70 protein-coding genes, 1 tRNA gene and 3 rRNA genes are annotated in these 52,943 nt (G+C 53.2%); 64 read left to right on the top strand and 10 right to left on the bottom strand.

What is annotated here, in order from left to right; all coding sequences use genetic code 11:
- Positions 1-212 precede the first annotated feature (212 nt).
- From mdcA to mdcH, 8 genes are all read left to right on the top strand, one after another.
- On the top strand, positions 213-1,868 hold the full coding sequence (gene mdcA / locus L379_RS02155) for a malonate decarboxylase subunit alpha (protein WP_015571421.1): 1,656 nt from the start codon (positions 213-215) through the stop codon (positions 1,866-1,868).
- Positions 1,868-2,725, top strand: coding sequence for a triphosphoribosyl-dephospho-CoA synthase (locus L379_RS02160; protein WP_017384166.1), 858 nt, complete (start codon positions 1,868-1,870; stop codon positions 2,723-2,725). The genes mdcA and L379_RS02160 overlap by 1 nt, the downstream gene beginning before the upstream one ends.
- A gap of 9 nt (positions 2,726-2,734) precedes the next feature.
- Positions 2,735-3,034 carry a malonate decarboxylase acyl carrier protein gene (mdcC, locus tag L379_RS02165; RefSeq protein WP_015571419.1) on the top strand — a complete coding sequence of 100 codons (300 nt, stop codon included), beginning with the start codon at positions 2,735-2,737 and terminating at the stop codon, positions 3,032-3,034.
- On the top strand, positions 3,027-3,860 hold the full coding sequence (locus L379_RS02170; protein ID WP_017384167.1) for a biotin-independent malonate decarboxylase subunit beta: 834 nt from the start codon (positions 3,027-3,029) through the stop codon (positions 3,858-3,860). The genes mdcC and L379_RS02170 overlap by 8 nt, the downstream gene beginning before the upstream one ends.
- Entirely contained in the window at positions 3,860-4,660 is an 801-nt protein-coding gene (gene mdcE, locus L379_RS02175; protein ID WP_032620995.1) for a biotin-independent malonate decarboxylase subunit gamma, read from the top strand. The genes L379_RS02170 and mdcE overlap by 1 nt, the downstream gene beginning before the upstream one ends.
- 123 nt (positions 4,661-4,783) lie before the next feature.
- Positions 4,784-5,743 (top strand): AEC family transporter, encoded by a 960-nt coding sequence (locus tag L379_RS02180; protein WP_000222846.1) that lies wholly within the window; start codon positions 4,784-4,786, stop codon positions 5,741-5,743.
- 2 nt (positions 5,744-5,745) lie between these two features.
- Positions 5,746-6,363, top strand: coding sequence for a malonate decarboxylase holo-ACP synthase (locus tag L379_RS02185; RefSeq protein WP_017384169.1), 618 nt, complete (start codon positions 5,746-5,748; stop codon positions 6,361-6,363).
- Positions 6,363-7,259, top strand: a complete 897-nt coding sequence (mdcH, locus tag L379_RS02190; protein ID WP_023304540.1) for a malonate decarboxylase subunit epsilon — start codon at positions 6,363-6,365, stop codon at positions 7,257-7,259. The genes L379_RS02185 and mdcH overlap by 1 nt, the downstream gene beginning before the upstream one ends.
- 84 nt (positions 7,260-7,343) lie before the next feature.
- On the opposite strand, the gene L379_RS02195 is transcribed toward mdcH, so the two are convergent.
- Positions 7,344-8,276 carry a LysR substrate-binding domain-containing protein gene (locus L379_RS02195; RefSeq protein ID WP_017384171.1) on the bottom strand — a complete coding sequence of 311 codons (933 nt, stop codon included), beginning with the start codon at positions 8,274-8,276 and terminating at the stop codon, positions 7,344-7,346.
- A gap of 15 nt (positions 8,277-8,291) precedes the next feature.
- Positions 8,292-10,196, bottom strand: a complete 1,905-nt coding sequence (locus L379_RS02200) for an ABC transporter ATP-binding protein (RefSeq protein ID WP_017384172.1) — start codon at positions 10,194-10,196, stop codon at positions 8,292-8,294.
- Between the two features lie 132 nt (positions 10,197-10,328).
- Here L379_RS02200 and kefG point away from each other — a divergent pair, with 132 nt between their 5' ends.
- The 4 genes from kefG (at position 10,329) to slyD (ending at position 13,590) form a co-directional block, all read left to right on the top strand.
- The gene (gene kefG, locus L379_RS02205; RefSeq protein ID WP_032655329.1) at positions 10,329-10,880 is read left to right on the top strand and encodes a glutathione-regulated potassium-efflux system ancillary protein KefG; all 552 of its coding nucleotides are present in this window, start codon (positions 10,329-10,331) and stop codon (positions 10,878-10,880) included.
- On the top strand, positions 10,880-12,685 hold the full coding sequence (kefB, locus tag L379_RS02210) for a glutathione-regulated potassium-efflux system protein KefB (protein WP_032103994.1): 1,806 nt from the start codon (positions 10,880-10,882) through the stop codon (positions 12,683-12,685). The genes kefG and kefB overlap by 1 nt, the downstream gene beginning before the upstream one ends.
- 13 nt (positions 12,686-12,698) lie before the next feature.
- The gene (locus tag L379_RS02215; RefSeq protein WP_003861689.1) at positions 12,699-12,899 is read left to right on the top strand and encodes a YheV family putative zinc ribbon protein; all 201 of its coding nucleotides are present in this window, start codon (positions 12,699-12,701) and stop codon (positions 12,897-12,899) included.
- 94 nt (positions 12,900-12,993) lie between these two features.
- Positions 12,994-13,590 (top strand): peptidylprolyl isomerase, encoded by a 597-nt coding sequence (gene slyD, locus L379_RS02220; protein WP_017384174.1) that lies wholly within the window; start codon positions 12,994-12,996, stop codon positions 13,588-13,590.
- A gap of 51 nt (positions 13,591-13,641) precedes the next feature.
- Here slyD and L379_RS02225 read toward each other — a convergent pair whose 3' ends face one another.
- Entirely contained in the window at positions 13,642-13,860 is a 219-nt protein-coding gene (locus tag L379_RS02225) for a protein SlyX (protein WP_003861693.1), read from the bottom strand.
- A gap of 238 nt (positions 13,861-14,098) precedes the next feature.
- Here L379_RS02225 and fkpA point away from each other — a divergent pair, with 238 nt between their 5' ends.
- The 11 genes from fkpA (at position 14,099) to bfr (ending at position 22,300) form a co-directional block, all read left to right on the top strand.
- The gene (gene fkpA / locus L379_RS02230) at positions 14,099-14,917 is read left to right on the top strand and encodes an FKBP-type peptidyl-prolyl cis-trans isomerase (RefSeq protein ID WP_003861695.1); all 819 of its coding nucleotides are present in this window, start codon (positions 14,099-14,101) and stop codon (positions 14,915-14,917) included.
- 167 nt (positions 14,918-15,084) lie between these two features.
- A complete protein-coding gene (locus tag L379_RS02235) occupies positions 15,085-15,807 on the top strand; it encodes a helix-turn-helix transcriptional regulator (protein ID WP_003861697.1) in 723 nt (240 codons plus the stop codon).
- Complete coding sequence (gene tusD, locus L379_RS02240) at positions 15,807-16,193, top strand: sulfurtransferase complex subunit TusD (RefSeq protein WP_015571410.1); 387 nt, start codon at positions 15,807-15,809, stop codon at positions 16,191-16,193. The genes L379_RS02235 and tusD overlap by 1 nt, the downstream gene beginning before the upstream one ends.
- Positions 16,193-16,552 carry a sulfurtransferase complex subunit TusC gene (tusC, locus tag L379_RS02245; protein WP_003861700.1) on the top strand — a complete coding sequence of 120 codons (360 nt, stop codon included), beginning with the start codon at positions 16,193-16,195 and terminating at the stop codon, positions 16,550-16,552. Before tusD ends, tusC begins: the two co-directional genes overlap by 1 nt.
- Positions 16,553-16,559: 7 nt before the next feature.
- A complete protein-coding gene (tusB, locus tag L379_RS02250) occupies positions 16,560-16,847 on the top strand; it encodes a sulfurtransferase complex subunit TusB (protein ID WP_015571409.1) in 288 nt (95 codons plus the stop codon).
- A 124-nt stretch (positions 16,848-16,971) separates the two neighbouring features.
- Complete coding sequence (rpsL, locus tag L379_RS02255) at positions 16,972-17,346, top strand: 30S ribosomal protein S12 (RefSeq protein WP_000246815.1); 375 nt, start codon at positions 16,972-16,974, stop codon at positions 17,344-17,346.
- 96 nt (positions 17,347-17,442) lie between these two features.
- A complete protein-coding gene (gene rpsG / locus L379_RS02260) occupies positions 17,443-17,913 on the top strand; it encodes a 30S ribosomal protein S7 (protein ID WP_003861706.1) in 471 nt (156 codons plus the stop codon).
- Positions 17,914-18,009: 96 nt separating this feature from the next.
- Entirely contained in the window at positions 18,010-20,124 is a 2,115-nt protein-coding gene (gene fusA / locus L379_RS02265) for an elongation factor G (RefSeq protein ID WP_006812195.1), read from the top strand.
- A gap of 69 nt (positions 20,125-20,193) precedes the next feature.
- On the top strand, positions 20,194-21,378 hold the full coding sequence (tuf, locus tag L379_RS02270) for an elongation factor Tu (protein WP_022651945.1): 1,185 nt from the start codon (positions 20,194-20,196) through the stop codon (positions 21,376-21,378).
- A gap of 178 nt (positions 21,379-21,556) precedes the next feature.
- Positions 21,557-21,751, top strand: coding sequence for a bacterioferritin-associated ferredoxin (gene bfd, locus L379_RS02275; RefSeq protein ID WP_003863268.1), 195 nt, complete (start codon positions 21,557-21,559; stop codon positions 21,749-21,751).
- 72 nt (positions 21,752-21,823) lie between these two features.
- Positions 21,824-22,300 (top strand): bacterioferritin, encoded by a 477-nt coding sequence (bfr, locus tag L379_RS02280; protein ID WP_003863270.1) that lies wholly within the window; start codon positions 21,824-21,826, stop codon positions 22,298-22,300.
- Here the strand turns inward: bfr and L379_RS02285 are convergent.
- Positions 22,284-22,757 (bottom strand): prepilin peptidase, encoded by a 474-nt coding sequence (locus L379_RS02285; protein WP_032655326.1) that lies wholly within the window; start codon positions 22,755-22,757, stop codon positions 22,284-22,286. The genes bfr and L379_RS02285 overlap by 17 nt on opposite strands.
- Positions 22,758-23,137: 380 nt before the next feature.
- Here L379_RS02285 and rpsJ point away from each other — a divergent pair, with 380 nt between their 5' ends.
- The 31 genes from rpsJ to L379_RS02430 all read left to right on the top strand — a co-directional run bounded on the left by rpsJ (position 23,138) and on the right by L379_RS02430 (position 37,967).
- Entirely contained in the window at positions 23,138-23,449 is a 312-nt protein-coding gene (gene rpsJ / locus L379_RS02290; RefSeq protein WP_001181005.1) for a 30S ribosomal protein S10, read from the top strand.
- Positions 23,450-23,481: 32 nt separating this feature from the next.
- Entirely contained in the window at positions 23,482-24,111 is a 630-nt protein-coding gene (gene rplC, locus L379_RS02295) for a 50S ribosomal protein L3 (protein ID WP_003863274.1), read from the top strand.
- Between the two features lie 10 nt (positions 24,112-24,121).
- A complete protein-coding gene (gene rplD / locus L379_RS02300; RefSeq protein WP_000424395.1) occupies positions 24,122-24,727 on the top strand; it encodes a 50S ribosomal protein L4 in 606 nt (201 codons plus the stop codon).
- A complete protein-coding gene (gene rplW, locus L379_RS02305) occupies positions 24,724-25,026 on the top strand; it encodes a 50S ribosomal protein L23 (protein ID WP_000617546.1) in 303 nt (100 codons plus the stop codon). Before rplD ends, rplW begins: the two co-directional genes overlap by 4 nt.
- Before the next feature lie 17 nt (positions 25,027-25,043).
- Positions 25,044-25,865, top strand: a complete 822-nt coding sequence (rplB, locus tag L379_RS02310) for a 50S ribosomal protein L2 (protein ID WP_000301859.1) — start codon at positions 25,044-25,046, stop codon at positions 25,863-25,865.
- A gap of 16 nt (positions 25,866-25,881) precedes the next feature.
- Entirely contained in the window at positions 25,882-26,160 is a 279-nt protein-coding gene (gene rpsS, locus L379_RS02315) for a 30S ribosomal protein S19 (protein ID WP_001138117.1), read from the top strand.
- A gap of 14 nt (positions 26,161-26,174) precedes the next feature.
- Positions 26,175-26,507 (top strand): 50S ribosomal protein L22, encoded by a 333-nt coding sequence (rplV, locus tag L379_RS02320; RefSeq protein ID WP_002919773.1) that lies wholly within the window; start codon positions 26,175-26,177, stop codon positions 26,505-26,507.
- A gap of 17 nt (positions 26,508-26,524) precedes the next feature.
- Positions 26,525-27,226 (top strand): 30S ribosomal protein S3, encoded by a 702-nt coding sequence (rpsC, locus tag L379_RS02325; protein WP_000529945.1) that lies wholly within the window; start codon positions 26,525-26,527, stop codon positions 27,224-27,226.
- A 12-nt stretch (positions 27,227-27,238) separates the two neighbouring features.
- On the top strand, positions 27,239-27,649 hold the full coding sequence (gene rplP, locus L379_RS02330; RefSeq protein ID WP_002919759.1) for a 50S ribosomal protein L16: 411 nt from the start codon (positions 27,239-27,241) through the stop codon (positions 27,647-27,649).
- Positions 27,649-27,840, top strand: a complete 192-nt coding sequence (gene rpmC / locus L379_RS02335) for a 50S ribosomal protein L29 (RefSeq protein ID WP_003863282.1) — start codon at positions 27,649-27,651, stop codon at positions 27,838-27,840. The genes rplP and rpmC overlap by 1 nt, the downstream gene beginning before the upstream one ends.
- Entirely contained in the window at positions 27,840-28,094 is a 255-nt protein-coding gene (gene rpsQ, locus L379_RS02340) for a 30S ribosomal protein S17 (RefSeq protein ID WP_002438707.1), read from the top strand. The genes rpmC and rpsQ overlap by 1 nt, the downstream gene beginning before the upstream one ends.
- A 166-nt stretch (positions 28,095-28,260) precedes the next feature.
- Complete coding sequence (gene rplN / locus L379_RS02345; RefSeq protein ID WP_002919748.1) at positions 28,261-28,632, top strand: 50S ribosomal protein L14; 372 nt, start codon at positions 28,261-28,263, stop codon at positions 28,630-28,632.
- Between the two features lie 10 nt (positions 28,633-28,642).
- Positions 28,643-28,957, top strand: a complete 315-nt coding sequence (gene rplX / locus L379_RS02350) for a 50S ribosomal protein L24 (RefSeq protein ID WP_003863287.1) — start codon at positions 28,643-28,645, stop codon at positions 28,955-28,957.
- Between the two features lie 14 nt (positions 28,958-28,971).
- Positions 28,972-29,511, top strand: a complete 540-nt coding sequence (gene rplE / locus L379_RS02355) for a 50S ribosomal protein L5 (RefSeq protein ID WP_003863290.1) — start codon at positions 28,972-28,974, stop codon at positions 29,509-29,511.
- A gap of 14 nt (positions 29,512-29,525) precedes the next feature.
- A complete protein-coding gene (gene rpsN, locus L379_RS02360; protein WP_003863291.1) occupies positions 29,526-29,831 on the top strand; it encodes a 30S ribosomal protein S14 in 306 nt (101 codons plus the stop codon).
- A 30-nt stretch (positions 29,832-29,861) separates the two neighbouring features.
- A complete protein-coding gene (gene rpsH / locus L379_RS02365) occupies positions 29,862-30,254 on the top strand; it encodes a 30S ribosomal protein S8 (RefSeq protein ID WP_006178918.1) in 393 nt (130 codons plus the stop codon).
- Between the two features lie 12 nt (positions 30,255-30,266).
- Positions 30,267-30,800, top strand: a complete 534-nt coding sequence (rplF, locus tag L379_RS02370; protein WP_006178917.1) for a 50S ribosomal protein L6 — start codon at positions 30,267-30,269, stop codon at positions 30,798-30,800.
- Between the two features lie 9 nt (positions 30,801-30,809).
- Positions 30,810-31,163 (top strand): 50S ribosomal protein L18, encoded by a 354-nt coding sequence (rplR, locus tag L379_RS02375; RefSeq protein ID WP_003863297.1) that lies wholly within the window; start codon positions 30,810-30,812, stop codon positions 31,161-31,163.
- Positions 31,164-31,177: 14 nt separating this feature from the next.
- The gene (gene rpsE / locus L379_RS02380; protein WP_003863299.1) at positions 31,178-31,678 is read left to right on the top strand and encodes a 30S ribosomal protein S5; all 501 of its coding nucleotides are present in this window, start codon (positions 31,178-31,180) and stop codon (positions 31,676-31,678) included.
- Positions 31,679-31,684: 6 nt separating this feature from the next.
- A complete protein-coding gene (gene rpmD, locus L379_RS02385; RefSeq protein WP_003863301.1) occupies positions 31,685-31,864 on the top strand; it encodes a 50S ribosomal protein L30 in 180 nt (59 codons plus the stop codon).
- Between the two features lie 3 nt (positions 31,865-31,867).
- A complete protein-coding gene (rplO, locus tag L379_RS02390) occupies positions 31,868-32,302 on the top strand; it encodes a 50S ribosomal protein L15 (RefSeq protein ID WP_003863304.1) in 435 nt (144 codons plus the stop codon).
- A gap of 7 nt (positions 32,303-32,309) precedes the next feature.
- Complete coding sequence (gene secY, locus L379_RS02395; RefSeq protein ID WP_003863305.1) at positions 32,310-33,641, top strand: preprotein translocase subunit SecY; 1,332 nt, start codon at positions 32,310-32,312, stop codon at positions 33,639-33,641.
- Positions 33,642-33,672: 31 nt separating this feature from the next.
- Positions 33,673-33,789, top strand: coding sequence for a 50S ribosomal protein L36 (gene rpmJ, locus L379_RS0124350; RefSeq protein ID WP_000868187.1), 117 nt, complete (start codon positions 33,673-33,675; stop codon positions 33,787-33,789).
- A gap of 146 nt (positions 33,790-33,935) precedes the next feature.
- Positions 33,936-34,292 (top strand): 30S ribosomal protein S13, encoded by a 357-nt coding sequence (gene rpsM, locus L379_RS02400; protein ID WP_003863308.1) that lies wholly within the window; start codon positions 33,936-33,938, stop codon positions 34,290-34,292.
- Between the two features lie 16 nt (positions 34,293-34,308).
- A complete protein-coding gene (gene rpsK / locus L379_RS0124345) occupies positions 34,309-34,698 on the top strand; it encodes a 30S ribosomal protein S11 (protein WP_003863312.1) in 390 nt (129 codons plus the stop codon).
- A gap of 32 nt (positions 34,699-34,730) precedes the next feature.
- Entirely contained in the window at positions 34,731-35,351 is a 621-nt protein-coding gene (rpsD, locus tag L379_RS02405) for a 30S ribosomal protein S4 (RefSeq protein WP_003863314.1), read from the top strand.
- Positions 35,352-35,376: 25 nt separating this feature from the next.
- Positions 35,377-36,366 (top strand): DNA-directed RNA polymerase subunit alpha, encoded by a 990-nt coding sequence (gene rpoA / locus L379_RS02410; protein WP_032655322.1) that lies wholly within the window; start codon positions 35,377-35,379, stop codon positions 36,364-36,366.
- A gap of 40 nt (positions 36,367-36,406) precedes the next feature.
- Complete coding sequence (rplQ, locus tag L379_RS02415) at positions 36,407-36,790, top strand: 50S ribosomal protein L17 (RefSeq protein WP_001216368.1); 384 nt, start codon at positions 36,407-36,409, stop codon at positions 36,788-36,790.
- A gap of 107 nt (positions 36,791-36,897) precedes the next feature.
- The gene (locus tag L379_RS02420; RefSeq protein ID WP_023295520.1) at positions 36,898-37,266 is read left to right on the top strand and encodes a DnaJ family domain-containing protein; all 369 of its coding nucleotides are present in this window, start codon (positions 36,898-36,900) and stop codon (positions 37,264-37,266) included.
- Between the two features lie 2 nt (positions 37,267-37,268).
- Positions 37,269-37,694: a Zn(2+)-responsive transcriptional regulator gene (gene zntR / locus L379_RS02425; protein WP_003863328.1), complete on the top strand. Its 426-nt coding sequence runs from the start codon at positions 37,269-37,271 to the stop codon at positions 37,692-37,694.
- A gap of 57 nt (positions 37,695-37,751) precedes the next feature.
- Complete coding sequence (locus tag L379_RS02430; RefSeq protein WP_017383729.1) at positions 37,752-37,967, top strand: alternative ribosome-rescue factor A; 216 nt, start codon at positions 37,752-37,754, stop codon at positions 37,965-37,967.
- Here the strand turns inward: L379_RS02430 and mscL are convergent, their stop codons facing one another.
- The 5 genes from mscL to def all read right to left on the bottom strand — a co-directional run bounded on the left by mscL (position 37,968) and on the right by def (position 42,747).
- On the bottom strand, positions 37,968-38,381 hold the full coding sequence (gene mscL, locus L379_RS02435) for a large-conductance mechanosensitive channel protein MscL (protein WP_003863335.1): 414 nt from the start codon (positions 38,379-38,381) through the stop codon (positions 37,968-37,970).
- A gap of 146 nt (positions 38,382-38,527) precedes the next feature.
- Positions 38,528-39,904 (bottom strand): Trk system potassium transporter TrkA, encoded by a 1,377-nt coding sequence (trkA, locus tag L379_RS02440; protein WP_032655319.1) that lies wholly within the window; start codon positions 39,902-39,904, stop codon positions 38,528-38,530.
- Positions 39,905-39,926: 22 nt separating this feature from the next.
- Complete coding sequence (gene rsmB, locus L379_RS02445; protein WP_032655741.1) at positions 39,927-41,213, bottom strand: 16S rRNA (cytosine(967)-C(5))-methyltransferase RsmB; 1,287 nt, start codon at positions 41,211-41,213, stop codon at positions 39,927-39,929.
- A gap of 52 nt (positions 41,214-41,265) precedes the next feature.
- A complete protein-coding gene (gene fmt, locus L379_RS02450) occupies positions 41,266-42,213 on the bottom strand; it encodes a methionyl-tRNA formyltransferase (protein WP_032104909.1) in 948 nt (315 codons plus the stop codon).
- 24 nt (positions 42,214-42,237) lie between these two features.
- The gene (gene def, locus L379_RS02455; protein ID WP_015571402.1) at positions 42,238-42,747 is read right to left on the bottom strand and encodes a peptide deformylase; all 510 of its coding nucleotides are present in this window, start codon (positions 42,745-42,747) and stop codon (positions 42,238-42,240) included.
- A 127-nt stretch (positions 42,748-42,874) separates the two neighbouring features.
- Between def and dprA the strand changes: the two genes are divergently transcribed.
- Genes dprA through L379_RS02485 form a run of 6 tightly spaced genes read left to right on the top strand, consistent with a single transcriptional unit; the run spans position 42,875 to position 46,658 of the window.
- Positions 42,875-43,999, top strand: coding sequence for a DNA-protecting protein DprA (dprA, locus tag L379_RS02460; RefSeq protein ID WP_017693885.1), 1,125 nt, complete (start codon positions 42,875-42,877; stop codon positions 43,997-43,999).
- The gene (smg, locus tag L379_RS02465) at positions 43,971-44,444 is read left to right on the top strand and encodes a DUF494 family protein Smg (protein WP_000460665.1); all 474 of its coding nucleotides are present in this window, start codon (positions 43,971-43,973) and stop codon (positions 44,442-44,444) included. The genes dprA and smg overlap by 29 nt, the downstream gene beginning before the upstream one ends.
- Positions 44,445-44,470: 26 nt before the next feature.
- Positions 44,471-45,025 (top strand): DNA topoisomerase family protein, encoded by a 555-nt coding sequence (locus tag L379_RS02470; protein ID WP_017383725.1) that lies wholly within the window; start codon positions 44,471-44,473, stop codon positions 45,023-45,025.
- Positions 45,018-45,590 carry an L-threonylcarbamoyladenylate synthase type 1 TsaC gene (tsaC, locus tag L379_RS02475; protein ID WP_017383724.1) on the top strand — a complete coding sequence of 191 codons (573 nt, stop codon included), beginning with the start codon at positions 45,018-45,020 and terminating at the stop codon, positions 45,588-45,590. Before L379_RS02470 ends, tsaC begins: the two co-directional genes overlap by 8 nt.
- 4 nt (positions 45,591-45,594) lie before the next feature.
- Positions 45,595-46,413 carry a shikimate dehydrogenase gene (aroE, locus tag L379_RS02480; RefSeq protein ID WP_015571399.1) on the top strand — a complete coding sequence of 273 codons (819 nt, stop codon included), beginning with the start codon at positions 45,595-45,597 and terminating at the stop codon, positions 46,411-46,413.
- Positions 46,410-46,658, top strand: a complete 249-nt coding sequence (locus L379_RS02485) for a DUF1488 family protein (RefSeq protein WP_015571398.1) — start codon at positions 46,410-46,412, stop codon at positions 46,656-46,658. The genes aroE and L379_RS02485 overlap by 4 nt, the downstream gene beginning before the upstream one ends.
- On the opposite strand, the gene L379_RS02490 is transcribed toward L379_RS02485, so the two are convergent.
- Positions 46,634-47,188, bottom strand: coding sequence for a gamma carbonic anhydrase family protein (locus tag L379_RS02490; protein WP_023295516.1), 555 nt, complete (start codon positions 47,186-47,188; stop codon positions 46,634-46,636). The genes L379_RS02485 and L379_RS02490 overlap by 25 nt on opposite strands.
- A gap of 477 nt (positions 47,189-47,665) precedes the next feature.
- Here L379_RS02490 and L379_RS02495 point away from each other — a divergent pair.
- The 4 genes from L379_RS02495 to rrf all read left to right on the top strand — a co-directional run bounded on the left by L379_RS02495 (position 47,666) and on the right by rrf (position 52,652).
- Positions 47,666-49,207: ribosomal RNA gene (locus tag L379_RS02495) — 16S ribosomal RNA — on the top strand.
- Between the two features lie 84 nt (positions 49,208-49,291).
- Positions 49,292-49,367 (top strand) — tRNA-Glu (locus L379_RS02500).
- Positions 49,368-49,559: 192 nt separating this feature from the next.
- Positions 49,560-52,464 (top strand): 23S ribosomal RNA (locus tag L379_RS02505).
- Positions 52,465-52,536: 72 nt separating this feature from the next.
- Positions 52,537-52,652: ribosomal RNA gene (gene rrf / locus L379_RS02510) — 5S ribosomal RNA — on the top strand.
- Together the 16S, 23S and 5S rRNA genes with 1 tRNA gene alongside form the textbook arrangement of a ribosomal RNA operon.
- Positions 52,653-52,943 lie beyond the last annotated feature (291 nt).

The raw sequence follows: 52,943 nt of genomic DNA, 5'->3' as shown, positions 1-52,943 counted from the left end.
CTTGTCAGAAATTAACTATACCTTCCGAATTGTACCCCGTTTAGCCCGTTTTTCCGAAACATGAACTGATCCCGATCACAAATATTTACCTTGATTATTACTCTCAGGCTAATGATTTGGCTCTACGCTTAATTGATGCCTTTCTCACCAGAGCGCACACTTTACTCAACGTTAAGCAAATCAGAATGATGTGCTGAATCAGGAGGTTAATAATGTTATCTGGGCAAACACCCACCCGGCAATGGAACACCCGACGCAGTGAGAAAGCGCGTCGTCTGGCGTCCGTACCGGTGCAGGGCAAGGTACTGCCAACCGGCGATCTTGTCGCCATGCTGGAAAAACTGATCGCACCAGGCGACAAAGTCGTTCTGGAAGGCAACAACCAGAAGCAGGCGGATTTCCTTTCCCGTTCACTGGCGGAAGTGAACCCGCAAATCGTGCACGATCTGCATATGATCATGCCGAGCGTGGGCCGCAGCGAACATCTGGACATCTTTGAGAAAGGCATCGCCCGCAAGCTGGACTTCTCCTTCTCCGGTACGCAAAGCCTGCGAATCTCCCAACTGCTGGAGGATGGTCAGCTCGAAATCGGGGCGATTCACACCTACATCGAACTCTACTCACGTTTATACGTCGACCTATCGCCAAACGTGGCGCTGATTGCCGGTTTTAAAGCGGACCGCAAAGGCAACCTCTATACCGGGGCGAGTACCGAAGATACTCCGGCGCTGGTGGAAGCCGCCGCATTCCATGACGGCATCGTCATCGCGCAGGTGAACGAGCTGGTGGACGACGAGTGCGACCTGCCGCGTGTGGATATTCCGGGCTCGTGGATTGATTTTGTGGTGGTTGCCGATAAGCCGTTCTTTATCGAACCGCTCTTCACCCGCGACCCGCGCCTGATCAAACAGGAACACATCCTGATGGCGATGATGGCGATTAAAGGCATCTACGCTGAACACCAGGTGCAGTCCCTGAACCACGGGATTGGCTTTAACACCGCAGCGATCGAGCTGCTGCTGCCAACCTACGGCGAACAGCTCGGACTCAAAGGCAAAATCTGTAAACACTGGACCCTGAACCCGCATCCAACGCTGATCCCGGCCATCGAAAGCGGCTGGGTGGAGAGCGTCCACTGCTTCGGCGGCGAGCTGGGAATGGAAGAGTACATCCGCGCCCGCCCGGACGTGTTCTTTACCGGTGCCGATGGCTCCATGCGTTCTAACCGCGCCTTCTGCCAGCTGGCTGGTCAGTACGCGGTCGATATGTTTATCGGCTCCACGCTACAGGTTGATGGTTACGCTAACTCCTCAACCGTGACCCGCGGCCGTCTTTCCGGCTTCGGCGGCGCGCCAAACATGGGCCACGATCCGCACGGTCGTCGCCACGCCACACCGGCCTGGCTGAACATGATCACCGAGCCTGACCCGATGCAGCGCGGTAAAAAGCTGGTTGTGCAGATGGTGGAAACCTTCCAGGCGGGCGTGAAGCCAACCTTCGTGGAAAAACTCGACGCCGTTGAGGTCGCGAAAGCCTCTGGTATGCCGCTGGCGCCGGTCATGATTTACGGCGATGACGTCACCCACGTGCTGACGGAAGAGGGGATTGCTTACCTCTACCGGGCGAAAGATCTGGAAGAGCGTCGCGCCATGGTCGCCGCCGTGGCGGGTATCACCGATATCGGTCTGGGCGTTGACGCCAAACGCGTGGCGGAACTGCGCCAGAGCGGCAAGGTTGTGTATCCGGAAGATATGGGCATTCGCCGCACCGATGCCACCCGTTCGCTGCTGGCGGCCGGTAGCGTCGCGGACCTGGTGGAATGGTCCGGCGGTCTTTACAACCCACCTGCGAAATTCCGGAGCTGGTAATGAAACTTCTGCCCCAGATCCAGGTTGAAGGCGGTGCCGAATGGCTGGCGCGAACCGCCACGCAGTGTCTGATTGACGAAGCACGTTTAAGCCCGAAGCCCGGTCTGGTGGACAGCCGGGGGAACGGCGCGCACCACGATTTATCGCTTGCGCTGATGGAGCGCTCCGCTCACAGCCTGACCCCCACGTTTCAGGCGCTGGCGCAGCAGAGCTGGCAGCGTCCGGCGGATATTGCCCTCAGGCAAACCGTTGGCCGCCTGGGTCGCGAAGGTGAACGGCAGATGATGGCCGCTACCGACGGCGTGAACACGCACCGTGGCGCGATCTGGGCGCTGGGATTGCTGGTGAGCGCGGTGGCGATGCTGGGCGGCGATGCCCGGGCGCAAACCGTCGCGAACACCGCCGCTCAGCTGGCGAAGCTGCCGGATGACGCGGCGCCGAAAGTGTTCAGCAAGGGGTTACGCGTTACGCACCGCTACCGTGTACCGGGCGCGCGTGAAGAGGCTCAGCAGGCGTTTCCGCACATCATGCAGCGCGCGCTGCCGCAGCTTCGCCTCAGCCGTCTCAACGGCAGCAGCGAAACGCAGGCCAGACTCGACGCGCTGATGGCGATCATGACCTCGCTCACCGACACCTGCGTGCTGTCGCGCGCCGGCATGGAGGGGCTGGACGCCATGCAGAACGGCGCCCGTGCGGTGCTGAACGCCGGAGGATGCGCAACCCTCGCCGGGCAGCAGGCGCTGGCGCGGCTAGACCGTCAGATGCTGGCGCTTAACGCCTCGCCGGGCGGAGCCGCAGACCTGCTTGCCGCCACGCTGTTTCTTGACCGCGCCGAAACGCCCTATTCAAAGCATTAAGAGGATGTTATGGAAAAAATCACATTGACCGTGCCCGCCAGCCGCGAAGTAAGCGGCAGGGCGCTGGCAGGGGTAGTCGGTTCCGGGGATATGGAGGCGCTTTTCACCGCCGAACCGGGCCAGACCTTAACCATTGATATCACCACCTCCGTCGACAACAGCCGCGGGCGCTGGGAGGCATTGTTCAACCGCCTGCAAACCGTCAGCAGCCTGCCCGCAGGTAAGCTGACCATCCACGACTTCGGCGCGACGCCGGGCGTGGCACGCATTCGTATCGAACAGGTTTTTGAAGGGGTGAACCATGCGTGATGACAGCAGCTTTATCGAATTAAAAGCGCGCCAGCGTGCGCAGGCGCTGCTCGACGACGGCAGCTACCGCGAACTGCTGGATCCGTTTGAAGGCATTATCTCTCCGTGGCTTGGGCCACAGGGGATTGTTCCTCAGGCCGATGACGGCATGGTGGTCGCGAAAGGGACCATCAACGGTCAGCCTGCGGTGGTGGTAGCGATTGAAGGCACCTTCCAGGGCGGCAGCATGGGTGAAGTGTCCGGCGCCAAAATGGCGGCGGCGCTGGAGCTGGCGGCGGAAGATAACCGCAACGGCATTCCGACTCAGGCGGTACTGTGCCTCGAAACCGGCGGCGTACGATTGCAGGAAGCCAACCTCGGCCTGGCGGCGATTGCCGATATCCACGCCGCGATCGTTGACCTGCGTCGCTATACCCCGGTCGTCGGGATTGTCGCCGGGACCGTGGGCTGCTTCGGTGGGATGTCTATCGCCGCGGCGCTGTGCAGCTACCTGATTGTGACCCGCGAAGCGCGGCTCGGCCTCAACGGTCCGCAGGTTATCGAGCAGGAAGCGGGCATTGAAGAGTATGACTCCCGCGACCGTCCGTTTATCTGGAGCATGACCGGCGGCGAAGTACGCTTTGAAAGCGGGCTGGTGGACGCGCTGGTGGGCGACGGCGTGAACGCGGTGAAAGCCGCGATGAACGAAGCCATCGCCAAAGGCGTACCGGCGAAACATCGCACCGATAACTACGACGATTACCTGAACCGTCTGACGAATTTCGACACCCGCAAACAGGCCGATGCCGAACAGATTAAAGCGCTTTTTGCCCGGGAGGTGAAATGATGACTAACTCAATTAGCCGTGGCGAACTCTGGCTGGAAACTCTGGCCCCGAACGCGAAACGTCTGGAGGGGTTATGCCCGTCCGTGCAGGCCGCAGACGGCGAGCTAAACGGTGAAACGGTGCGTTTTGTCACCGTGGTGCCGGACGCCAACAACCACTTCCCGCGCGCGGCGCAGGGTGAAGTCGGCCTGCTGGAAGGATGGACGCTGGCAAAAGTGGTCAGCGAAACCGTCGCCGCCGACGCAGATAAAGCCGTGAAGCGCCCGATTGTGGCGGTAATCGACGTCCCAAGCCAGGCCTATGGCCGTCGCGAAGAGGCGTTTGGTATCCACCAGGCGCTGGCCGGCGCCGCTGCCGCCTACGCTAATGCGCGGCTGGCGGGTCATCCGGTGATTGGTCTTATCGTCGGTAAGGCCATGTCCGGCGCGTTTCTGGCGCACGGCTACCAGGCTAACCGTCTGATTGCCTTCAACGATAAAGGCGTGCTGATCCATGCCATGGGCAAAGAGTCTGCGGCGCGCATTACGCTGCGTACCGTTGAGGCGCTGGAAAAACTGGCTGCAACCATTCCGCCAATGGCGTATGACATCAGCAACTACGCCACGCTGGGGCTGCTTTCCGACCTGCTGGATATCAGCAATCCGGATGCCCCTACCGAAAGCGATCTGACGCGGGTGAAAACCACCCTGCAACAGGCCATCAGCGACGCTCGTCAGGACACCACGTTGAAAAACCGTCTGGGTGCTGACAACCGCCGCAGCTCGGCGCTCGTACGTGAACGTATGCGAGCCAGCTGGTAAGTAAAAAGAGACCTGCCAGATGCATCACCCCGTGGGCGCGCCCGTTGCGTCCACGCGGGAACCTGCATCCTGAAAATAATAAACATCGCGCCAGTGCTTAAACTTTTTTACTACAGGTGATTTATGACTTACGTAATTGTTCATGCTCTTGCACCGATTTTCGTCATCATGCTGCTGGGATTCTGGGCCGGTAAGGCAAAGATGGTCGATAACAAAAATGTTTCCCTGCTGAATATCTTCGTGATGGATTTTGCACTCCCGGCTGCGCTGTTCAGCGCCACCGTGCAAACCCCGTGGACCGGCATCGTGGCGCAGTCGCCGCTGATCCTGGTGCTCACCCTGGCGATGTGGATCACCTATGCGGTCATCTACTTCCTCGCGACGAAAGTGTTTAAAAAATCCCCGCAGGATGCGGCCGTGCTGACGCTTACCGTCGCCCTGCCAAACTACGCGGCGCTTGGCCTGCCGATTCTGGGCAGCGTGCTGGGCGAAGGCCCTTCAACCTCACTGTCCGTGGCGGTCTCCATCGCCTGTGGTTCAGTGTTGATGACCCCGTTCTGCCTGCTGATTCTGGAGCGTGAGAAAGCCCGCGCCGAAGGCAATAACTCGGGTTCAACGCTTTCCATGCTGCCGGTGCTGATGTGGCGTTCCATTAAAAAACCGATCGTGATGGGCCCGCTGCTGGGTGTGATCCTGTCCGCTATCGGCATCAAAATGCCGGAGCTGGTACTGGCGGCGATTAAACCGCTGGGACTGTCTGCGACCGCTGCGGCGCTGTTCCTGACCGGGGTGATCCTCTCCGCGCGTAAACTTCAGATCAACACCATGGTGATCACTTCCACTATCGCCAAGCTGCTGATCCAGCCAGCGATCGCCTGGGGTATCGTTTTAATCTTCGGTCTGCACGGCTCCGTGGCGATCACCGCCATCCTGATGATTGCGCTGTCCGCGGGCTTCTTTGGCGTGGTGTTCGGTAACCGCTTTGGCGTGCAGTCGCCGGATGCTGAAGCCGTGCTGCTGTTGAGCTCCGTACTGTGTATCCTGTCGCTGCCGCTGTTTATCTCGCTGACTTCAGGAATGTAATCATGACCACAACATTACGCCCACACGACCTCATCTGGCTTACCGCGCGCGACGCCCTGGAAGGGATTACCGAATCCTGGGTGGACGCGGCCTGGCATGCCGGACTACCGGTAGTGGTGCGGCGTGATGTTGATAATGAAGGCCGTATTCCCGTTGGCGTGCGCGGATTGCGCCGCGACCAGCGGGCGGCCGGATGGGTGAAGCCTGAGAACGTGTTGCGCGTGGTGTCGCCCGAAGATTTGAGCGTTGCCGCCGACCTGCTGCGTTCGCCGTTTATCACTCAGCCGCCGGTTCAGGTGGCGCTTCAGCTTGCGCAGCAGTCGTGGACGTGGACGTGGGGGATAACCGGCAGTACGGGGTACGCGCTGGCGACCGGCATTCCGGTGATCCACGCCGACAGCGATCTCGATCTGCTCATCCGCGCCCCGCGTGCCGTTTCCCCTGAGGCGTTTACTGGCTGGCAGGCTCAGCTCAGCCGTGCGTTGTGCCGGGCGGATACGCAGGTGGACACGCCCGAGGGCGGATTCGCGCTGGCGGAATGGTTACGCGACGGCAAAACGCTGCTAAAAACGCAATGTGGACCGCGCCTGGTGGCGGATCCATGGCACAGGGAGGAGTAATGAAAATACTGTTTACCTTTCCGGGGCAGGGCACACAGCATGAAGGTATGCTGCAAAACCTGCCGGGAACGGAGCTGGAGCAGGCCCGTGCTGTGCTGGGGGCGGAAGTCGATACCCTGGACAGCGCATGCTCGTTAACCCACACCCGTGCGGTTCAGCTTTCGCTGTTGATTGCCGGCGTGGCGTGGGCGCGCGAGCTGGAACGTCGCGGCGTGTCGCCGGATATCGTCAGCGGGCTGTCCATTGGCGCTTATCCTGCGGCGGTTATCGCCGGCGCGCTGGACTTTACGGACGCGCTGAAGCTGGTGGCGTTGCGCGGCGATCTGATGGAGCAGGCGTATCCTCACGGCTACGGCCTGACGGCAATTATGGGGTTGACCCTGCCGCAGGTGGAAAACCTGATTCAGGGGACAGGAACCTATATTGCTAACCTGAACGCCGAAACGCAGATCGTGATTGCCGGAGCCGATGACGGCATGGCGCAGGTGGCGGAGCGCGCCCTGGCAAAAGGCGCGAGCAAGGCTAAGCGGCTGGCGGTGAGCGTACCGTCGCACTGTGAACTGCTGGCGGAACCGGCGCAGAAGCTGGTGGCAGCATTTAATTCGGTCACGCTTTCACGTCCGCGCTGTGCGTACCTGAGCGGCAGTACCGGACGCGTGCTCTGGCAGCCGGAGAAAATTGCCGACGATCTGGCGATGAATATGGCGCGAACCGTGCGCTGGCAGGAGGCGGTGATTTCTGCTAACGAGCGTGAAGCGCGGCTGGCGATTGAGATGCCGCCAGGGGGCATCCTGACCTGTCTGACGCGGCAGGCGGCGTGGGAAGGCGAATCCATTTCGCTGGAGCGCAGCGGGGTGGACGTGGCGGTGCATCTGGCGGGTCGGCTTCAGCGGTAAGTTTTAGCCCGGTGGCGGCTGCGCCTTACCGGGCCTACTCCCGGATTGTAGGCCCGGTAAGCGTAGCGCCACCGGGCAATAACATCAGGCACTATCCTGCAAACTTCTCGCATACATCCGCCCTTCCGCGGCCAATGCCCGCAGGCTCGGATCCTGCTCGCGGTTGCGGGCAAAGACAATCGCGATCAGCTGCTGCATCTGGTACGGCTGCGCCAGCTTCAGTAGCTGCACCGAATTTTCATACACTTTCTTCATCCTGCCCGGCATCAGCGTAAACCCGACCCCCGCCTGCACCAGACTCAGCATCGAGAAGATATCGTTCACGCGCGTCACAATCTCCGGCTCGAAACCGGCGATATGAAACGCTTCCTGAAACCCGGCGTAAGTGGCGAACCCTTCCGCGAGGGCGACAAACTTCTGATCTTTGTAATCACGCAGATCGGCGGGGCCGCTGGTATTCAGCGTGGCAGAGGCCGGTGCGGCAAGGAAAATATCGTCATGGAACAGAGGAAGCACTTCGAGGCTGTTACGGTCGATATCGCTTTCGGAAATAGAGATTAAAATCGCATCCAGCGATCCCTCATCCAGCATATGGAGCAGGGTTTCGTTCGAGCCCATCGTCAGATCCATCTCCAGATCCGGACGGCGCAGCTTCATGCCCATTATCAGGCGCGGCACGGTTTCCAGCGTCAGCGAGTAGAGCGTGCCGACGCGCAACCGTCCCTGGCCGATACCGGCGATCTTGCGCGACTCTTCCAGCCCGCGCTCCATCACCTGCATCACCTCCTGACAATACTCCAGCAGCGTCCACGCGGAGGGGAGGGCAATCAGGTTACGCCCTTTGTGAGCAAAGAGCGGGCAGCGGACGTTCTCTTCGAGGGTATGCAGCGCGCGGTGCACGCTGACACCGCTCAGGCCGAGCGTTTCGGCGGTACGTGCGATATTGCCCTTCTCCATGAACGTCATGAAGATGCTGAGCTTACGGAATGTAATCTCGCTCGTGGTATCGAAGCCCATAACCCTCCCGGCGTGTTAGTCGGCTTGCAGCATCGCTTCCAGCTGTTCCTGCGCGTCCAGCCATGCCATTTCGCACTCTTCGAGGCTGGATTTGGCTTTCGCCTGAGTTTGCAGACAGTCCGTCAGCTCCGCTTTGCGGCTCTGATCGTACAGTTCGCTGTCGCCCAGCTTCTCTTCGACGGCAGCAAGCGTGGCGTTGAGCTTTTCCATCTCTTTTTCGAGACGGGCAATCTCTTTACGCAGCGGCTGCGTCTGGGTGCGCATTTCCGCTTCACGGCGCTTCTGATCTTTACGCGCTTGGGCGCTGTTGGCGTTGTCTTTCGCTGACTCTTCCGGCTGGTTTTCCTGCTTCTGCACGTCCGTCAGCCACTGCTGATAATCTTCCAGATCGCCGTCGAACGGCTCCACTTTGCCGCCGTGCACCAGGTAGAGATCGTCGGTGGTGGAGCGGATCAGGTGGCGGTCGTGCGATACGACAACCAGCGCCCCTTCGAACTCTATCAGCGCTTCGGTCAGCGCCTGGCGCATGTCGAGATCGAGGTGGTTGGTCGGTTCATCAAGCAGCAGCAGGTTCGGGCGCTGCCAGACGATCAGCGCCAGCACCAGACGGGCTTTTTCGCCCCCGGAGAAGCGCTCGGTGTTTTCCGTCACCTTATCGCCCTGGAAGCCAAAGCCGCCGAGGTAGTCGCGCAGTTTCTGCTCCATCTCCTGCGGCGCCAGGCGCGCCAGGTGCTGGATCGGCGATTCATCCGCGCGTAAAAATTCCAGCTGATGCTGGGCGAAGTAACCAAGCTTGATGCCCTTCGCCAGGCCGATTTCGCCGCTGACCGGGTTAAGCTCGCCCGCCAGCAGCTTGATCAGCGTCGATTTACCGGCGCCGTTACGTCCCAGCAGACCAATGCGTGAACCTGGCACCAGGTTGAGCTTGATAGAGTCGAGGATAATGCGATCGCCATAGCCCGCGCTCACTTTTTCCATTTTCAGCAGCGGGTTCGGCAGGCTCTCCGGCTCGCGGAAGCTGAAGTGGAACGGGTTATCCACGTGCGCCGGGGCGATCATCTCCATGCGTTCCAGCATCTTGATGCGGCTCTGCGCCTGCTTGGCTTTTGACGCCTTGGCCTTGAAGCGATCCACAAAGCTTTGCAGGTGCGCCACGCGCTGCTGCTGGCTTTCATACATCGCCTGCTGCTGGGCAAGGCGCGTCGCGCGCTGGCGCTCGAAAGAGCTGTAGTTGCCGGTGTATTCGAACATGCTTTGCTGTTCGATATGAATGATTTTATCCACTACCGGATCGAGGAAGTCGCGGTCGTGAGAGATCAGAATCAGAGTGCCCTGATAGCTCTTGAGCCACTTCTCCAGCCAAATAACCGCATCAAGATCGAGGTGGTTGGTTGGTTCATCGAGCAGCAAAAGGTCGGAGCGGCAGATCAGCGCCTGGGCCAGGTTAAGGCGCATGCGCCAGCCGCCCGAGAAATCGCTCACCGGGCGTTCAAGCTGTTCGTTGCTGAAACCCAGACCGTGCAGCAGGCTGGAGGCACGGGAGCGAATGGTCCAGGCATCGATGGCGTCCAGCTTGCCGTGGACGGTGGCGATGGCGTGGCCGTCGTTGCGTTCGTTGGCGGCGTTGAGCTCCGCTTCGAGCTTGCGGTATTCACGGTCGCCGTCGATAACATAGTCGAGCGCGGGTTCGCTCAGCGCGGGCGTCTCCTGGTTCACCCAGGCGAGCTGCCAGTTGCCCGGGAAGGTAAAGTTACCGCCATCCGCGCTTATCTCGTTTTTCAGCAGCGCCAGCAGGGTGGATTTACCGCAGCCGTTTTTGCCGACCAGCCCCACTTTCTGGCCCGGGTTGATGGTAGCAGTCGCGTTATCCAGCAGGACGCGCACGCCGCGACGAATTTGTAACGAGGAGAAAACAATCATAGAAGCGCCGTATGTTCCGACTATGTTAATTTGTCATTATGATAATGTAAGGTGTGGGCCATTTTCCCCACCGGGCCGCCATGGTAGCCCAAAACGACAACAATACACAAAAACAGAACCGGGAGGGGAGTGATGTCTCAGACAGCGAAAGTGCTGCTGCTGTATGCCCATCCGGAATCACAGGACTCGGTGGCGAACCGGGTGCTGCTTAAGCCGGCCACACAGCTCAGTAACGTAACGGTGCACGATCTCTACGCGCACTATCCTGATTTTTTTATCGATATTCCTTACGAGCAGGAACTGCTGCGTCAGCACGACGTGATTGTGTTCCAGCATCCGCTTTATACCTACAGCTGTCCGGCGCTGCTCAAAGAGTGGCTGGACCGCGTGCTGAGCCGGGGCTTCTCCAGCGAGGTGGGGGGCAACCAGCTGGCGGGAAAGTACTGGCGGAGTGTCATTACCACCGGTGAGCCGGAAAGCGCTTACCGTCACGACGGGCTGAACCGTTACCCCATGAGCGACATTCTGCGGCCGTTTGAGCTGACGGCGGCGATGTGCCGTATGCACTGGATGAGCCCGATTATTATCTACTGGGCACGGCGGCAGGATCCGAAAGCACTGGCGAGCCATGCCAGGGCCTATGGCGAATGGCTGGCGTCACCGATTCCGGCGGGAGGACGCTAATGGACGGTTCGAATTTACTCCTTGCCGGGGTGCTGTTTCTGTTTGCCGCCGTCGTCGCGGTCCCGCTTGCCGCGCGTCTCGGCATTGGCGCGGTGCTGGGCTATTTGCTGGCGGGGATCGCCATTGGCCCCTGGGGGCTTGGGTTTATCAGCGATGTGGATGAAATTCTCCACTTCTCCGAGCTGGGCGTGGTCTTCCTGATGTTTATCATCGGGCTGGAGCTGAACCCCGCCAAGCTGTGGCAACTGCGGCAATCTATTTTTGGCGTCGGGGCGGCGCAGGTGTTACTCAGCGCGGCCATTCTCGCGGGACTGCTGATGTTGACGCAGTTTTCCTGGCAGGCCGCGGTGATTGGCGGGATCGGTCTTGCGATGTCGTCGACGGCGATGGCGCTTCAGCTGATGCGCGACAAAGGGATGAACCGCAACGAGGCGGGGCAGCTGGGTTTTTCGGTGCTGCTGTTCCAGGATTTAGCGGTGATCCCGGCGCTGGCGCTGGTGCCGCTGCTGGCGGGCTCCGGAGACGATCATTTCGACTGGATGAAGATCTCCATGAAGGTGCTGGCCTTCGCGGGGATGCTGATCGGCGGACGGTTTTTACTGCGTCCGGTATTCCGGTTTATTGCCGCATCCGGCGTGCGCGAGGTATTCACCGCCGCAACGCTGCTGCTGGTGCTTGGCTCAGCGCTGTTTATGGATGCGCTGGGGCTGTCGATGGCGCTTGGGACGTTTATCGCCGGGGTGCTGCTTGCGGAAAGCGAGTACCGCCACGAGCTGGAGACCGCCATCGATCCGTTTAAGGGGCTGCTGTTAGGGCTGTTCTTTATCTCGGTGGGTATGGCGCTTAATCTTGGCGTGCTCTATACCCATCTGCTGTGGGTTATTGCGAGTGTCGCCGTGCTGGTGGCGGTCAAAACGCTGGTGCTGTATCTCCTCGCGAGGATTTACGGGCTGCGCAGCTCGGAAAGAATGCAGTTTTCCAGCGTGTTAAGCCAGGGTGGAGAATTTGCGTTTGTGCTGTTTTCCACGGCGTCGTCTCAGAAGCTGTTCAAAGATGACCAGATGGCGCTGCTGCTGGTGACGGTTACGCTGTCGATGATGACCACCCCGCTGCTGATGAAGCTGGTGGACAAACTGCTGTCGCGCCGCCTGAATCCCGCAGACGATGAAGACGAAGCGCCGTGGGTGGAAGATGATAAACCGCAGGTGATCGTCGTGGGCTTTGGTCGCTTCGGACAGGTGATTGGTCGCCTGTTGATGGCGAATAAAATGCGCATTACGGTGCTGGAGCGCGATATCAGCGCCGTCAACCTGATGCGCAAATATGGTTATAAGGTGTACTACGGCGATGCGACGCAGCTTGAGCTGTTGCGCTCGGCGGGGGCAGAGGCTGCGGAGTCCATCGTCATCACCTGCAACGATCCGGAAGACACGATGAAGCTGGTGGAGCTGTGCCAGCAGCATTTCCCGCATCTGCATATTCTGGCGCGTGCGCGTGGACGTGTGGAGGCTCACGAACTTTTGCAGGCGGGTGTGAAACACTTCTCCCGCGAAACCTTCTCCAGCGCGCTGGAGCTGGGACGCAAGGCGCTGGTTTCGCTGGGTATGCATCCTCACCAGGCGCAACGCGCCCAGATGCATTTCCGCCGGCTGGATATGCGAATGCTGCGTGAACTGATGCCCGTGCACAGCGACACGGCGCAGATCTCCCGCGTGCGGGAAGCGCGTCGCGAACTGGAGGAGATCTTCCAGCGTGAGATGCAACAGGAACGACGCCAGCTCGACGGCTGGGATGAATTTGAATAAAGGGTAACGAAAGATGGCTGTACGTAAACGCTTTATCGCGGGCGCAAAATGCCCATCCTGCCAGGCGCAAGATACACTGGCCATGTGGCGTGAAAATAATATCGATATCGTTGAATGTGTTAAGTGCGGTCACCAGATGCGTGAGGCCGACAAAGAAGCCCGCGATCACGTTCGCAAAGAAGAGCAAGTGATCGGCATTTTTCATCCAGACTAGCGATATGCTCTGAGTTTTTTTAAGCTTAAGGGTACACGGGTGCAGATTTCCGCTACAATCTGCGCCAGCAATTTTCCCACGCTCAGGAGATATCATGAAAGTAGCAAAAGACCTGGTGGTCAGCCTGGCCTATCAGGTACGTACAGAAGACGGTGTGTTGGTTGATGAGTCTCCGGTGAGTGCGCCGCTGGACTACCTGCATGGTCACGGTTCCCTGATTTCCGGCCTGGAAACGGCGCTGGAAGGCCATGAAGTTGGCGACAAATTCGACGTTGCTGTAGGCGCAAACGACGCTTACGGTCAGTATGACGACAACCTGGTTCAGCGCGTTCCTAAAGACGTATTCATGGGCGTTGACGAGTTGCAGGTTGGTATGCGCTTCCTGGCGGAAACTGACCAGGGGCCGGTTCCGGTTGAAATCACTGAAGTTGAAGACGACCACGTTGTGGTTGACGGCAACCACATGCTGGCGGGTCAGAACCTGAAGTTCAACGTAGAAGTTGTTGCGATCCGTGAAGCGACCGAAGAAGAGCTGGCTCATGGCCACGTTCACGGTGCGCACGGTCACGACCATGACCACGATCACGGCCACGACGGCTGCTGCGGTGGTCACGGCCACGACCACGACCATGGTCATGACCACGGCCACGGTAAAGGTGGTTGTGGTAACGGCGGCTGCGGTTGCCACTGATTCCGTACTCCGGAAAATAAAAAAGCGGGATAATCCCGCTTTTTTTACGCCTCAATAATGAGGTGGTGGCGTCTCTTCTGACTGAGAGGCAATGTTTGACGGCTGCGTGGCCTTCAGCTTTTCCGTCAGCAGGCGCATGTGATCGCGCAGTTTTGCCATTTCAAGCTCATGGGCCGTCACGGTCTGGTTCAGTTCTTCGATGGTGATGTCCTGAAAAGCCAGGCGGCTTTCCAGCTCAGCCAGTCTCGCTTCGATCGTTGTATCCTTCATCATTCACCTCGTTTATCTCTCATTCGCCATAATGGACCAGCGGCGGCGAAGTTTAGCTGACTTTTTCCCTAAGTACAGTATCCATCTCCCTGACAAGAAACTTATTTAAACAAAAATAGTCTGAAAAGAAGCGACATTCGGGGGAGTCTGTCTGTAGATTTCTTCCACAACGTTTTATAGTACGTCACTCATTTACGTTTAACACTGGGGTGAGAGACCTCAGGTCCTGGAGATATGGATGAAATCACTGTTTAAAGTTACGCTGCTGGCGACCACTATGGCTGTAGCGCTCAATGCGCCGCTGTCTTTCGCTGCTGATACTGCTGCGAAGCCTGCTGCGACTACAGACAGCAAAGCGGCATTCAAAAATGACGACCAGAAATCCGCCTACGCACTTGGCGCGTCTCTGGGTCGTTACATGGAAAACTCTCTGAAAGAACAAGAGAAACTGGGCATCAAACTGGACAAAAACCAGCTGATCGCAGGGGTTCAGGATGCGTTCGCAGACAAGAGCAAACTGTCTGACCAGGAAATCGAGCAGACTCTGCAAGCGTTTGAAGCGCGCGTGAAAGGCGCCGCTCAGACCAAGATGGAAGCAGACGCTAAAGATAACGAAGCGAAAGGCAAAGCCTACCGCGACAAGTTCGCTAAAGAGAAAGGCGTTAAAACCTCTTCTACTGGCCTGATCTATAAAGTTGAGAAAGAAGGTACCGGCGACGCGCCTAAAGACAGCGACACCGTTGTGGTGAACTACAAAGGTACGCTGATCGACGGTAAAGAGTTCGATAACTCTTATACCCGTGGTGAGCCTCTCTCCTTCCGTCTGGATGGTGTGATCCCGGGCTGGACCGAAGGCCTGAAGAACATCAAGAAAGGCGGTAAAATCAAGCTGGTCATCCCACCGGATCTGGCTTACGGCAAAACCGGCGTTCCGGGTATCCCGGCTAACTCCACGCTGGTATTTGATGTAGAACTGCTGGACATCAAACCGGCGCCGAAAGCGGATGCGAAAACAGACGCACCGGCTGACGACAAAGCCGCAGCAGCTAAGAAGTAATCCTGAAAAAAACCGCCGCCTTTACAGGCGGCGGTTTTTTTATTGCGGGGCAGATATAATTAACACTGGAAAGCGTTATACACGCTGTATTAATTTAGTTGTCCGTGTAGATAATGAGCCTGCCCTGAAAACCTAACGACAGGCTCCTGAAAAGGAGTGTTTTTTTCATGTCCAGGTCGCTTTTAACCAACGAAACCAGTGAACTTGATTTGCTGGATCAACGTCCATTTGACCAGACCGACTTCGATATTCTGAAATCCTACGAAGCGGTAGTGGACGGGTTAGCGATGCTCATTGGTTCCCACTGCGAAATCGTATTGCATTCCCTGCAAGATCTTAAGTGTTCCGCTATCCGCATTGCGAATGGTGAGCACACTGGCCGTAAAATTGGTTCGCCAATAACCGACCTTGCATTGCGTATGTTGCATGACATGACCGGCGCGGACAGCAGCGTCTCAAAATGCTATTTCACCCGCGCCAAAAGTGGCGTGCTGATGAAATCAGAAACGATCGCGATTCGAAATCGCGAACACCGGGTAATCGGTTTGCTGTGCATCAACATGAACCTTGATGTGCCATTCTCGCAAATCATGAGCACCTTCATCCCGCCAGAAACGCCGGACGTGGGCTCATCGGTGAACTTTGCTTCTTCGGTTGAGGATCTCGTGACCCAGACGCTGGAGTTCACCATTGAAGAGGTGAATGCCGATCGCAACGTATCCAACAACGCCAAGAATCGTCAGATCGTCCTGAACCTCTATGAGAAAGGGATTTTTGATATCAAAGATGCCATCAACCAGGTGGCCGATCGCCTGAATATCTCCAAACACACGGTTTACCTCTATATTCGCCAGTTCAAAAGCGGCGACTTCCTGGGACAAGACAAGTAATGCGTTTTGCGTTAATGGTGACGGGCCCGGCGTACGGTACCCAGCAGGCCAGCAGCGCGCTACAGTTTGCCCATGCGCTGCTTGATGCCGGTCATGAACTGGCAAGCGTCTTCTTTTATCGCGAAGGCGTATATAACGCGAACCAGTTTACGTCTCCGGCGAGCGATGAGTTTGACCTCGTGCGCGCCTGGCAAAAATTAAACGAAACGCAGGGCGTTGACCTGCATATCTGCGTCGCGGCGGCACTGCGTCGCGGCGTGACGGATGTGACCGAAGCCGAACGCCTTGGTCTGGCGGGGGCTAACCTGCAACCGGGCTTTTCGCTCAGCGGACTGGGTGCCCTGGCACAGGCGGCGTTGACCTGCGACAGAGTGGTGCAATTTTGATGAAGCGCGTAGCGTTTGTTTTTACTTCTGCGCCGCATGGCAGCGCTTCAGGCCGGGAAGGGCTGGATGCATTGCTCGCGACATCGGCTTTAACCGAAGATATCGGCGTCTTCTTTTTAGGCGATGGCGTATTCCAGCTTCTGGCAGGCCAACAACCGCAGGCCATTCTTGCGCGCGACTACATTGCGACCTTTAAAGTTCTGCCGCTCTATGACATTGAAACCTTCTATGTGTGCGCCGACTCGCTGGCCGCGCGTGGGTTAAACGAGAAAACACCGTTCGTGCTGGACGTGACGATCCTGACATCTGCTGCGCTGCGCGAACAACTCTCTCACTACGATACCGTTCTGACTTTCTGAGGCTGTCATGCTCCATACCCTGAGCCGTTCACCGTGGCAATGCGATATCGACACGTTACTGAGCATGCTGCGCGAAGGTGATGATCTGCTGCTGATTCAGGATGGCGTGCTTGCGGCGCTTGAAGGCAGCCGTTTTGTTGAAATCCTCGCTAATGCCCCCATAACAGTCTCTGCGCTGAAAGAGGATCTGGATGCGCGGGGTCTTTCTGGTCAAATTTCAGCCAAAATTGACGTGGTTGGCTATACTGATTTCGTCAATCTTACTGTGACGCACGCCAGTCAAATGAACTGGTGATTTGAGATCGCTGTATATTTCTTGACACCTTTTCGACGTAGCCCTAAAATTTCGCGTCCTCATATTGTATGAGGTCGTTTTATTACGTGTTTACGAAGCAAAAGCTAAAACCAGGAGCTATTTAATGGCAACAGTTAACCAGCTGGTACGCAAACCACGTGCACGCAAAGTTGCAAAAAGCAACGTGCCTGCGCTGGAAGCCTGCCCGCAGAAACGTGGCGTATGTACTCGTGTATATACCACCACTCCTAAAAAACCAAACTCCGCACTGCGTAAAGTATGCCGTGTGCGTTTGACTAACGGTTTCGAAGTGACTTCCTACATCGGTGGTGAAGGTCACAACCTTCAGGAGCACTCCGTGATCCTGATCCGTGGCGGTCGTGTTAAAGACCTTCCGGGTGTTCGTTACCACACCGTTCGTGGTGCGCTGGACTGCTCAGGTGTTAAAGACCGTAAGCAGGCTCGCTCCAAGTACGGCGTGAAGCGTCCTAAGGCTTAATGGTTCTCCGTTAAGTAAGGCCAAACTGATTTATCTTAATGTCAAACTAAACTCGTAGAGTTTTGGACAATCCTGAATTAACAACGGAGTAATCCCATGCCACGTCGTCGCGTCATTGGTCAGCGTAAAATTCTTCCAGATCCGAAATTCGGATCAGAACTGCTGGCAAAATTTGTAAATATCCTGATGGTAGATGGTAAAAAATCTACCGCAGAAGCAATCGTATACAGCGCGCTGGAGACCCTGGCTCAGCGTTCTGGTAAAAATGAACTGGAAGCCTTCGAAGTCGCTCTCGACAACGTGCGCCCGACTGTAGAAGTTAAGTCTCGCCGCGTTGGTGGTTCTACTTATCAGGTTCCAGTTGAAGTTCGTCCGGTTCGTCGTAATGCTCTGGCAATGCGTTGGATCGTTGAAGCTGCTCGTAAACGCGGTGATAAATCCATGGCTCTGCGTCTGGCGAACGAACTTTCTGATGCTGCGGAAAACAAAGGTACCGCAGTTAAGAAACGTGAAGACGTTCACCGTATGGCAGAAGCCAACAAGGCGTTCGCACACTACCGTTGGTAATCCCTTCGGAGTCGTAGTCACCAGGCGGGCGCTTCAGAGAAGCCGCCCGCTCTGGGTAACTTAACTGAACGCCTAAAGATATAAACGAGGAATCAAATGGCTCGTACAACACCCATCGCACGCTACCGTAACATCGGTATCAGTGCGCACATCGACGCCGGTAAAACCACTACTACCGAACGTATTCTGTTCTACACCGGTGTAAACCATAAAATCGGTGAAGTTCATGACGGCGCAGCCACCATGGACTGGATGGAACAGGAGCAGGAGCGTGGTATTACTATCACCTCCGCAGCGACTACTGCATTCTGGTCAGGTATGGCTAAGCAGTACGAACCGCATCGCGTAAACATCATCGACACCCCAGGGCACGTTGACTTCACCATCGAAGTAGAACGTTCCATGCGTGTTCTTGACGGCGCGGTAATGGTTTATTGCGCAGTTGGTGGTGTTCAGCCACAGTCTGAAACCGTATGGCGTCAGGCAAACAAATATAAAGTTCCACGCATCGCGTTCGTTAACAAAATGGACCGTATGGGTGCTAACTTCCTGAAAGTTGTTGGCCAGATCAAAACCCGTCTGGGCGCGAACCCTGTTCCGCTTCAGCTGGCAATTGGTGCTGAAGAAGGTTTCACCGGCGTTATCGACCTGGTGAAAATGAAAGCCATCAACTGGAACGAAGCAGATGCGGGCGTTACCTTCGAATACGAAGATATCCCGGCAGAGATGCAGGACCTGGCTGACGAATGGCACCAGAACCTGATCGAATCCGCAGCAGAAGCTTCTGAAGAGCTGATGGAGAAATACCTGGGTGGTGAAGAACTGTCTGAGCAAGAGATCAAATCTGCTCTGCGTCAGCGCGTTCTGAACAACGAAATCATCCTGGTAACCTGTGGTTCTGCGTTCAAGAACAAAGGTGTTCAGGCGATGCTGGATGCGGTAGTTGACTACCTGCCATCCCCGGTTGACGTTCCTGCGATCAACGGCATCCTGGACGACGGTAAAGATACTCCGGCTGAGCGTCACGCAAGTGATGACGAGCCGTTCTCTGCACTGGCGTTCAAAATTGCTACCGACCCATTCGTGGGTAACCTGACCTTCTTCCGCGTTTACTCTGGTGTGGTTAACTCCGGTGACACCATCCTGAACTCCGTGAAAGCGGCGCGTGAACGTTTTGGCCGTATCGTACAGATGCACGCTAACAAACGTGAAGAGATCAAAGAAGTTCGTGCGGGCGACATCGCTGCTGCTATCGGTCTGAAAGACGTGACCACTGGTGACACCCTGTGTGACCCGGATCACCCGATCATTCTGGAGCGTATGGAATTCCCTGAGCCGGTAATCTCCATCGCAGTTGAACCAAAAACCAAAGCTGACCAGGAAAAAATGGGTCTGGCTCTGGGCCGTCTGGCGAAAGAAGACCCATCATTCCGCGTATGGACTGATGAAGAATCTAACCAGACTATCATCGCTGGTATGGGTGAACTGCACCTGGACATCATCGTTGACCGTATGAAGCGTGAATTCAACGTTGAAGCGAACGTGGGTAAACCTCAGGTTGCTTACCGCGAAGCGATTCGCGCGAAAGTTACCGATGTTGAAGGTAAACACGCTAAGCAGTCTGGTGGTCGCGGTCAGTACGGTCACGTTGTGATCGACATGTACCCACTGGAGCCGGGCTCTAACCCTAAAGGTTACGAGTTCATCAACGACATCAAAGGTGGTGTAATTCCTGGCGAATACATCCCTGCCGTTGATAAAGGCATCCAGGAGCAGCTGAAAGCTGGTCCTCTGGCTGGTTACCCGGTTGTAGACATGGGTGTTCGTCTGCACTTCGGTTCTTACCACGACGTTGACTCCTCTGAACTGGCGTTTAAACTGGCTGCGTCTATTGCCTTTAAAGAAGGCTTTAAGAAAGCAAAACCAGTTCTGCTTGAGCCGATCATGAAGGTTGAAGTAGAAACTCCTGAAGAGAACACCGGTGACGTTATCGGTGACTTGAGCCGTCGTCGCGGTATGCTGCGTGGTCAGGAATCCGAAGTAACTGGCGTTAAGATCCACGCTGAAGTTCCGCTGTCTGAAATGTTCGGATATGCGACTCAGCTGCGTTCTCTGACCAAAGGTCGTGCATCATACACTATGGAATTCCTGAAGTATGATGATGCGCCGAACAACGTTGCTCAGGCCGTTATCGAAGCCCGTGGTAAGTAATCCACAGGATTAAAACCTAAGTCCCGTGCTCTCTCCGAAGGGGAGAGCACTATAGTAAGGAATATAGCCGTGTCTAAAGAAAAATTTGAACGTACAAAACCGCACGTCAACGTTGGTACTATCGGCCACGTTGACCATGGTAAAACTACCCTGACTGCTGCAATCACCACCGTACTGGCTAAAACCTACGGCGGTGCTGCTCGTGCTTTCGACCAGATCGATAACGCACCAGAAGAAAAAGCTCGTGGTATCACCATCAACACCTCTCACGTTGAGTATGACACCCCGACTCGCCACTACGCACACGTAGACTGCCCAGGCCACGCCGACTATGTTAAAAACATGATCACCGGTGCTGCGCAGATGGACGGCGCGATCCTGGTTGTTGCTGCGACTGACGGCCCTATGCCTCAGACTCGTGAGCACATCCTGCTGGGTCGTCAGGTAGGCGTTCCTTACATCATCGTGTTCCTGAACAAATGCGACATGGTTGATGACGAAGAACTGCTGGAACTGGTAGAGATGGAAGTTCGTGAACTGCTGTCTCAGTACGATTTCCCAGGCGACGACACTCCAATCGTTCGTGGTTCCGCGCTGAAAGCGCTGGAAGGCGAAGCAGAGTGGGAAGAGAAAATCATCGAACTGGCTGGCTACCTGGATTCTTACATCCCAGAACCAGAGCGTGCGATTGACAAGCCATTCCTGCTGCCAATCGAAGACGTATTCTCCATCTCCGGTCGTGGTACCGTTGTTACCGGTCGTGTAGAGCGCGGTATCATCAAAGTTGGTGAAGAAGTTGAAATCGTTGGTATCAAAGAGACTGCGAAGTCTACCTGTACTGGCGTTGAAATGTTCCGCAAACTGCTGGACGAAGGCCGTGCTGGTGAGAACGTTGGTGTTCTGCTGCGTGGTATCAAACGTGAAGAAATCGAACGTGGTCAGGTTCTGGCGAAGCCAGGCTCAATCAAGCCACACACCAAGTTCGAATCTGAAGTGTACATTCTGTCCAAAGACGAAGGCGGCCGTCATACTCCGTTCTTCAAAGGCTACCGTCCACAGTTCTACTTCCGTACAACTGACGTGACCGGTACCATCGAACTGCCAGAAGGCGTAGAGATGGTAATGCCAGGCGACAACATCAAGATGGTTGTGACGCTGATCCACCCAATCGCGATGGACGACGGTCTGCGTTTCGCAATCCGTGAAGGCGGCCGTACCGTTGGCGCGGGCGTTGTTGCTAAAGTTCTGGGCTAATTAATTATCCCTGAAATAAAAAGGACGCTCCGGCGTCCTTTTTTGTTTTCTGCCGTTGGGGCATTGTCATAAAAATTCGCATTTTTTGCTTTCTCCCGCCACGTATTCCGACGCCCGCGCTATTGTAATCATAACCATTCTCACTTACACTTTGCGCATATTTTGAACGGGAGTCTTTATGTACGTTTGTTTATGTAATGGTGTAAGCGACAAAAAAATTCGTCAGGCCGTTCGCCAGTTTCAACCACAATCTTTCCAGCAGCTTCGCAAGTTTGTTCCGGTGGGAAATCAATGCGGTAAATGCGTTCGCGCAGCGCGTGAGATCATGCAGGACGAACTGATGCAGATCCCGGAATTCAAAGAGATCGCGTAAGCCTCTATCTTTTTTTTGACATCCCCGTAGCCCGATCTACGCTTCAATGAGTGGAAGCGGAGGGACTATATAATGAAAGGTGATGTTAAAATCATAAGTTATCTCAATAAATTATTGGGAAATGAGCTTGTCGCAATCAATCAGTATTTTCTCCATGCAAGAATGTTTAAAAACTGGGGACTGACTCGCCTCAACGATGTTGAATACCATGAGTCCATTGATGAAATGAAACACGCCGATAAATACATTGAGCGTATTTTATTCCTCGAAGGCATTCCTAACCTACAGGATCTCGGAAAACTGGGCATCGGAGAAGATGTCGAAGAGATGCTGCGTTCTGATCTCCGGCTGGAGCTGGAGGGTGCAAAAGATCTGCGTGAAGCCATTGCCTATGCGGACAGCGTACATGACTACGTCAGCCGCGATATGATGATCCAGATCCTGGCCGATGAAGAAGGGCACATCGACTGGCTTGAGACCGAACTGGATCTCATTAGCAAAATTGGCCTACAGAACTACCTTCAGTCTCAGATCAAAGTGGAAAGTTAATCAGGCTTTCCCAGCCAACGCATAAACCCGCTGCCGCCAGAAATGGCCCAAAAGGCAGTGGGTTTTTTAATGCCTGCTTATCAGGGGTAAATAACGAGAAAGCAACCAGATACAGCAGAGCCATTAACGCGGCCACTAATGCAAGTATTGGTAGTACACACCAGCCATGCCATGCCCCCAGCGCCGCCAGATATTTTATGTCGCCATATCCCATCCCTTCACGTCGGCAGATGAGACGGTATCCCCAATAGATAATGGCGAATCCGGCGTATCCTGCCATCGCACCCACTACCGCGCTCGGCAAAAAATCAGGATGGTGACAAAGCTGGTAGAGCAGGCCCGTCCACAGCAGCGGGCAAAGAAATTTATCGGGAAGAAGCCCCGTGCGAATATCGGTGCGAACAAGCAAGGCCGATAACGCAAAATAGATCAGCAGAAAGGGGAGGGACAGTAGCATAGCGAGAGCCTCAAAATGGTTTGAGCGCATACTCGTAATAATCTGCATGCCCGGCAATGTGTAAAAACAGCAATTGCGTAGCGGCTTCAGACAAAGAGTTGAGAAGGGATACTTTGCATAAAAAATTGCGCGGCCTTACGTATAGTACGTCTTTGGCGCTTAATTTCTAAACGGCACTTGCGTCTTTCTCTGATTTACGTATAATGCGCGGGCTTGTCGTAATTGACGGCGGGTTCAATCTGAACCAGAGTAGCTCACTTTGTTACTCAACAATGCTCCCAATTGGGGAGCTACGTAAGAACGGTTACACTCTCCCATCAATCGTAATGGGTTTGAGGAGTAATCATTTTCGTTTATAAAATAATTGGAGCTCTGGTCTCATGCAGAACCAAAGAATCCGTATCCGCCTTAAAGCGTTTGATCATCGTCTGATCGATCAATCAACCGCGGAAATCGTCGAGACTGCTAAGCGCACTGGTGCGCAAGTCCGTGGTCCGATCCCGCTGCCGACCCGCAAAGAGCGCTTTACCGTTCTGATCTCTCCGCACGTTAACAAAGATGCGCGTGATCAGTACGAAATCCGCACTCACAAGCGTCTGGTTGACATCGTTGAGCCAACTGAGAAAACCGTTGATGCTCTGATGCGTCTGGATCTGGCTGCCGGTGTAGACGTGCAGATCAGCCTGGGTTAATCAGGTCATCGAGCGATTGAGAGGTTGAAACAATGATTGGTTTAGTCGGTAAAAAAGTGGGTATGACCCGCATCTTCACTGAAGATGGCGTTTCTATCCCAGTAACCGTAATCGAAGTTGAAGCAAACCGCGTTACTCAGGTTAAAGATCTGGCTAACGATGGCTACCGCGCTATTCAGGTTACCACTGGTGCTAAAAAAGCTAACCGTGTAACCAAACCAGAAGCGGGTCACTTCGCTAAAGCTGGCGTTGAAGCTGGCCGTGGTCTGTGGGAATTCCGTCTTGCTGAAGGCGAAGAGTTCACCGTAGGTCAGGACATTAGCGTTGAGCTGTTTGCTGACGTTAAAAAAGTTGACGTAACCGGTACCTCTAAAGGTAAAGGTTTTGCTGGTACCGTTAAGCGCTGGAACTTCCGTACCCAGGACGCTACTCACGGTAACTCCTTGTCTCACCGCGTTCCGGGTTCTATCGGTCAGAACCAGACTCCGGGCAAAGTGTTCAAAGGCAAGAAAATGGCAGGTCAGCTGGGCAACGAACGTGTAACCGTTCAGAGCCTGGACGTAGTACGTGTTGACGCTGAGCGCAACCTGCTGCTGGTTAAAGGTGCGGTCCCGGGTGCAACCGGTAGCGACCTGATCGTTAAACCAGCTGTGAAGGCGTAAGGGGATAGCAATGGAATTAGTATTGAAAGACGCGCAGAGCGCGCTGACTGTTTCCGAAACTACCTTCGGTCGTGATTTCAACGAAGCGCTGGTTCACCAGGTTGTTGTTGCTTATGCAGCTGGTGCTCGTCAGGGTACTCGTGCTCAGAAGACTCGTGCTGAAGTAACTGGTTCAGGCAAAAAGCCATGGCGCCAGAAAGGTACCGGCCGTGCGCGTTCAGGTTCTATCAAGAGCCCGATCTGGCGTTCAGGTGGCGTGACCTTCGCTGCGCGTCCACAGGACCACAGTCAAAAAGTTAACAAAAAGATGTACCGCGGCGCGCTGAAAAGCATTCTGTCCGAACTGGTACGTCAGGATCGTCTGATCGTTGTCGAGAAGTTCTCTGTTGAAGCGCCTAAAACTAAGCTGCTGGCACAGAAACTGAAAGACATGGCTCTGGAAGATGTGCTGATCATCACCGGTGAGCTGGACGAGAACCTGTTCCTGGCCGCGCGTAACCTGCACAAGGTTGACGTACGCGACGCGACTGGTATCGACCCGGTTAGCCTGATCGCCTTCGACAAAGTCGTAATGACTGCTGATGCTGTTAAGCAAGTTGAGGAGATGCTGGCATGATTCGTGAAGAACGTCTGCTGAAGGTGCTGCGCGCACCGCACGTTTCTGAAAAAGCGTCTACTGCGATGGAAAAAACAAACACCATCGTTCTCAAAGTTGCTAAAGACGCGACCAAAGCAGAGATCAAAGCTGCTGTGCAGAAACTGTTTGAAGTCGAAGTCGAAGTCGTTAACACCCTGGTAGTTAAAGGGAAAGTTAAACGTCACGGACAGCGTATCGGTCGTCGTAGCGACTGGAAAAAAGCTTACGTCACCCTGAAAGAAGGCCAGAACCTGGACTTCGTTGGCGGCGCTGAGTAAGTCGGAGGAGTAATACAATGGCAGTTGTTAAATGTAAACCGACATCTCCGGGTCGTCGCCACGTAGTTAAAGTGGTTAACCCTGAGCTGCACAAGGGCAAACCTTTTGCTCCGTTGCTGGAAAAAAACAGCAAATCCGGTGGTCGTAACAACAATGGCCGTATCACCACTCGTCACATCGGTGGTGGCCACAAGCAGGCTTATCGTATTGTTGACTTCAAACGCAACAAAGACGGTATCCCAGCAGTTGTTGAGCGTCTTGAGTACGATCCGAACCGTTCCGCGAACATCGCGCTGGTTCTGTACAAAGATGGCGAACGCCGTTACATCCTGGCCCCTAAAGGCCTGAAAGCTGGCGACCAGATTCAGTCTGGCGTTGATGCTGCAATCAAAGCAGGCAACACCCTGCCGATGCGCAATATCCCGGTTGGTTCTACCGTTCATAACGTAGAAATGAAACCTGGTAAAGGCGGTCAGCTGGCGCGTTCCGCGGGTACTTACGTTCAGATCGTTGCGCGTGACGGTGCTTATGTCACCCTGCGTCTGCGTTCTGGTGAAATGCGTAAAGTCGAAGCAGACTGCCGCGCTACTCTGGGCGAAGTTGGCAATGCTGAGCATATGCTGCGCGTTCTGGGTAAAGCTGGTGCTGCACGCTGGCGTGGTGTTCGTCCTACCGTTCGCGGTACTGCGATGAACCCAGTCGACCACCCACATGGTGGTGGTGAAGGTCGTAACTTTGGTAAGCACCCGGTAACTCCGTGGGGCGTTCAGACCAAAGGTAAGAAGACCCGCAGCAACAAGCGTACTGATAAATTTATCGTACGTCGCCGTAGCAAATAATTTTAGAGGATAAGCCATGCCACGTTCTCTCAAGAAAGGTCCTTTTATTGACCTGCACTTGCTGAAGAAGGTAGAGAAAGCGGTGGAAAGCGGAGACAAGAAGCCCCTGCGCACTTGGTCCCGTCGTTCAACGATCTTTCCTAACATGATCGGTTTGACCATCGCTGTCCATAATGGTCGTCAGCACGTTCCAGTCTTTGTTACCGACGAAATGGTTGGTCACAAACTGGGTGAATTCGCACCGACTCGTACTTATCGCGGCCACGCTGCTGATAAAAAAGCGAAGAAGAAATAAGGTAGGAGGAAGAGATGGAAACTTTAGCTCAACATCGCCATGCTCGTTCTTCTGCACAGAAGGTTCGCCTTGTTGCTGACCTGATTCGCGGTAAGAAAGTGTCGCAGGCCCTGGACATCCTGACCTATACCAACAAGAAAGCTGCGGTATTGGTCAAGAAAGTACTGGAATCTGCCATTGCTAACGCTGAACACAACGATGGCGCTGACATCGACGATCTGAAAGTCGCGAAAATTTTCGTAGATGAAGGCCCAAGCATGAAGCGCATTATGCCGCGTGCGAAAGGTCGTGCAGATCGCATCCTGAAGCGCACCAGCCACATTACTGTGGTTGTGTCCGATCGCTGAGACTCTGGAGACTAGCAATGGGTCAGAAAGTACATCCTAATGGTATTCGCCTGGGTATTGTAAAACCATGGAACTCTACCTGGTTTGCGAACACCAAAGAATTCGCTGACAACCTGGACAGCGATTTTAAAGTACGTCAGTACCTGACTAAGGAACTGGCTAAAGCGTCTGTATCTCGTATCGTTATCGAGCGTCCAGCTAAGAGCATCCGTGTGACTATTCACACTGCTCGCCCTGGCATCGTTATCGGTAAGAAAGGCGAAGACGTAGAAAAACTGCGCAAGGTCGTAGCGGATATCGCTGGCGTTCCTGCACAGATCAATATCGCTGAAGTTCGTAAGCCTGAACTGGACGCTAAATTGGTTGCTGACAGCATCACTTCTCAGCTGGAACGTCGCGTTATGTTCCGTCGTGCTATGAAGCGTGCTGTACAGAACGCAATGCGTCTGGGCGCTAAAGGTATCAAAGTTGAAGTTAGCGGCCGTCTGGGCGGCGCGGAAATCGCACGTACCGAATGGTACCGCGAAGGTCGCGTACCGCTGCACACTCTGCGTGCTGACATCGACTACAACACCTCTGAAGCGCACACCACTTACGGTGTAATCGGCGTTAAGGTATGGATCTTCAAAGGTGAGATCCTGGGTGGTATGGCTGCTGTTGAACAACCGGAAAAACCGGCTGCTCAACCTAAAAAGCAGCAGCGTAAAGGCCGTAAATAAGGAGCGTCGCTGATGTTACAACCAAAGCGTACAAAATTCCGTAAAGTGCACAAAGGCCGCAACCGTGGTCTGGCGCAGGGTACGGATGTTAGCTTCGGCACTTTCGGTCTGAAAGCTGTTGGCCGTGGTCGTCTGACTGCACGTCAGATCGAAGCAGCACGTCGTGCAATGACCCGTGCAGTTAAGCGTCAAGGTAAGATCTGGATCCGTGTATTCCCGGACAAACCGATCACCGAGAAGCCACTGGAAGTTCGTATGGGTAAAGGTAAAGGTAACGTGGAGTACTGGGTTGCCTTGATCCAACCGGGCAAAGTCCTTTATGAAATGGACGGTGTTCCGGAAGAGCTGGCCCGTGAAGCCTTCGGCCTGGCAGCAGCGAAACTGCCTATCAAAACCACCTTTGTAACTAAGACGGTGATGTAATGAAAGCAAAAGAGCTGCGTGAAAAAAGCGTTGAAGAGCTGAACGCTGAGCTGCTGAACCTGCTGCGTGAGCAGTTCAACCTGCGTATGCAGGCTGCAAGTGGCCAGCTGCAACAGACTCACCTGCTGAAGCAAGTGCGTCGCAATGTTGCGCGCGTTAAGACTTTACTGACTCAGAAGGCGGGTGCGTAATGACCGATAAAATCCGTACTCTGCAAGGTCGTGTTGTTAGCGATAAAATGGAGAAATCCATTGTTGTAGCTATCGAACGTTTTGTGAAACACCCGATCTACGGTAAATTCATCAAGCGTACGACCAAACTGCACGTACATGACGAGAACAACGAATGTGGTATCGGCGACAAGGTTGAAATCCGTGAATGCCGTCCACTGTCCAAGACTAAGTCCTGGACGCTGGTTCGCGTTGTAGAGAAAGCGGTTCTGTAATAGAGTACGCATTCTCAATACGAATAAACGGCTCAGCGATGAGCCGTTTATTTTTTCTACCCATATTGCAGAAGCGGTGTTATAATACCGCGCCCTCGATATGGGGCTTTTTAACGGCTCTGATTTTAGAGTCTCAGGTAGTAGTTGACATTAGCGGAGCACTAAAATGATCCAAGAACAGACTATGCTGAACGTCGCCGACAACTCCGGTGCACGTCGCGTAATGTGTATCAAGGTTCTGGGTGGCTCGCACCGTCGCTACGCAGGCGTAGGCGACATCATCAAGATCACCATCAAGGAAGCAATTCCACGTGGTAAGGTCAAAAAAGGTGATGTGCTGAAGGCGGTAGTGGTGCGCACCAAGAAGGGTGTTCGTCGCCCTGACGGTTCTGTCATTCGCTTCGATGGTAATGCATGCGTTATTTTAAACAATAACAGCGAGCAGCCTATCGGCACGCGTATCTTTGGGCCGGTAACTCGTGAACTTCGTACTGAGAAGTTCATGAAAATTATCTCTCTGGCACCAGAAGTACTCTAAGGAGCGAATCATGGCAGCGAAAATCCGTCGTGATGACGAAGTTATCGTGTTAACCGGTAAAGATAAAGGTAAACGCGGTAAAGTAAAAAATGTTCTGTCTTCCGGCAAACTTGTCGTTGAAGGTATCAACCTGGTTAAGAAACATCAGAAGCCGGTTCCGGCCCTGAACCAACCAGGCGGCATCGTTGAAAAAGAAGCTGCTATTCAGGTTTCTAACGTTGCAATCTTCAATGCGGCTACCGGCAAGGCTGACCGTGTAGGCTTTAGATTCGAAGACGGTAAAAAAGTCCGTTTCTTCAAATCTAACAGCGAAACTATCAAGTAATTTGGAGTAGTACGATGGCGAAACTGCATGATTACTACAAAGACGAAGTAGTTAACAAACTCATGACTGAGTTTAACTACAATTCTGTCATGCAAGTCCCTCGGGTCGAGAAGATCACCCTGAACATGGGTGTTGGTGAAGCGATCGCTGACAAGAAACTGCTGGATAACGCAGCAGCTGACCTGACAGCAATCTCCGGTCAAAAACCGCTGATCACCAAAGCACGCAAATCTGTTGCAGGCTTCAAAATCCGTCAGGGCTATCCGATCGGCTGTAAAGTAACTCTGCGTGGCGAACGCATGTGGGAGTTCCTTGAGCGCCTGATCACTATTGCTGTTCCACGTATCCGTGACTTCCGTGGCTTGTCCGCTAAGTCTTTCGACGGTCGTGGTAACTACAGCATGGGTGTCCGTGAGCAGATCATCTTCCCAGAAATCGACTACGATAAAGTCGACCGCGTGCGTGGTTTGGATATTACCATTACCACTACTGCGAAATCTGATGAAGAAGGCCGTGCTCTGCTGGCTGCCTTTGACTTCCCGTTCCGCAAGTAAGGTAGGGTTACTGAATGGCTAAGCAATCAATGAAAGCACGCGAAGTAAAGCGCGTAGCTTTAGCTGATAAATTCTTCGCTAAACGCGCTGAACTGAAAGCGATCATTTCTGATGTGAACGCTTCCGACGAAGATCGTTGGAATGCGGTTCTCAAGCTGCAGTCTCTGCCGCGTGATTCCAGCCCGTCTCGTCAGCGTAACCGCTGTCGTCAAACAGGTCGTCCACATGGTTATGTGGGCAAGTTTGGGTTGAGCCGTATCAAACTGCGTGAAGCCGCCATGCGCGGTGAAGTGCCAGGCTTGAAAAAGGCTAGCTGGTAATTACCAATTGAATCACGGGAGTAAAGACAGATGAGCATGCAAGATCCGATCGCGGATATGCTGACCCGTATCCGTAACGGTCAGGCCGCGAACAAAGTTGCGGTCACCATGCCTTCCGCCAAGCTGAAAGTGGCAATTGCCAACGTGCTGAAGGAAGAAGGTTTTATCGAAGATTTTAAAGTTGAAGGCGACACCAAGCCGGAACTGGAACTTACTCTCAAGTATTTCCAGGGTAAAGCTGTTGTAGAAAGCATTCAGCGTGTCAGCCGCCCAGGCCTGCGCATCTATAAGAAAAAAGATGAGCTGCCAAAAGTAATGGCTGGTCTTGGTATCGCAGTTGTTTCTACCTCTAAAGGTGTTATGACTGATCGTGCAGCGCGCCAGGCTGGTCTTGGTGGCGAAATTATCTGCTACGTAGCCTAATCGGAGGAAAGAATGTCTCGTGTTGCTAAAGCACCGGTCGTTATTCCTGCCGGCGTTGATGTAAAAATCGACGGTCAGGTTATTACGATCAAAGGTAAAAACGGCGAGCTGACTCGTACCCTCAACAATGCTGTTGAAGTTAAACATGCAGATAACGCTCTGACCTTCGGTCCACGTGATGGTTTCGTGGATGGATGGGCTCAGGCTGGTACCGCGCGTGCCCTGCTGAACTCAATGGTTGTTGGTGTTACCGAAGGCTTCACTAAAAAGCTTCAGCTGGTTGGTGTAGGTTATCGTGCAGCTATCAAAGGGAATGCAGTAGGCCTGTCTCTGGGCTTCTCACACCCTGTTGAGCATCCGCTGCCGGCCGGTATCACTGCAGAATGCCCGACTCAGACTGAAATCGTGCTGAAAGGCGCTGATAAACAGCTGATCGGTCAGGTTGCAGCAGATCTGCGCGCCTACCGTCGTCCTGAGCCTTATAAAGGCAAGGGTGTTCGTTACGCCGACGAAGTCGTGCGTACCAAAGAGGCTAAGAAGAAGTAAGGTAACACTATGGATAAGAAATCTGCTCGTATCCGTCGTGCGACCCGCGCACGCCGCAAGCTCAAAGAGCTGGGTGCAACTCGCCTGGTGGTACATCGTACCCCGCGTCATATTTACGCACAGGTAATTGCACCGAACGGTTCTGAAGTTCTGGTAGCTGCTTCTACTGTAGAAAAAGCTATCTCAGAACAATTGAAGTATACCGGTAACAAAGACGCCGCAGCAGCTGTAGGTAAAGCTGTCGCTGAACGCGCTCTGGAAAAAGGCATCAGCAATGTTTCCTTTGACCGTTCCGGGTTCCAATATCATGGTCGTGTCCAGGCACTGGCAGATGCTGCCCGTGAAGCTGGCCTTCAGTTCTAAGGTAGAGGTGTAAGATGGCTCACATCGAAAAACAGGCTGGCGAACTGCAGGAAAAGCTGATCGCGGTAAACCGCGTATCTAAAACCGTTAAAGGTGGTCGTATTTTCTCCTTCACAGCTCTGACTGTAGTGGGTGATGGTAACGGTCGCGTTGGTTTTGGTTACGGTAAAGCGCGTGAAGTTCCAGCAGCGATCCAGAAAGCGATGGAAAAAGCCCGTCGCAATATGATTAACGTCGCGCTGAACAACGGTACCCTGCAACACCCAGTTAAAGGTGTTCACACGGGTTCTCGTGTATTCATGCAGCCAGCTTCCGAAGGTACCGGTATCATCGCCGGTGGTGCAATGCGCGCCGTTCTGGAAGTTGCTGGAGTTCATAACGTTCTGGCTAAAGCATATGGTTCCACCAACCCGATCAACGTGGTTCGTGCAACTATTGATGGCCTGGAAAATATGAATTCTCCAGAAATGGTCGCTGCCAAGCGTGGTAAATCCGTTGAAGAAATTCTGGGGTAATTGACCATGGCAAAGACTATTAAAATCACTCAAACCCGCAGTGCAATCGGTCGTCTGCCGAAACACAAGGCAACGCTGCTTGGCCTGGGTCTGCGTCGTATTGGTCATACCGTTGAGCGCGAGGATACTCCTGCTGTTCGTGGTATGGTCAACGCGGTTTACTTCATGGTTAAAGTTGAGGAGTAAGAGATGCGTTTAAATACTCTGTCTCCGGCCGAAGGCTCTAAAAAGGCGGGTAAACGCCTGGGTCGTGGTATCGGTTCTGGCCTCGGCAAAACCGGTGGTCGTGGTCACAAAGGTCAGAACTCTCGTTCTGGCGGTGGCGTACGTCGCGGTTTCGAGGGTGGCCAGATGCCACTGTACCGTCGTCTGCCGAAGTTCGGCTTCACCTCTCGCAAAGCAGCGATCACAGCGGAAATCCGTCTGTCTGACCTGGCGAAAGTTGAAGGCGGCGTTGTAGACCTGAACACGCTGAAAGCGGCTAACATTATCGGTATCCAGATCGAGTTCGCGAAAGTGATCCTGGCTGGTGAAGTTTCTACTCCGGTAACTGTTCGTGGCCTGCGTGTTACTAAAGGTGCTCGTGCTGCTATCGAAGCTGCTGGCGGTAAAATTGAGGAATAAGTAGCAGATGGCTAAGCAACCGGGATTAGATTTTCAAAGTGCCAAAGGTGGATTTGGCGAGCTGAAACGCAGACTGCTGTTTGTAATCGGCGCGCTGATTGTGTTCCGTATTGGCTCTTTTATTCCGATCCCTGGTATTGATGCCGCTGTACTTGCCAAACTGCTTGAGCAACAGCGAGGCACCATCATTGAAATGTTCAACATGTTCTCTGGTGGTGCTCTCAGCCGTGCTTCTATTTTCGCACTGGGTATTATGCCGTATATTTCGGCATCGATTATTATCCAGCTGCTGACGGTCGTTCATCCGGCCCTGGCAGAGTTGAAGAAAGAAGGGGAGTCTGGACGTCGTAAGATTAGCCAGTACACCCGTTACGGCACTCTGGTGCTGGCAATATTCCAGTCGATCGGTATTGCTACCGGTCTTCCGAATATGCCTGGTATGCAGGGCCTGGTATTAAACCCAGGCTTTGCATTCTATTTCACCGCTGTTGTAAGTCTGGTCACAGGGACCATGTTCCTGATGTGGCTCGGCGAACAGATTACTGAACGAGGTATCGGTAACGGTATCTCAATCATTATCTTCGCCGGTATCGTTGCGGGTCTCCCGCCGGCCATCGCCCATACTATCGAGCAAGCGCGTCAAGGCGACCTGCACTTCCTCCTGTTGCTGTTGGTTGCAGTATTAGTATTTGCAGTGACGTTCTTTGTTGTCTTCGTTGAACGTGGTCAACGCCGCATTGTGGTGAACTACGCTAAACGTCAGCAGGGTCGTCGTGTCTATGCTGCACAGAGCACACATTTACCGCTGAAAGTGAATATGGCGGGGGTTATCCCGGCTATCTTCGCTTCCAGTATTATTCTGTTCCCGGCAACCATCGCGTCATGGTTCGGGGGCGGTACTGGTTGGAACTGGCTGACAACAATTTCGCTGTATTTGCAGCCTGGGCAACCACTTTATGTGTTACTCTATGCGTCTGCGATCATCTTCTTCTGTTTCTTCTACACGGCGTTGGTCTTCAACCCGCGTGAAACAGCAGATAACCTGAAGAAGTCCGGTGCATTTGTACCAGGAATTCGTCCGGGAGAGCAAACGGCGAAGTATATCGATAAAGTAATGACTCGCCTGACTTTGGTTGGTGCGCTTTATATTACTTTTATCTGCCTGATCCCGGAGTTCATGCGTGATGCAATGAAAGTACCGTTCTACTTCGGTGGGACCTCACTGCTTATCGTTGTGGTCGTGATTATGGACTTTATGGCTCAAGTGCAAACTCTGATGATGTCCAGTCAGTATGAGTCTGCATTGAAGAAGGCGAACCTGAAAGGCTACGGCCGCTAACTGGTCGCCTGAGAAGTTACGGAGAGTAAAAATGAAAGTTCGTGCTTCCGTCAAGAAATTATGCCGTAACTGCAAAATCGTTAAGCGTGATGGTGTCATCCGTGTGATTTGCAGTGCCGAGCCGAAGCATAAACAGCGCCAAGGCTGATTATTTCGCATATTTTTCTTGCAAAGTTGGGTTGAGCTGGCTAGATTAGCCAGCCAATCTTTTGTATGTCTGTACGTTTCCATTTGAGTATCCTGAAAACGGGCTTTTCAGCATGGTGCGTACATATTAAATAGTAGGAGTGCATAGTGGCCCGTATAGCAGGCATTAACATTCCTGATCAGAAACATGCTGTGATCGCATTAACTTCGATCTATGGCGTCGGCAAGACCCGTTCTAAAGCCATTCTGGCTGCAGCGGGTATCGCTGAAGATGTTAAGATCAGTGAGCTGTCTGAAGAACAAATCGACACGCTGCGTGACGAAGTTGCCAAATTTGTCGTTGAAGGTGATCTGCGCCGTGAAATCAGCATGAGCATCAAGCGCCTGATGGATCTTGGTTGCTATCGCGGTTTGCGTCATCGTCGTGGTCTGCCAGTGCGCGGTCAGCGTACTAAGACCAACGCACGTACCCGTAAGGGTCCGCGCAAACCGATCAAGAAATAATCGGGGTGATTGAATAATGGCAAAGGCACCAGTTCGTGCACGTAAACGTGTAAGAAAACAAGTCTCTGACGGCGTGGCTCATATCCATGCTTCTTTCAACAACACCATCGTTACTATTACTGATCGTCAGGGTAACGCATTGGGTTGGGCAACAGCCGGTGGTTCCGGTTTCCGTGGTTCTCGCAAATCCACTCCGTTCGCAGCTCAGGTTGCAGCAGAGCGTTGCGCTGAAGCCGTAAAAGAATACGGCATCAAGAATCTGGAAGTTATGGTTAAAGGTCCGGGTCCGGGTCGTGAATCTACTGTTCGCGCTCTGAACGCCGCTGGTTTCCGCATCACGAATATTACTGATGTGACTCCGATCCCTCATAACGGTTGTCGTCCGCCGAAAAAACGTCGCGTATAACGCTCGTTTTTTAGGTTAGTTGGAGATAGAAAATGGCAAGATATTTGGGTCCTAAGCTCAAGCTGAGCCGTCGTGAGGGCACCGACTTATTCCTTAAGTCTGGCGTTCGCGCGATCGATACCAAGTGTAAAATTGAACAAGCTCCTGGCCAGCACGGTGCGCGTAAACCGCGTCTGTCTGACTATGGTGTGCAGTTGCGTGAAAAGCAAAAAGTTCGCCGTATCTACGGTGTGCTGGAGCGTCAGTTCCGTAACTACTATAAAGAAGCAGCACGTCTGAAAGGCAACACAGGTGAAAACCTGCTGGCTCTGCTGGAAGGTCGTCTGGACAACGTTGTATACCGTATGGGCTTCGGCGCGACTCGTGCTGAATCACGCCAGCTGGTTAGCCATAAAGCAATCATGGTAAACGGTCGTGTTGTTAACATCGCTTCTTATCAGGTTAAAGCGAATGACGTTGTTAGCATTCGTGAGAAAGCGAAAAAGCAATCTCGCGTGAAAGCCGCTCTGGAGCTGGCTGAGCAGCGTGAAAAGCCAACCTGGCTGGAAGTTGATGCTGGCAAGATGGAAGGTACGTTCAAGCGTCAGCCAGAACGTTCTGATCTGTCTGCGGACATTAACGAACACCTGATCGTCGAGCTTTACTCCAAGTAAAGCTTAGTACCAAAGAGAGGACACAATGCAGGGTTCTGTGACAGAGTTTCTAAAACCGCGCCTGGTAGATATCGAGCAAGTGAGTTCGACGCACGCCAAGGTGACCCTTGAGCCTTTAGAGCGTGGCTTTGGCCATACTCTGGGTAACGCACTGCGCCGTATTCTGCTCTCATCGATGCCGGGTTGCGCGGTGACCGAGGTTGAGATTGATGGTGTACTTCATGAGTACAGCACCAAAGAAGGCGTTCAGGAAGATATCCTTGAAATCCTGCTCAACCTGAAAGGGCTGGCGGTGAGAGTTCAGGGTAAAGATGAAGTTATTCTTACTCTGAATAAATCTGGCATTGGCCCTGTGACTGCAGCCGACATCACCCACGACGGTGATGTTGAAATCGTCAAGCCGCAGCACGTGATCTGCCACCTGACCGATGAGAACGCAGCTATTATCATGCGTATCAAAGTTCAGCGCGGTCGTGGTTATGTGCCGGCTTCTGCCCGAATTCATTCGGAAGAAGATGAGCGCCCAATCGGCCGTCTGCTGGTCGACGCATGTTACAGCCCTGTAGAGCGTATTGCCTACAATGTTGAAGCAGCGCGTGTAGAACAGCGTACCGACCTGGACAAGCTGGTCATCGAAATGGAAACCAATGGCACAATCGATCCTGAAGAGGCGATTCGTCGTGCGGCAACCATCCTGGCAGAACAACTGGAAGCTTTCGTTGACTTACGTGATGTACGTCAGCCGGAAGTGAAAGAAGAGAAACCAGAATTCGATCCGATCCTGCTGCGCCCTGTTGACGATCTGGAATTGACTGTCCGCTCTGCTAACTGCCTCAAGGCAGAAGCTATCCACTATATCGGTGATCTGGTACAGCGTACCGAGGTTGAGTTGCTGAAAACGCCGAACCTGGGTAAAAAATCTCTTACCGAGATTAAAGACGTGCTGGCTTCACGTGGTCTGTCTCTGGGCATGCGCCTGGAAAACTGGCCACCGGCAAGCATTGCTGACGAGTAACCGGATCACAGGTTAAGGTTTTACTGAGAAGGATAAGGTCATGCGCCATCGTAAGAGTGGTCGTCAACTGAACCGCAACAGCAGCCATCGCCAGGCTATGTTCCGCAACATGGCAGGTTCACTGGTTCGTCATGAAATCATCAAGACGACCCTGCCTAAAGCGAAAGAGCTGCGTCGCGTAGTTGAGCCGCTGATTACTCTTGCCAAGACTGACAGCGTTGCTAATCGTCGTCTGGCATTCGCCCGTACTCGTGATAACGAGATCGTGGCAAAACTGTTTAACGAACTGGGCCCGCGTTTCGCGAGCCGTGCCGGTGGTTACACTCGCATTCTGAAGTGTGGCTTCCGTGCAGGCGACAACGCGCCGATGGCTTACATCGAGCTGGTTGATCGTTCAGAGAAAGCAGAAGCTGCTGCAGAGTAATCTGTAGTAACGTAAAAAAACCCGCCTCGGCGGGTTTTTTTATATCCGCAGAATCTCCACTTATCTACAATGTCTGTATCTTTTCTGCTCACCCCCTGGAGTTCATTATGTGGTTGCTCGATCAGTGGGCTGAACGCCATATTTGCGATGCCCAAAACAAAGGCGAGTTCGAAAATCTTCCCGGTAGCGGTGAGCCGCTGATTCTGGACGATGATTCACATATTCCCCCTGAATTACGGGCCGGTTATCGCTTACTGAAAAACGCAGGTTGTTTACCGCCTGAACTTCAGCAACGCAATGAAGCCGTCGAGCTTGCCGATCTGCTTAAAGGCATTCATAAGAATGACCCGCGGTACTCCGAAATCAGTCGTCGGTTGGCGCTCATCGAGCTAAAACTGCGCCAGACGGGAATGAATACTGACTTTTTGCATGGTGAGTACAGTGAAAGGTTAATGCAAAAAATAAACGAGGAGTAGCCATGTACCGCATAGGTGAACTTGCGAAGCTTGCTAACGTAACGCCGGATACTATCCGCTACTACGAAAAGCAGCAGATGATCGATCATGAGGTCAGAACGGAAGGTGGATTTCGCCTTTATACGGATAACGACCTGCAACGCCTTCGTTTTATCCGCTATGCACGGCAACTCGGCTTCACGCTGGAGTCGATCCGTGAACTGCTGTCGATCCGTATCGATCCTGAACATCATACGTGTCAGGAATCTAAAAGCATCGTTCAGGCCCGGCTGGATGAAGTTGAAGGACGCATTCAGGAGCTGCAAGCCATGCAGCGATCTCTGCAAAGGTTAAATGACGCGTGCTGCGGTACCGCTCATAGCAGTGTTTATTGCTCAATACTGGAAGCTCTTGAACAGGGCGCCAGTAGTGAAACTCAGGGTTGTTGATTTTTTATCAGCCAGGGACTAGACTCCCGCCGACATTAACTATGCTCAGGAGAAATGATGAGCCGCTATCAGCATACGAAGGGACAAATTAAGGATAACGCCATTGAGGCATTGCTTCACGACCCGCTTTTCAGACAGCGTGTTGAGAAGAACAAGAAAGGAAAAGGGAGTTATTTACGTAAAGGTAAACATGCACAACGGGGTAACTGGGAGGCCAGTGGCAAGCAAGCTAATCGCTTTTTTACCACTGGCCTTTCTGTTTCTGTCGCCTGATTAAACGCGGTTGTTCTGCTCTTTTAACAGATCGCGAATTTCAGTCAGTAAGACTTCTTCTTTAGTTGGTGCTGGCGGGGCAGCAGCCGGTTCTTCTTTTTTACGGTTAAGTCTGTTGATAAGTTTGATCGCCATGAAAATGGCAAATGCCACGATCACGAAATCAAATACGTTCTGAATGAATACGCCATAGTGCATTACAACCGCAGGGATATCGCCCTGAGCCTCCCGAAGGGTGAAGGCGAACTGTTTGAAATCAATGCCTCCAATCAACAGTCCTAACGGCGGCATAATAATGTCGGCGACTAATGATGAAACGATCTTACCGAACGCCGCACCAATAATGACACCCACAGCCAAATCCACCACATTCCCGCGCATCGCAAATTCGCGAAACTCTTTAATAAAACTCATTATGTTCTCCTTGTGCCAGCTGACGCCTATAAGTTTAACAAATGATTAGCTAATTGCCATTGGGGATAAATAATCGTTATGAAAAATAAAAGGCATGAAAATTAGAAGGTTAATATTTGGGTGCTCTCGTCTGAGCACCCAAATCATTACAGGAAGAACGGGCTTGGCTGGAATAAACGCTCGACGTCGGTAATAAATTTTTTATCGGTCAGGAACATAATAACGTGGTCACCCTGCTCAATACGTAAATTATCATTGGCGATCATGACATCGTTACCTCGTACTACGGCGCCGATAATGGTGCCTGGTGGAAGTTTAATTTCGTCGATCGCGCGACCAACAACGCGCGACGTCGTTTCATCCCCATGAGCGACGGCTTCAATGGCTTCAGCAACACCACGACGAAGAGACGACACGCCGACAATATCCGCTTTACGTACATGGCTTAGCAGGGCAGAAATGGTGGCTTGCTGAGGCGAAATAGCAATATCAATTACGCTACCCTGTACCAGGTCGACATAAGCCTTACGCTGGATAAGCACCATTACTTTTTTCGCCCCCATACGTTTAGCGAGCATGGCGGACATAATATTCGCTTCGTCGTCGTTGGTGACGGCAATAAAAAGATCAACCTGATCGATATGCTCTTCGGCCAGCAATTCCTGATCCGAAGCATCGCCATAAAACACGATAGTATTCTGAAGCTTTTCAGCCAGCTCCGACGCGCGCTGTTGATCTCGTTCGATCAGCTTCACGCTGTAGTCTTTTTCCAGCCGTCTCGCCAGACCTGCGCCAATATTACCGCCGCCAACCAGCATAATACGTTTATACGGTTTTTCGAGACGCTGAAGTTCACTCATCACCGCACGGATATGCTGAGAAGCCGCAATAAAGAAGACTTCATCCCCGGCTTCGACAATGGTGGACCCTTGCGGACGAATAGGTCTGTCGTGACGGAAAATCGCCGCAACACGCGTATCGATATGTGGCATATGCTCGCGCATTGTCGACAGGGCATTACCAATCAGCGGGCCGCCGTAATAAGCCTTCACAACCGCCAGGCTTACTTTTCCTTCCGCAAAGTTCACAACCTGCAACGCGCCCGGGTACTCAATCAGACGATAAAAACTGTCGATAACCAGCTGTTCAGGGGCAATAAGATGGTCGATAGGTACTGCTTCGGAATTAAACAGCTTTTCCGCATCCCGGACATAGTCCGGGGAGCGAATGCGGGCGATGCGGTTCGGTGTGTTGAAAAGCGAGTAGGCCACCTGACATGCAACCATGTTGGTTTCATCAGAACTGGTTACTGCAACCAGCATGTCGGCATCGTCTGCGCCCGCCTCCCGAAGCACTCGTGGGTGAGAGCCGTGCCCCTGTACAACACGAAGATCAAACTTGTCCTGCAAAACGCGCAGGCGATCGCCATTGGTATCCACAATGGTGATATCGTTGTTTTCGCCCACGAGATTTTCCGCCAGCGTTCCGCCAACTTGCCCTGCGCCCAGAATGATAATTTTCATCTTTCGTGACCTGTTCTCAACATCACTCTTTGATTAGCTTAGCGTAAAAGAAACCATCACCCTCTTCTGCGCCCGGCAGGTTTTGCAGACCCGGGTGCTCAGGTGTTCCCGTATCATGCAGCGTAGCGTCCGGGGTGCGTTTCAGGAAAGCCGTAATTTGCTGACTGTTCTCTTCCGGAAGAACAGAGCAGGTTGCATACACCAGGGTTCCGCCGGGTTTGAGATGCGGCCAGATGGCATCCAGAATTTCGGATTGCAACTGGGCAAGCTCCTTGATATCACGATCGCGACGCAGCCATTTGATATCGGGATGACGACGAATCACGCCAGTTGCTGAGCAAGGGGCGTCCAGCAAAATACGATTGAACCTGGTATCACCACACCAGTCTGCGGGTTTACGTCCATCGCCTTGCTTAACCTGTGCTTTCATACCCAGACGCTTGAGGTTGTCATAGACGCGTGAAAGACGCTGCTCATCAACATCCACGGCCATCACGCTGGCCTGCGGCGCCACTTCCAGAATATGCGTTGTTTTCCCCCCTGGCGCTGCACAGAGATCAAGGATCTGCTCCCCGTCTTTCGGTTCAAGCCAGGTCATGCAGCCCTGAGCGGATGCGTCCTGTACCGTTACCCAGCCCTCTTCAAAACCGGGTAATGCATGTACCGGTGCAGGGGAGGCTAAACGAACCGCATCAGGATAAGCAGCGTGTGTGAAGCCGCTCATTCCGGCCTCTTCCAGCAGGGCCAGCCATGCGTCGCGGGTATGATGGTTACGATTGACGCGTAACCACATCGGCGGACGTTGGTTATTGGCATCCACAATGTCTTGCCATTGCTGTGGGTAGGCTTTTTTAAGGCGATTCAGCAGCCATTCAGGGTGCAGGAAGCGCGATTCGCTTTGCGCAAATTCTGCCAGCAGTTCGTCCTGCTGACGCTGGAACTGACGCAGCACGCCGTTAATCAACCCTTTCAGTTGAGGACGTTTAATCGAAACGGCACCCTCCACTGTCTCAGCCAGCGCAGCATGAGGTGGAATGCGGGTATGAAGAAGCTGGTAGAAACCGACCATGATCAAATAATGCACGGTACGCTGCTTGCCGCTCATCGGGCGTGACATCAGCTTATTAATTAACCATTCAAGCTGAGAGAGGGTGCGCAGCACGCCAAAGCACAGCTCCTGAAGCAGTGCTTTGTCTTTATCGGAAACCTTTTGTTGCAGTGGAGGCAGGACATTACTCAGTGACTGGCCCTGCTCGATAACCTGCTCAACGGCCTGAGCCGCCATAGTGCGTAGATTTTGTCTTTTCATAACCGTAAAAATAAAAATGCCCGGAAACACCGGGCCTTAAGAGTAAATTTGTTCAGGCAAGGCGATTGCCAGGGATGAACCATTCACGACGGGAATTTAATAGATCCTGCGCGCTCATTGCCTTTTTACCGGCCGGTTGCAGCGATTCAAGATTCAGGATCCCTTCTCCGGTCGCAACCTGGATACCGTTTTTGCTGGCGTCGATAATCGTACCGGGCTCTGCCGAAGTATTGCCGTTAATAACTGAAGCTTTCCAGACTTTCACTGGCTGCTCATCAATCATCAACCAGCTCATCGGCCATGGATTAAAGGCGCGGATACAGCGTTCGAGTTGAGCTGCTGACAGGGACCAGTCGATCCGGGCTTCTTCTTTACTCAGTTTTTCAGCATAGGTCACCTGTGCCTCATCCTGCACTTCAGGTGACGCTGTATTGTCAGCAAGCTGTTGCAACGTCTCAATCAGCCCCTGCGGACCGAGATCCGCCAGCTTGTCATACAGCGTGGCGCTGGTATCTTCTGCGGTAATGGGACACGCCAGTTTATACAGCATGTCGCCCGTGTCTAAACCTACGTCCATCTTCATGATTGTCACGCCAGTTTCAGCATCGCCTGCCCACAGAGCGCGCTGAATAGGGGCTGCACCACGCCAGCGTGGGAGCAAGGAACCATGAACGTTAACACAGCCCAGGCGGGGCATATCGAGTACCGCTTTCGGCAGAATGAGGCCGTAAGCCACAACTACCATCACGTCAGCGTTCAGGTCTGCCACTAACTGCTGGTTTTCCTGAGGTCGTAATGATGCAGGCTGGAAAACCGGCAAACCATGCGTTTCTGCCAGCACTTTAACCGGGCCAGGCATCAATTTTTTACCGCGGCCAGCCGGACGATCAGGCTGAGTAAATACGCCAACAATCTGATGACCAGACGATAGCAGCGCGTCGAGATGACGCGCCGCAAAATCAGGGGTACCCGCGAAGATTATACGTAGTGATGTAGACACGTTATTCCTTGTATCCGGGGGGCGTTAAGCGCGAGAACGTAAACGATCCAGTTTCTCAACTTTCTGACGAATACGCTGTTGCTTCAGCGGTGAGAGGTAATCGATAAACAGCTTACCGACCAGGTGATCCATCTCATGCTGAATGCAAATCGCCAGCAGATCGTCGGCTTCCAGCTCAAACGGATTGCCGTCACGATCCAGTGCGCGGATTTTAACTTTTTCGGCACGTGGCACCAAAGCGCGCTGTTCAGGGATAGACAGACAGCCTTCCTCAATACCTGTTTCGCCGCTTTTTTCCAGCATCTCAGGGTTGATCAGCACCAGGCGCTCATCACGATTTTCAGAAACGTCGATCACAATAATACGTTTGTGAATGTCTACCTGGGTCGCGGCAAGGCCAATGCCTTCTTCAGCGTACATGGTATCGAACATATCATCGACGATACGCTGAATTTCTGCATTCACTTCTTTAACCGGTTCCGCGACGATGCGAAGGCGCTCGTCAGGAATATGTAACACTTGCAAAACTGCCATAAATTTCCAGAGTCGTGTTCAGGAGTTGATAAGAATATTACTTCTATTCTAGACAAATCCCCGGTCGATTGACAGCATCAGTGACCAATCGCAAAGATTGCTGAGGCTGCTTATGGCAGGGAAAAGGATGACGTCCACAGAGATATGGTTACGGCTTATAAACATCGGGTCGTTATACGGTGACGCGATGCTGGAGATTGCGCAGAGGCTGCTTCGCCAGGCAACCGTCGATGCTGAAGCTGTCAACGCGTCAGGGCTTTCGCCCAAACATGCCGTAAAGTTTTTTTCGTTCAGTGAGAGTGAGCTTGAACGTAGTCTGGAATGGCTGGAACACACCGACAACCACCTTCTCACAGCGGATGATCCTCGCTTTCCGCCATTGTTACGTTCTATACCTGATTTTCCCGGGGCGCTATTTGTGCGAGGCCGCGTTGACGTGCTTAATAGCATGCAGCTTGCGGTTGTGGGCAGCCGTGCGCCCTCGTGGTATGGCGAGCGGTGGGGGAAAATGCTGAGTGAACAGCTGTCCCAATGTGGCTTTACGATCACCAGTGGCCTGGCTTGCGGCATCGATGGTGTGGCACATCATGCGGCGTTGTCAGCAAAAGGGCGAAGTGTCGCCGTGCTTGGCAATGGTCTTTTTAGTCTCTATCCGCGTCGTCATCACATTCTGGCTGAGCAACTTATCGCTTCAGAGGGGGCGATAGTGTCTGAGTTTTCACTTTCGACATCGCCCAGACCGGGTAACTTTCCACGGCGTAACCGGATCATCAGTGGGTTAAGCCAGGGCGTGCTGGTGGTCGAAGCTGCGATTCGGAGTGGATCGCTGGTTACCGCAAGGTGCGCACTGGAGCAGGGACGTGAAGTTTTTGCGCTACCCGGCCCGTTGGGGAACCCTGGCTGCGAAGGCCCTCACTGGCTGATAAAACAGGGGGCGACGCTGGTGACCTGTAAAGAGGATATCCTGGAAAATTTGCAATATGGATTGCATTGGTTGCAGGATGATCTCCAAAAGCGACATATTTCATCGGATCAGGAGGCAGTAGCATTGCCATTTCCCAAGCTCCTGGCTAACGTAGGAGATGAGGTAACACCTGTTGACGTTGTCGCTGAACGTGCCGGCCAACCTGTGCCAGTAACGGTAGCACAGCTACTCGAACTGGAGTTAGCAGGGTGGATCGCAGCTGTACCCGGCGGCTATGTCCGATTAAGGAGGGCATGCCATGTTCGACGTACTGATGTATTTGTTTGAGACTTACATCCACAACGAAGCAGAAATGCAGGTGGATCAGGACAAATTAACACGGGATCTGACCGACGCAGGTTTTGAGCGGGAAGATATTTATAATGCGTTGATGTGGCTGGATAAGTTGGCTGATTATCAGGACGGCCTCGCCGAACCGATGCAGCTTGCTTCTGACCCATTGTCTGTGCGCATCTATACAGCTGAAGAGTGTGAAAGGCTGGATGCCAGCTGCCGGGGATTCATTTTATTCCTCGAGCAGATTCAGGTGCTAAACCTCGAAACGAGAGAGATGGTGATAGAGCGCGTCATGGCGCTGGATACTGCTGAATTTGAACTGGAAGATCTCAAATGGGTGATCCTGATGGTTCTATTCAACATCCCAGGCTGTGAAAATGCCTATCAGCAAATGGAAGAATTACTCTTTGAAGTGAATGAAGGTATGCTGCATTAATTCTATGTGCAGCAACAAGAGTTGTTATGGCCAAATCAGCACTCTTCACGGTGCATAAAAACGAGCCCTGCCCACAGTGTGGGGCTGAACTTGTTATTCGGTCCGGGAAACACGGTCCGTTTCTCGGTTGTTCACACTATCCGGAATGTGATTATGTCCGTCCCCTGAAAAGCCAGGCGGACGGACATATCGTCAAAATTCTGGAGGGACAGCTTTGTCCACTCTGTGGCGGCGAACTGGCGCTGCGGCAGGGGCGGTTCGGGATGTTTATCGGATGCAGCCGCTATCCGGAATGTGAACATACGGAACAAATTGATAAACCAGATGAAACGGCAATTGCCTGCCCTCAGTGCCAGCGTGGTCAATTGGTGCAGCGCCGCTCTCGTTATGGCAAGACCTTCCATTCGTGCGATCGCTATCCTGAATGCCAGTTCGTTATCAATTTCAAACCAGTAGCGGGCGTCTGCCCTCATTGCGATTATCCGTTACTTATAGAAAAGAAAACCGCGCAAGGCTTGAAACGCTTTTGCGCCAGTAAACAATGTGGAAAGCCGGTTTCGGCGGATCAAATCAGTGAATAATAACCTGCCATCAGGCTCCATCGCGCAGGCGGTGGACATCCTGAAAAAAGAAGAAGTCATCGCCTATCCAACAGAAGCCGTTTTCGGGGTCGGGTGCGATCCTGACAGCGAAGTCGCCGTTAACCGTCTGCTGGCGCTAAAACAGCGGCCTGTCGAAAAAGGATTGATTTTGATCGCTGCGAACTACGAGCAGCTTAAGCCTTATATTGATGATTCCATGCTGACACCTGCACAGCGGGAAACCATTTTCTCTGCGTGGCCTGGTCCCGTGACGTTTGTTTTCCCTGCACAACCGACAACGCCGCGCTGGCTAACCGGGCGTTTCGATTCACTCGCGGTACGCGTTACCGACCATCCCTTGGTGGTGGAGTTATGCCAGGCATTTGGTAAACCCCTGGTTTCAACCAGCGCCAACCTGACCGGGCTTCCCCCTTGTCGGACAACAGAAGAAGTTCTGGCGCAGTTCGGGAATGATTTCCCTGTAGCCGTGGGTGAAACCGGGGGGCGTCTTAACCCGTCAGAAATTCGCGATGCCTTGACCGGCGAACGTTTTCGCCAGGGATAATGTTATGGAAACCTATGCTGTTTTTGGTAACCCGATCGCGCACAGCAAGTCGCCTCTGATCCATCAGCTGTTTGCAGAGCAATTGCAGATAGATCACCCGTATGGTCGGGTTCTTGCGCCTGTTGATGCATTTATACCGACGCTGAATAGCTTTTTTGATGCGGGTGGTAAAGGTGCAAACGTCACGGTGCCTTTTAAAGAAGAGGCTTTCGGGCGCGCGGATGAGCTGACCGAGCGTGCCTCGCTCGCTGGTGCCGTCAATACCCTTAAGCGGCTCGAAGATGGTCGCCTTCTGGGCGATAACACCGATGGCATAGGTTTACTCAGCGATCTGGAACGACTGTCGTTTATTAAACCAGGCTTTCGGATCCTGCTGATCGGCGCGGGTGGCGCGTCGCGCGGCGTATTGCTTCCTCTTCTTTCGCTGGATTGTGCGGTGACAATCACCAACCGTACCTTCTCCAGAGCAGAAGAGCTGGCGGCGTTGTTCGCACACACAGGCAGCGTAACTGCGGTAGCACTTGACGATCTCGCGGGTCACGAATTTGATCTTGTGATTAATGCCACCTCAAGCGGTATTAATGGAGAGATCCCGGCGATTCCTGCATCCCTGGTTCATTCCCACATCTACGCCTATGACATGTTTTATCAAAAAGGGAAAACGCCATTTCTGACCTGGTGTGAACAACAGGGGGCAAAACACGTGGCTGATGGTCTGGGCATGCTGGTGGGGCAGGCGGCTCATGCGGTGCTACTCTGGCATGGCGTGTTACCTGCTGTAGAACCGGTGATCGAAAAGCTGAAACAGGAACTGATGGCATGAATCAGGCGATTCATTTTCCCGACAGAGAAATCTGGGATGAAAATAAGCAAGCGGTTTGTTTCCCGGTGCTGGTGCATGGAATGCAGCTCACCTGTGCGATTAAAGGGGAGACGTTGCATCAGCGCTTTGGTGGTTCAGATCCGTTAGCCGTCTTTTGCGAAAATCGCTGGGATCTGGAAGAGGAAGCCAGCGATTTGATCCGCGATCAGCAGGAAGACGATCAGGGTTGGGTCTGGTTATCCTGATCCAGATAGTCATTCTTCCATTTAACGTAATTGTTCGCTGAGTATTTCAATCCTTCGATCTCCGCCTCTTTTAGGGGGCGGATCTGTTTAACCGGACTGCCTAAATAGAGATAGCCACTTTCCAGACGTTTGTTTTGCGGAACAAGGCTTCCTGCGCCAATCATTACGTCATCTTCTACTATGACGCCATCCAGCAAAATCGATCCCATCCCAACGAGAACCCTGTTACCGATTGTGCAGCCGTGGAGCATCACTTTATGACCGACGGTGACATCTTCCCCAATGATGAGCGGATTGCCCTCAGGGTTATAAGATGACTTATGAGTCACATGCAGCACGCTGCCGTCCTGAATATTGGTGCGTGCACCGATTGCAACGTAGTTAACATCGCCCCGGATCGCGACGAGTGGCCAGATGCTGACATCCTCGGCCATGCGAACATCACCAATGACCACGCTGCTGGTATCGATCATCACGCGATCGCCTTTTTGGGGGAACAGATCTTTATAAGGACGTAATACTGCAAACATATCTACCTCGATACAGATGAGCGCTATTAAAGAAGACTTTGATCGTATTCCTGGATCGAGGCAAGGCAAAATGCGTCAATTTTTAAGCGGATCGGGTGGGTTTTCAGCGAAAAGCACGGAAAATCATCAGTTGGAAAAAAAGATCTAAAAAATACTTGTGCTAAAAACTGGGATCCCTATAATGCGCCTCCATCGACACGGCGGATGTGAATCACTTCACAGACAACCCGGTCGGTTGAAGAGAAAAAATCCTGAAATAACGGGTTGACTCTGAAAGAGGAAAGCGTAATATACGCCACCTCGCGACAGAGCGCTGAAGCGCGTCGCAACTGCTCTTTAACAATTTATCAGACAATCTGTGTGGGCACTCAAAGTGACATGGATTCTTAATGTCCTCGGACACTAAATGAATACCAAGTCTCAACGAGTGAACACGTAATTCATTACGAAGTTTAATTCATTGAGCATCAAACTTTTAAATTGAAGAGTTTGATCATGGCTCAGATTGAACGCTGGCGGCAGGCCTAACACATGCAAGTCGAACGGTAACAGGAAGCAGCTTGCTGCTTCGCTGACGAGTGGCGGACGGGTGAGTAATGTCTGGGAAACTGCCTGATGGAGGGGGATAACTACTGGAAACGGTAGCTAATACCGCATAACGTCGCAAGACCAAAGAGGGGGACCTTCGGGCCTCTTGCCATCGGATGTGCCCAGATGGGATTAGCTAGTAGGTGGGGTAACGGCTCACCTAGGCGACGATCCCTAGCTGGTCTGAGAGGATGACCAGCCACACTGGAACTGAGACACGGTCCAGACTCCTACGGGAGGCAGCAGTGGGGAATATTGCACAATGGGCGCAAGCCTGATGCAGCCATGCCGCGTGTATGAAGAAGGCCTTCGGGTTGTAAAGTACTTTCAGCGGGGAGGAAGGCGATAAGGTTAATAACCTTGTCGATTGACGTTACCCGCAGAAGAAGCACCGGCTAACTCCGTGCCAGCAGCCGCGGTAATACGGAGGGTGCAAGCGTTAATCGGAATTACTGGGCGTAAAGCGCACGCAGGCGGTCTGTCAAGTCGGATGTGAAATCCCCGGGCTCAACCTGGGAACTGCATTCGAAACTGGCAGGCTAGAGTCTTGTAGAGGGGGGTAGAATTCCAGGTGTAGCGGTGAAATGCGTAGAGATCTGGAGGAATACCGGTGGCGAAGGCGGCCCCCTGGACAAAGACTGACGCTCAGGTGCGAAAGCGTGGGGAGCAAACAGGATTAGATACCCTGGTAGTCCACGCCGTAAACGATGTCGACTTGGAGGTTGTGCCCTTGAGGCGTGGCTTCCGGAGCTAACGCGTTAAGTCGACCGCCTGGGGAGTACGGCCGCAAGGTTAAAACTCAAATGAATTGACGGGGGCCCGCACAAGCGGTGGAGCATGTGGTTTAATTCGATGCAACGCGAAGAACCTTACCTACTCTTGACATCCAGAGAACTTTCCAGAGATGGATTGGTGCCTTCGGGAACTCTGAGACAGGTGCTGCATGGCTGTCGTCAGCTCGTGTTGTGAAATGTTGGGTTAAGTCCCGCAACGAGCGCAACCCTTATCCTTTGTTGCCAGCGGTTAGGCCGGGAACTCAAAGGAGACTGCCAGTGATAAACTGGAGGAAGGTGGGGATGACGTCAAGTCATCATGGCCCTTACGAGTAGGGCTACACACGTGCTACAATGGCGCATACAAAGAGAAGCGACCTCGCGAGAGCAAGCGGACCTCATAAAGTGCGTCGTAGTCCGGATTGGAGTCTGCAACTCGACTCCATGAAGTCGGAATCGCTAGTAATCGTGGATCAGAATGCCACGGTGAATACGTTCCCGGGCCTTGTACACACCGCCCGTCACACCATGGGAGTGGGTTGCAAAAGAAGTAGGTAGCTTAACCTTCGGGAGGGCGCTTACCACTTTGTGATTCATGACTGGGGTGAAGTCGTAACAAGGTAACCGTAGGGGAACCTGCGGTTGGATCACCTCCTTACCTTAAAGAACCTGCCTTTGCAGTGCTCACACAGATTGTCTGATGAAAAGTAAATAGCAAGGCGTCTTGCGATTGAGACTGTACGTCCCCTTCGTCTAGAGGCCCAGGACACCGCCCTTTCACGGCGGTAACAGGGGTTCGAATCCCCTAGGGGACGCCACTTGCTGGTTCGTGAGTGAAAGTCACCTGCCGTCATATCTCAAAACTGACTTGCGAGTCATGTTTGAGATATTTGCTCTTTAAAAATCTGGATCAAGCTGAAAATTGAAACGACACACAGCTCATGTGTGTTCGAGTCTCTCAAATTTTCGCAAGTCGATGGTGAATCGAAAGAAACATCTTCGGGTTGTGAGGTTAAGCGACTAAGCGTACACGGTGGATGCCCTGGCAGTCAGAGGCGATGAAGGACGTGCTAATCTGCGAAAAGCGCCGGCGAGGTGATATGAACCCTTGACCCGGCGATGTCCGAATGGGGAAACCCAGTGCAATCCGTTGCACTATCGTTAACTGAATACATAGGTTAACGAGGCGAACCGGGGGAACTGAAACATCTAAGTACCCCGAGGAAAAGAAATCAACCGAGATTCCCCCAGTAGCGGCGAGCGAACGGGGAGCAGCCCGGAGTCTGAATCAGCTTGTGTGTTAGTGGAACGGTCTGGAAAGTCCGACGGTACAGGGTGATAGTCCCGTACACGAAAATGCACATGCTGTGAACTCGAAGAGTAGGGCGGGACACGTGGTATCCTGTCTGAATATGGGGGGACCATCCTCCAAGGCTAAATACTCCTGACTGACCGATAGTGAACCAGTACCGTGAGGGAAAGGCGAAAAGAACCCCGGCGAGGGGAGTGAAAAAGAACCTGAAACCGTGTACGTACAAGCAGTGGGAGCCTCTTTATGGGGTGACTGCGTACCTTTTGTATAATGGGTCAGCGACTTATATTCTGTAGCAAGGTTAACCGTATAGGGGAGCCGAAGGGAAACCGAGTCTTAACTGGGCGTTAAGTTGCAGGGTATAGACCCGAAACCCGGTGATCTAGCCATGGGCAGGTTGAAGGTTGGGTAACACTAACTGGAGGACCGAACCGACTAATGTTGAAAAATTAGCGGATGACCTGTGGCTGGGGGTGAAAGGCCAATCAAACCGGGAGATAGCTGGTTCTCCCCGAAAGCTATTTAGGTAGCGCCTCGTGAACTCATCTTCGGGGGTAGAGCACTGTTTCGGCTAGGGGGCCATCCCGGCTTACCAACCCGATGCAAACTACGAATACCGAAGAATGTTATCACGGGAGACACACGGCGGGTGCTAACGTCCGTCGTGAAGAGGGAAACAACCCAGACCGCCAGCTAAGGTCCCAAAGTCATGGTTAAGTGGGAAACGATGTGGGAAGGCACAGACAGCCAGGATGTTGGCTTAGAAGCAGCCATCATTTAAAGAAAGCGTAATAGCTCACTGGTCGAGTCGGCCTGCGCGGAAGATGTAACGGGGCTAAACCATGCACCGAAGCTGCGGCAGCGACACTATGTGTTGTTGGGTAGGGGAGCGTTCTGTAAGCCGTTGAAGGTGTGCTGTGAGGCATGCTGGAGGTATCAGAAGTGCGAATGCTGACATAAGTAACGATAAAGCGGGTGAAAAGCCCGCTCGCCGGAAGACCAAGGGTTCCTGTCCAACGTTAATCGGGGCAGGGTGAGTCGACCCCTAAGGCGAGGCCGAAAGGCGTAGTCGATGGGAAACAGGTTAATATTCCTGTACTTGGTGTTACTGCGAAGGGGGGACGGAGAAGGCTATGTCAGCCGGGCGACGGTTGTCCCGGTTTAAGCATGTAGGCGGAGGTTCCAGGTAAATCCGGTACCTTGTTAACGCTGAGGTGTGATGACGAGGCACTACGGTGCTGAAGTGATAAATGCCCTGCTTCCAGGAAAAGCCTCTAAGCATCAGGTAACACGAAATCGTACCCCAAACCGACACAGGTGGTCAGGTAGAGAATACCAAGGCGCTTGAGAGAACTCGGGTGAAGGAACTAGGCAAAATGGTGCCGTAACTTCGGGAGAAGGCACGCTGATGTGTAGGTGAAGCCCCTGCGGGCGGAGCTGAAATCAGTCGAAGATACCAGCTGGCTGCAACTGTTTATTAAAAACACAGCACTGTGCAAACACGAAAGTGGACGTATACGGTGTGACGCCTGCCCGGTGCCGGAAGGTTAATTGATGGGGTTAGCGGCAACGCGAAGCTCTTGATCGAAGCCCCGGTAAACGGCGGCCGTAACTATAACGGTCCTAAGGTAGCGAAATTCCTTGTCGGGTAAGTTCCGACCTGCACGAATGGCGTAATGATGGCCAGGCTGTCTCCACCCGAGACTCAGTGAAATTGAACTCGCTGTGAAGATGCAGTGTACCCGCGGCAAGACGGAAAGACCCCGTGAACCTTTACTATAGCTTGACACTGAACACTGGTCCTTGATGTGTAGGATAGGTGGGAGGCTTTGAAGCGTGGACGCCAGTCTGCGTGGAGCCAACCTTGAAATACCACCCTTTAATGGCTGGTGTTCTAACGTAGACCCGTAATCCGGGTTGCGGACAGTGTCTGGTGGGTAGTTTGACTGGGGCGGTCTCCTCCCAAAGAGTAACGGAGGAGCACGAAGGTTGGCTAATCCTGGTCGGACATCAGGAGGTTAGTGCAATGGCATAAGCCAGCTTGACTGCGAGCGTGACGGCGCGAGCAGGTGCGAAAGCAGGTCATAGTGATCCGGTGGTTCTGAATGGAAGGGCCATCGCTCAACGGATAAAAGGTACTCCGGGGATAACAGGCTGATACCGCCCAAGAGTTCATATCGACGGCGGTGTTTGGCACCTCGATGTCGGCTCATCACATCCTGGGGCTGAAGTAGGTCCCAAGGGTATGGCTGTTCGCCATTTAAAGTGGTACGCGAGCTGGGTTTAGAACGTCGTGAGACAGTTCGGTCCCTATCTGCCGTGGGCGCTGGAGAATTGAGGGGGGCTGCTCCTAGTACGAGAGGACCGGAGTGGACGCATCACTGGTGTTCGGGTTGTCATGCCAATGGCACTGCCCGGTAGCTAAATGCGGAAGAGATAAGTGCTGAAAGCATCTAAGCACGAAACTTGCCCCGAGATGAGTTCTCCCTGAGACTTTAAGTCTCCTGAAGGAACGTTGAAGACGACGACGTTGATAGGTCGGGTGTGTAAGCGCAGCGATGCGTTGAGCTAACCGATACTAATGAACCGTGAGGCTTAACCTTACAACGCCGAAGGTGTTTTGGCGAAGAGACAGACAATCAAATTTCAGCTTTGATACAGATTAACAGAATTTGCCTGGCGGCTTTAGCGCGGTGGTCCCACCTGACCCCATGCCGAACTCAGAAGTGAAACGCCGTAGCGCCGATGGTAGTGTGGGGTCTCCCCATGTGAGAGTAGGGAACTGCCAGACATCAAACAAGTAGAAAGGCCATCCGAAAGGATGGCCTTTTTGCGTTATCGCTCCAGCCAAACCAATTCCCTCATTCGATATTCCTGCTGTCGCCATTAATACCTTACGGACGTATTAAAGCGTTTTACCCTACTGAAACTGAAGTTGTGGAATGCATTATGCTGGCTCGCAGCAGCGTTAAATCAATTAAATGTTATGTACAGGTATGGGGTATAGCGGGGAGTAAGGTAGCGTATTGAATTTAATTAATATCTGATGCTATTCGTGATGAGGAATATACGTTCCTTATAT

It is taken from the genome of Enterobacter sp. MGH 33, from assembly GCF_000534535.1.
Lineage (GTDB): Bacteria > Pseudomonadota > Gammaproteobacteria > Enterobacterales > Enterobacteriaceae > Enterobacter > Enterobacter hormaechei_C.
The sequence above is the reverse complement of the archived record's forward strand: the minus strand, read 5'-3'. Positions and strand labels throughout refer to the sequence as shown.

Bases quoted from the DNA above. Each gene is read 5' to 3' on its own strand.
- mdcA (WP_015571421.1), top strand. From the start codon at position 213: ATGTTATCTGGGCAAACACCCACCCGGCAATGGAACACCCGACGCAGT.
- L379_RS02160 (WP_017384166.1), top strand. From the start codon at position 1,868: ATGAAACTTCTGCCCCAGATCCAGGTTGAAGGCGGTGCCGAATGGCTG.
- mdcC (WP_015571419.1), top strand. From the start codon at position 2,735: ATGGAAAAAATCACATTGACCGTGCCCGCCAGCCGCGAAGTAAGCGGC.
- L379_RS02170 (WP_017384167.1), top strand. From the start codon at position 3,027: ATGCGTGATGACAGCAGCTTTATCGAATTAAAAGCGCGCCAGCGTGCG.
- mdcE (WP_032620995.1), top strand. From the start codon at position 3,860: ATGACTAACTCAATTAGCCGTGGCGAACTCTGGCTGGAAACTCTGGCC.
- L379_RS02180 (WP_000222846.1), top strand. From the start codon at position 4,784: ATGACTTACGTAATTGTTCATGCTCTTGCACCGATTTTCGTCATCATG.
- L379_RS02185 (WP_017384169.1), top strand. From the start codon at position 5,746: ATGACCACAACATTACGCCCACACGACCTCATCTGGCTTACCGCGCGC.
- mdcH (WP_023304540.1), top strand. From the start codon at position 6,363: ATGAAAATACTGTTTACCTTTCCGGGGCAGGGCACACAGCATGAAGGT.
- L379_RS02195 (WP_017384171.1), bottom strand. From the start codon at position 8,276: ATGGGCTTCGATACCACGAGCGAGATTACATTCCGTAAGCTCAGCATC.
- L379_RS02200 (WP_017384172.1), bottom strand. From the start codon at position 10,196: ATGATTGTTTTCTCCTCGTTACAAATTCGTCGCGGCGTGCGCGTCCTG.
- kefG (WP_032655329.1), top strand. From the start codon at position 10,329: ATGTCTCAGACAGCGAAAGTGCTGCTGCTGTATGCCCATCCGGAATCA.
- kefB (WP_032103994.1), top strand. From the start codon at position 10,880: ATGGACGGTTCGAATTTACTCCTTGCCGGGGTGCTGTTTCTGTTTGCC.
- L379_RS02215 (WP_003861689.1), top strand. From the start codon at position 12,699: ATGGCTGTACGTAAACGCTTTATCGCGGGCGCAAAATGCCCATCCTGC.
- slyD (WP_017384174.1), top strand. From the start codon at position 12,994: ATGAAAGTAGCAAAAGACCTGGTGGTCAGCCTGGCCTATCAGGTACGT.
- L379_RS02225 (WP_003861693.1), bottom strand. From the start codon at position 13,860: ATGAAGGATACAACGATCGAAGCGAGACTGGCTGAGCTGGAAAGCCGC.
- fkpA (WP_003861695.1), top strand. From the start codon at position 14,099: ATGAAATCACTGTTTAAAGTTACGCTGCTGGCGACCACTATGGCTGTA.
- L379_RS02235 (WP_003861697.1), top strand. From the start codon at position 15,085: ATGTCCAGGTCGCTTTTAACCAACGAAACCAGTGAACTTGATTTGCTG.
- tusD (WP_015571410.1), top strand. From the start codon at position 15,807: ATGCGTTTTGCGTTAATGGTGACGGGCCCGGCGTACGGTACCCAGCAG.
- tusC (WP_003861700.1), top strand. From the start codon at position 16,193: ATGAAGCGCGTAGCGTTTGTTTTTACTTCTGCGCCGCATGGCAGCGCT.
- tusB (WP_015571409.1), top strand. From the start codon at position 16,560: ATGCTCCATACCCTGAGCCGTTCACCGTGGCAATGCGATATCGACACG.
- rpsL (WP_000246815.1), top strand. From the start codon at position 16,972: ATGGCAACAGTTAACCAGCTGGTACGCAAACCACGTGCACGCAAAGTT.
- rpsG (WP_003861706.1), top strand. From the start codon at position 17,443: ATGCCACGTCGTCGCGTCATTGGTCAGCGTAAAATTCTTCCAGATCCG.
- fusA (WP_006812195.1), top strand. From the start codon at position 18,010: ATGGCTCGTACAACACCCATCGCACGCTACCGTAACATCGGTATCAGT.
- bfd (WP_003863268.1), top strand. From the start codon at position 21,557: ATGTACGTTTGTTTATGTAATGGTGTAAGCGACAAAAAAATTCGTCAG.
- bfr (WP_003863270.1), top strand. From the start codon at position 21,824: ATGAAAGGTGATGTTAAAATCATAAGTTATCTCAATAAATTATTGGGA.
- L379_RS02285 (WP_032655326.1), bottom strand. From the start codon at position 22,757: ATGCTACTGTCCCTCCCCTTTCTGCTGATCTATTTTGCGTTATCGGCC.
- rpsJ (WP_001181005.1), top strand. From the start codon at position 23,138: ATGCAGAACCAAAGAATCCGTATCCGCCTTAAAGCGTTTGATCATCGT.
- rplC (WP_003863274.1), top strand. From the start codon at position 23,482: ATGATTGGTTTAGTCGGTAAAAAAGTGGGTATGACCCGCATCTTCACT.
- rplD (WP_000424395.1), top strand. From the start codon at position 24,122: ATGGAATTAGTATTGAAAGACGCGCAGAGCGCGCTGACTGTTTCCGAA.
- rplW (WP_000617546.1), top strand. From the start codon at position 24,724: ATGATTCGTGAAGAACGTCTGCTGAAGGTGCTGCGCGCACCGCACGTT.
- rplB (WP_000301859.1), top strand. From the start codon at position 25,044: ATGGCAGTTGTTAAATGTAAACCGACATCTCCGGGTCGTCGCCACGTA.
- rpsS (WP_001138117.1), top strand. From the start codon at position 25,882: ATGCCACGTTCTCTCAAGAAAGGTCCTTTTATTGACCTGCACTTGCTG.
- rplV (WP_002919773.1), top strand. From the start codon at position 26,175: ATGGAAACTTTAGCTCAACATCGCCATGCTCGTTCTTCTGCACAGAAG.
- rpsC (WP_000529945.1), top strand. From the start codon at position 26,525: ATGGGTCAGAAAGTACATCCTAATGGTATTCGCCTGGGTATTGTAAAA.
- rplP (WP_002919759.1), top strand. From the start codon at position 27,239: ATGTTACAACCAAAGCGTACAAAATTCCGTAAAGTGCACAAAGGCCGC.
- rpmC (WP_003863282.1), top strand. From the start codon at position 27,649: ATGAAAGCAAAAGAGCTGCGTGAAAAAAGCGTTGAAGAGCTGAACGCT.
- rpsQ (WP_002438707.1), top strand. From the start codon at position 27,840: ATGACCGATAAAATCCGTACTCTGCAAGGTCGTGTTGTTAGCGATAAA.
- rplN (WP_002919748.1), top strand. From the start codon at position 28,261: ATGATCCAAGAACAGACTATGCTGAACGTCGCCGACAACTCCGGTGCA.
- rplX (WP_003863287.1), top strand. From the start codon at position 28,643: ATGGCAGCGAAAATCCGTCGTGATGACGAAGTTATCGTGTTAACCGGT.
- rplE (WP_003863290.1), top strand. From the start codon at position 28,972: ATGGCGAAACTGCATGATTACTACAAAGACGAAGTAGTTAACAAACTC.
- rpsN (WP_003863291.1), top strand. From the start codon at position 29,526: ATGGCTAAGCAATCAATGAAAGCACGCGAAGTAAAGCGCGTAGCTTTA.
- rpsH (WP_006178918.1), top strand. From the start codon at position 29,862: ATGAGCATGCAAGATCCGATCGCGGATATGCTGACCCGTATCCGTAAC.
- rplF (WP_006178917.1), top strand. From the start codon at position 30,267: ATGTCTCGTGTTGCTAAAGCACCGGTCGTTATTCCTGCCGGCGTTGAT.
- rplR (WP_003863297.1), top strand. From the start codon at position 30,810: ATGGATAAGAAATCTGCTCGTATCCGTCGTGCGACCCGCGCACGCCGC.
- rpsE (WP_003863299.1), top strand. From the start codon at position 31,178: ATGGCTCACATCGAAAAACAGGCTGGCGAACTGCAGGAAAAGCTGATC.
- rpmD (WP_003863301.1), top strand. From the start codon at position 31,685: ATGGCAAAGACTATTAAAATCACTCAAACCCGCAGTGCAATCGGTCGT.
- rplO (WP_003863304.1), top strand. From the start codon at position 31,868: ATGCGTTTAAATACTCTGTCTCCGGCCGAAGGCTCTAAAAAGGCGGGT.
- secY (WP_003863305.1), top strand. From the start codon at position 32,310: ATGGCTAAGCAACCGGGATTAGATTTTCAAAGTGCCAAAGGTGGATTT.
- rpmJ (WP_000868187.1), top strand. From the start codon at position 33,673: ATGAAAGTTCGTGCTTCCGTCAAGAAATTATGCCGTAACTGCAAAATC.
- rpsK (WP_003863312.1), top strand. From the start codon at position 34,309: ATGGCAAAGGCACCAGTTCGTGCACGTAAACGTGTAAGAAAACAAGTC.
- rpsD (WP_003863314.1), top strand. From the start codon at position 34,731: ATGGCAAGATATTTGGGTCCTAAGCTCAAGCTGAGCCGTCGTGAGGGC.
- rpoA (WP_032655322.1), top strand. From the start codon at position 35,377: ATGCAGGGTTCTGTGACAGAGTTTCTAAAACCGCGCCTGGTAGATATC.
- rplQ (WP_001216368.1), top strand. From the start codon at position 36,407: ATGCGCCATCGTAAGAGTGGTCGTCAACTGAACCGCAACAGCAGCCAT.
- L379_RS02420 (WP_023295520.1), top strand. From the start codon at position 36,898: ATGTGGTTGCTCGATCAGTGGGCTGAACGCCATATTTGCGATGCCCAA.
- zntR (WP_003863328.1), top strand. From the start codon at position 37,269: ATGTACCGCATAGGTGAACTTGCGAAGCTTGCTAACGTAACGCCGGAT.
- L379_RS02430 (WP_017383729.1), top strand. From the start codon at position 37,752: ATGAGCCGCTATCAGCATACGAAGGGACAAATTAAGGATAACGCCATT.
- mscL (WP_003863335.1), bottom strand. From the start codon at position 38,381: ATGAGTTTTATTAAAGAGTTTCGCGAATTTGCGATGCGCGGGAATGTG.
- trkA (WP_032655319.1), bottom strand. From the start codon at position 39,904: ATGAAAATTATCATTCTGGGCGCAGGGCAAGTTGGCGGAACGCTGGCG.
- rsmB (WP_032655741.1), bottom strand. From the start codon at position 41,213: ATGAAAAGACAAAATCTACGCACTATGGCGGCTCAGGCCGTTGAGCAG.
- def (WP_015571402.1), bottom strand. From the start codon at position 42,747: ATGGCAGTTTTGCAAGTGTTACATATTCCTGACGAGCGCCTTCGCATC.
- dprA (WP_017693885.1), top strand. From the start codon at position 42,875: ATGACGTCCACAGAGATATGGTTACGGCTTATAAACATCGGGTCGTTA.
- smg (WP_000460665.1), top strand. From the start codon at position 43,971: ATGTTCGACGTACTGATGTATTTGTTTGAGACTTACATCCACAACGAA.
- L379_RS02470 (WP_017383725.1), top strand. From the start codon at position 44,471: ATGGCCAAATCAGCACTCTTCACGGTGCATAAAAACGAGCCCTGCCCA.
- aroE (WP_015571399.1), top strand. From the start codon at position 45,595: ATGGAAACCTATGCTGTTTTTGGTAACCCGATCGCGCACAGCAAGTCG.
- L379_RS02485 (WP_015571398.1), top strand. From the start codon at position 46,410: ATGAATCAGGCGATTCATTTTCCCGACAGAGAAATCTGGGATGAAAAT.
- L379_RS02490 (WP_023295516.1), bottom strand. From the start codon at position 47,188: ATGTTTGCAGTATTACGTCCTTATAAAGATCTGTTCCCCCAAAAAGGC.